Raw genomic sequence first — 54,201 nt, 5'->3', positions numbered from 1 at the left:
CTGGAACGCCTTGTCGAGGCGACGCAGGGTGGCTTGCTGCGAGCTGAACGACCAGCGGCCCTGCCGCTCGGGGTCGAATGCCCGGATGCCCTTGAGCTGGGCGGACTGGTCGCCGTAGCGGATCGTGGTCTTCGAGGCGTGCCGGTAGGCGTCCCGGCGCTCTTGCAGGGCGCCGCTGTACAGCGAACAGTGGTCCGCCAGCATCTCGCGCAGCACGGCCGTCTGACGGGCTGTGGGGCGCAGGAGGAACTTGTACGCGCGGATCACGAACCCTCCTCCTTCTTCCACGGGCGTTCCCACTGGGTGTCGATGTACTTCTCGACCCTCGCCGCCGACACGGCACCAACCGATGCCGCGAAGTACGACGACGACCACAAGGTCGGCATCCGCGACTTCAGGTGCGGGAACTCCTCGCGCAGGACGCGGGAGGTGAAGCCCTTGAACTGGTTGGCCACGTACGAGGCTGACGACTTCGGGTCGTGCTTCACGAAGAGGTGGACGTGGTCGGGCATCACCTCAAGGACGATGATCTCCCAGCCGCGCTCGTCGGCCCTCTCCCGGATCAGTTCGTCCAGTCGTTCCGCGACCCGGCCACCGAGGACCGGACGGCGGTACTTCGGGCACCACACGATGTGGAGTCCGAGGTCGTACACGCCGCCGGAGAATCGGCGAACCTTCCTGGTCACGACCATGCGATCACTATACACACGCCGCAGGTCTAATGCAGCTGAACGGCGGCACAGGTGAACAGTGCAGACCCGTGCACCCAGTTAAGGTCACAGCAGCCCAGAAAAGCCATTCCCCACCCCGCCAAAGCGGGGCGTCCCCTGGCTAGGTCCTGATGGCCCAGACGAGGGCGCCCGCGATGACGAGGCCGCCGACGAAGGTCCCGGCCACGGCCCAGGCGGCGTCCGAAGCGGCCATTTCAACAGGGGTCGGGATCCTTCATTCCAGGTACCTCTGCCAGGGAAAGGAACGCGCCGCCACGGCTGCGCGGGACCGCCGTCGGACGCCCCGGCTCGGCCCACCACGGTGAACACCGCCACGGCGGGCGTGGCGCGACCGCGTCCCACGGGCCCTCGGCGATAGCGTCGCGGCGGACGGTCGTGATCGGGACCGGCGGTCGCACCGCGGGCCGACACAGGCGTGGGCCCCGCCACGGAACCTTCCTCACCCGGGCGGTTTCCGCCGGCGCGACCTGGGCACCCGCGGGACGCTCGCGTGCCGCCCGGCGCACGCGACGGGGCGGGAGACCCGGGGCGAAGGCCCGTGGAGGAGGACGATGACGGAATTGTCGGAACAGACCGCCGCCGCCCGGCGCCCGGCCACTGCCACGTCCTCGCTCGGCCGGGCGCTGCTGCGCTGGACCACGACGACCGATCACAAGGTGATCGCCAAGCTGTACATGGTCACGGCCTTCTGTTTCTTCCTCTTCGCCGGTCTGCTGGCCCTGGGGATGCGGGCCGAGCTCGCCCGTCCAGGGCTGCAGTTCATGTCGTTGGACGCCTACAACCAGCTCTTCACAGTGCACGGCACGGTGATGATGCTGTTGTTCGCGACGCCCATGTTCGCCGGTTTCGCCAACGCGGTGATGCCGCTGCAGATCGGCGCCCCGGACGTCGCCTTCCCTCGGCTGAACGCCTTGTCGTACTGGATGTACCTCTTCGGCGGCCTGATGGTCGTCTCGGGGTTCGTGGTGCCCGGCGGCGCCGCGTCGTTCGGCTGGTTCGCCTACGCCCCGCTGAACAGTGCCTACCACTCCCCCGGCGCGGGCGGCGACCTGTGGGTGATGGGCCTGGTGGTGACGGGCGTGTCGACGACCCTCGGCGCGGTCAACTTCATCGCCACCATCATGTGTCTGCGGGCCCCGGGCATGACGATGTTCCGGGTGCCGATCTTCACCTGGAACATCCTGTTCACCTCGATCCTGGTGCTGCCGGCGTTCCCGGTGCTCACCGCGGCGCTGCTGGCCCTGGAAGCGGACCGGAAGTTCGGGGCGCACATCTTCGACGCGACGAACGGCGGCGCCGTCCTGTGGCAGCACATGTTCTGGTTCTTCGGGCACCCGGAGGTCTACATCGTCGCGCTGCCGTTCTTCGGGATCGTCTCGGAGATCATTCCGGTGTTCTCGCGCAAGCCGTTGTTCGGTTATCTGCCATTGATCGGCGCGACGATCGCGATCACCATGTTGTCCGCGGTCGTGTGGGCGCATCACATGTTCGCCACCGGCGCTGTGTTGCTCCCGTTCTTCTCCGTGATGTCGTTCCTGATCGCGGTGCCCACCGGGATCAAGTTCTTCGCCTGGATCGGCACGATGCACCGGGGATCGCTGTCGTTCGAGACGCCGATGCTGTGGGCGGCCGGGTTCCTGGTGTCCTTCCTGCTCGGGGGCCTGAGCGGCGTGATCATCGCATCCCCTCCGCTCGACTTCCACACCACCGACTCGTACTTCATCGTGGCGCACCTGCACTACGTGCTCTTCGGCACCGTGGTCTTCGCGATGTTCGCGGGCTTCTACTTCTGGTGGCCCAAGTTCACCGGAAGAATGCTGGACGAGCGGCTGGGCAAACTGCACTTCTGGCTGCTGTTCCCCGGCTTCCAACTCACCTTCCTGGTACAGCACTGGCTCGGTGCCGAAGGCATGCCCCGCCGCTATGGCGACTATCTGCCCGCCGACGGATTCACGCTGCTGAACACGCTGTCGTCCACGGGGGCGTTTCTGCTCGGCATCTCCACGCTGCCGTTCCTGTACAACATCTGGCGCACCGCCCACCAGGGCGAGCGGGTCACGGAGGACGACCCCTGGGGGTACGGGCGCGGGCTCGAGTGGGCGACGTCGTGCCCGCCGCCACGCCACAACTTCCTGGCCCTGCCCCGGGTACGCTCCAACTCGCCCGCCTTCGACCTGCACCATCCCGAGGTCGTCCGGCTGGCACCGCGGGAGGAACTGCGATGAAGGTCGAGGCTCTGCTCTTCGCGGGTGTCGCCGTGTTCTTCGCGGGCACCGCCGCGCTGTACGGCGCCTGGTCGGGCGATCCGGCCGGTACCGCGGTGCTGATCGTCGCCTTCGGCATGGCCGGCGTGGTCTCCTTCTTCTGCGCCGTGCAGTACCGCCGCCGTGGCCGGCGCCCCCAGGACCGTACCGACGCCGAAGTGGCGGACGCGGCCGGCCCCCTGGAGTTCTTCCCGCCCCACAGCCCGTGGCCCATCGTCACGGCGCTCGGCTTCGCCGTCGCCTCGTTGGGTGTGGTCTACGGGCTGTGGCTGTTCCTCATCGGCGTCGGGGTGCTGGCGCGGGGGGTTCTGGGGCTGGTGTTCCAGTACGCGACTCGGGAGGGCTGAGCGGCTTCCTGGGCGCTCCCGGTGGAAACCGGGTCACAGGGCGGTGACCGCCCTCGTAGCCGCCTTCCACGGTCTGGCGCACCTCCCCGGTCTCCTCTCCCTCGGCCAGACGCTTCAGCTCCGCCTCCAGCAGGGCGTGGCAGAGCCGCCGGGCGAGCAGGAAGGCGAGGACCGGCGCCACCACCAGGGCGATACGCAGGATCCACGTCAGCGTGTTCAGCGAGATCCGGAAGATGGCCGCCATGACGTCGTTGCCGCCGGCCAGCAGGAGGACGCCGTAGAAGGTGACCCCGGCGACGCCGAGACCGGTGCGCACAGGACGTTCCCTGGGCCGGTCGCACAGGTGCTGTTCCTCGCGCCACTCGCCCGTGAGCCGCTGTTCGACGAACGGGTAGGCGTACAGGACGAGGAAGAGCAGCGCCGGCAGGACGATCGCCGGCAGCAGCACGTTCCACATGATCGTGTGACCGGCGATGTTCGTCTCCCAGGGCGGTACGAGCCGCAGCGCGCCCTCCAGGAAGCCGACGTACCAGTCGGGCTGCGAGCCGGTCGACACCTGGTCGGGACGGTAGGGTCCGTACACCCACACGGGGTTGATCTGGGCGAGCCCGCCGAGCAGCGCCAACACTCCGAAGACGGTGAAGGACAGGCCCATCGAGGACGCCATGAACTGCGGGAAGAGCGGCTTGCCGACGACATTGCGATTGGTCCTGCCCGGACCGCGCCACTGGGTGTGCTTCAGATAGAACACCAGGATCAGGTGCACGGTGACCAGTGCGATCAGTGCCCCGGGCAGCAGCAGAATGTGCATGCCGTACAGCCGGGGCACGATGTCCTCGCCGGGGAACTGGGACCCGAACACGAACATGCTTACGTACGTCCCCACGACCGGCAGGGACAGCATGATGCCCTGAGCGATGCGCAGTCCGGTGCCGGAGAGCAGGTCGTCGGGGAGCGAGTAGCCCGCGAAGCCCTCGGCCAGGGCGATCACGAACAGCGTGACACCGATGACCCAGTTCATCTCCCGGGGCCTGCGGAAGGCACCGGTGAAGAAGATGCGCAGCAGGTGCACACCGATCGCGGCGACGAACACCAGGGAGGCCCAGTGGTGCATCTGGCGCACGAGCAGCCCGCCCCGCACATCGAAGCTGATGTGCAGGGTCGAGTCGAAGGCCCCCGACATGCGGATACCACGCAGCGGCACATACCGGCCCTCGTAGACGACCTCGCGCATCTCCGGTTTGAAGAAGAACGTCAGCCAAACGCCGGTCACGACGAGGAGAACCAGGCTGTAGAGCGCGATCTCGCCGAGAAGGAACGACCAGTGTTCGGGGAAGGCCTTGCGCAGCAGCCGTCCGCCTTCCAGCACGGGCAGCCGCGCATCCGCCGCAGCGGCGAGGCGCTCTCCCGGGCGGTGACCTTCGGCCGTCCTCGCTGAGGCCGGTGACCGGCGCTTCGCCCTCACGGTGTCTCCATGGTGTCGTCGGCGGGCGCCTCACACCGGTCCCGGTCCACGGAACACCTCCTTCTGCCGCCTCTCACCGGCCGCTCCATGCCATGCCTTGCCGTCACGGCGCCAGGTGAGTACCCCCTCACCCAGAAACACTCGCGCGCCCAGGGTGGTGCACCCGTTCGGATGTGCCGGGGCCCGGCCCCCATGAAGTCCCGTCCTCAGGGGAAGAGCGCGGTGCTTCGCGGGCCCCTCGGGCTTCCCTCCGCGGGGCCGGTCCTCCTCCGGCGTCGGGTGCGCCGGAGCGTCACGCAGGTGGAAACTCGGCGTGCCTCCGTGCCGGTCACGGGGCCGGGTTCCCGGTCCGCGCCTCGGGAATCAGCCGCGTCGGCGCGGTGGTGCCACTGTGCGCAGGGCCGCGCGGCCACTGCGCCAGCACTCGAGGAGCCGGACAGCGAGCCGGTCCTCGAGAAAGCCGGTGGCCCGGATGCCGAACACCACGTCTGCCTCCAATCCGGGTTCGCTCTCCAGCACCCCGCCGATCACCTCATGGCGTACGACCTGCTCGTGGACGGCGTCCGCCACCACGTGCTCGTCGTAGAACCGCGCGGCCGCCTCACCCGCACCCACCCGGCGCAGGGCCTCGGCCAACCGGCGCGAGCCCGGAGACGAGGTCACCTCCACGAACGCGAAGTGGCCGGTGAGCGCGCCGCGCAGGCCCCGGTGCAGGCCGAACAGTGACATCAGGTTGACGGTGGCAAGCATCTCCGCGGGTGCGGCCTCCAGGTAATGGCCGTATGCCGTGGTAAGCCCCAGGTCCTCCATGAGGTCGGCGAAGAGGCCCGCGTGGATCTCGTCGGCCCGTCCGGCCCCGAACTCGTCGAACTCCACGGCCGCCATGGCTGCCTTGGCCCTGCCGTGCAGCCGGGGGATCACCCAGGCGTGCGGGTCGGCCTCCTTGAGGTGGTACAGCGACCGCAGCGCCGCGTATTCCCGCAGGTGTTCCAACCGGCCCTCGTCGCGCAGGAAGTGGGTGACTCCGGTGCCGTCGTCGCCGACCGGCTCGACCTGCAGCTCGTCCAGGGCCTCCTGCGCACCGGCATCGACGGGGACGTCGGCACGCAGGGCGCCCAGGAAAAGGTCCTCGAGGGCGCGACGGAACGCGAGAAGGGCCGGATCCCACTCGAGGTCGTCGTCGACCCCGTCGAACCCTTGGTAGTGCAGTTCGTACAGCACGTACAACGCCAATTGGAGGTCGTCGCCGTATGGATCGCCGTCCGCGACCGAGGCCGGCGAGAGGGGACCTCCCCTCTGCCGCAGTGCGCGCAGGACACCCTCGGAGAGCGGGCCCCTGGCGTGTGGGAGGGGCGGGCTGAACCGGCGCGGTTCGAGTCGGGGCGTCGTCACTCGCGTGTCTCCCTTCGGGCCGGTTCGTGGTCGTCCGCCGCCTTCCCGCGGCGACGGTGGCTGGTGTCGCACCAGGGGAACGACCGGCTGCGCCGGCAGGTGCAGATCGCCACGACGAACCGCCGGCTCACGACGCTCTCGCCGTCCGGGCCGATCACCTCCACCGGCCCCTCGACCAGCAGCGGACCGTCCCGGTCGGCACGGATACGGCAGATGCGTTCACGTTCGTACGGCACGGACGACCACCAGCTCCTCCACCATGTCGTCGGTCGGCAGTCCGCGCTGCCGCAGCCAGGCCAGCCGGGAGCACAGGACCCGGCCGAAGGGGATCGGCACCCGGTCCGTGACCGTGGCGCTGAGCCCCGCCGCGGAGAGCCGTGCCAGGGTGTCCTCGACCCCGCACAGCGCGGAGTGCACCACCAGGAGGGTGCCGTGGGGGCGCAGCAGCGCGGTCGCGGCGTCGCAGATGCGGTCCAGCAGCAGTCGGCCGTCCCAGCCGGCGTCCCATGCGCGTGCGGCGCCGCGCGGGGTTCCGCTCCTGGGGGACGGTACGTACGGCGGATTACTGACCACGACGTCGAAACGGCGTCCCGACAGGGTGGAGGTGAGGTCACCGTGGTGCACTCGGATGTTCTGCCGGCTGAGCAGCGCGTTCACGCGCGCCACGAGCACCGCCCGCCAGGAGACGTCGACCGCGGTGACGCGCGCGCCGGACCGCGCCGCCTCGAGTGCGAGGGCTCCGGTACCGGTGCCCAGGTCGAGGACGTCCGTCCCCTCGGTGATCTCCTCCCGGCGCATGGCCCTGGCCAGAAGCCAGGTGTCCTGCTGTGGCTCATACACGCCCCGTGGGGTCCATACGGGAGTCCGAAGAGACGGACACAGGGTTTTCATGCTCATGGGCTCCTCCGTACGAAGACGCGCGTCGGCATCCACCCGCCTGCCGGCATGTCTTCGCTGTCGGGAAGGCGGATCCCGGGCCTGCGCACCTCGAGTCCCCCGCTGCAGGTGATGGACACGCGGGCGCCACGGAGACGGGCGAACCCGTCGGCCTCCTGCCTTGCCGGCACTGTCCGGGGACGGGGACCGGTGGTGTCCGGTGGACCTCGCTCCGGTCGGCAGACTGCGTGTGTTCCCGAGCCGGACGATGCCCTGAAAAGTCTGTCACCCGGACCGGACAGCCCCGGGACCGTGTACTCGGTGTCGGCGAGGGCAAATGCGTCGACAGCCCCCTTCGCACCCGGCAAAGTGGCCGCCCATGACGAGCAGTGAGCTGTGGACCCGTGCGACCGCCGACCGCTACGACGCCGAGGAGACCGAGATGTCCTCGGCCGCTGTTCTCGGACCGACTCTCGCCTTCCTCGCCGAACTCGCCGGAGAGGGCCGGGCCCTGGAGTTCGCCATCGGAACCGGACGCGTGGGCGTCCCGCTCCGGGAACGCGGCGTGCCAGTGGTGGGCATCGAACTGTCCGAACACATGGCAGCGGTCCTGCGGCACAAGATCGACGAGGACACGCTCCCGGTCGTCACAGGGGACATGGCCACGACCGTCGTCCCCGGCGAGTTCACCTTGGTCTATCTCGTCTACAACACCATCACGAACCTTCTGACGCAGGACGAGCAGGTCGAGTGCTTCCGCAACGCCGCACGTCACCTGACGCCTGGCGGCCGATTCGTCATCGAGCTGGGCGTGCCGCCGCTGCGGTTCCTGCCGCCCGGGCAGGTCGCGGTGCCGTTCGACGTCTCCGAGCGGCATCTCGGCTTCGACACCTTCGACCTGGTCGAGCAGATTCTCGTCTCGCACCACCTCGCCCGCGATGACGACGGCCGCTACCGCCGCGGCAATTCCCGGCACCGGTACGCGTGGCCGGCGGAGCTCGACCTGATGGCACGGATCGCGGGGCTCGAGCTGGAACGGCGCGTCGCGGACTGGGACGGGGCGCCCTTCACTCAGGACTCCGCGAAGCACATCTCCGTGTGGCGCAAGCCGGCCTGAGCGGCCCCTCCCCGTCCCGCCCGTCGACCAGACAGGGTTCGGCGGGCACGGACCGGTGTCCGGTGTGCTCCCCAGCGTCGTTCACCGTTCGTACGTCCCGCAGCAGGTCGGCCACCAGACCCGTGCGGCTCAGAGGCTGCCGACGACGCGGAGCGCGTCATCGGTGTCCAGGCCGATACGGGAGGCCAGGGCGAGAGCGTCTTCGAAGATGACGTCGTCTCCGGCCAGACGGACGGCGGCCAGGGCGGGAGGGACCTTGCCGTGGTCGAGCAGCGTGGCCCACTGCTGCTGGGTGAGGGCGAGGTAGCGCAGGTTCGCGAGGTCGGCGAGGACGGTCAGATCGGGGATTTCGGCGCCGGAGAGGTCGAGACCGTGCAGGTTGGGGACGGCACGCAGCGGGCTGAGGTCGACCGAGGCGGTGGCGTTCAGGTCGAGGGAGGCAAGGTGAGGGTGGCCTGCGAGCGGAGTGAGGGCGCCGCCGTCGAGGGCCACACGGAGGGACTCGACGGGCAGGTCGCGGATGGGCGTCAGGTCGGCGGTGGTGGAGCGGTTGAGGTGCAGGCGACGGAGGCCGGGTGCGGCGGTGAGCGGGCTGAGGTCGACGATGCCGCTGGCGTCGTTGATGTGGATGGCCTGGAGGGTGGGCGGAACCTCTTCGGGGATGCCGCCGATGATCTGCTGGGTGCCGGTGTCGCAGACAGCTCGGCGCAGGGAGATGTGGTCGTCGTACTTCTCGTAGGAGCCCTGATCCAGCAGTTCCAGGTGCTGCTGGAGCAGGGAGGTGATGGAGTCGGCGACGTACACGGGGCCGTCGTCGTAGTCACGGCCGGTGGCGATGACCTGGCCTGGTCGCCCGTCGCGGGCAGGATCCATGTCAACGGCAAGGTAGTTGCCGTCCTCGCTGGTGGCGAAGCGGATCCATCCAGGGTGTCCTCCGCAGCGGCGGACGGTGTCGGCGGGGGTGGTGTCGAAGACCACGGCCTCCCATTCCAGGTCCCAGCCGAACCAGGGACGGTCCTGCCACTCGCGCCAGTCGGCGTACTCGGCGACCAGGCTCTCCAGGGACAGCCAGGCGTTGTTCTGGATCAGGTGGCGGTGCCGGTACCCGATACCGTCCCCGTCGGCGATCAGGTACAGCGCCCGCAGGTCGGGGGGCAGCAGGCGCCCGATGCGGCGTTCGGCGTCGTCGAGCGCGGCGGCGGTGGCGGGCGGGGGCAGTTCCTCGGCGTGACCGAGCACGGCGGCGCGCCGCTCGAGGTAAGCACGGAACCTCGTCGCGGCCAGCTCCGGGTCGCCGGCAGGGGCAGCGGTGCCCGCCTTCTGGCGCAGGCCCGGCTGCGGCAGGCGGTAGTCGGGGTCCAGGACGACCTCGTACCCGCCGCCCCCTCCGGTCACGCGGCCAACGGCGTCCCTGAACGTGACGAGCCGGTACTCGCCGGAGGGCCGGCAGTCCATCTCCCAGCTGACGGGGTCCCAGCCACGGTCGTTGCGTATCGCCTCCGCAAGTTCCATCAGGCGGGAGTGCATCTCGGGCAGCCGCATGGAGGTGCGCGTCCCAGGGACGGTGTAGCCGCCTGTCATTCCGCTTCCGCCACGGCCTGCGCGGCCCGAGAGCACGGCTCGTGTCCATCCCTGCGGCGCGTCCGTGACGATCTGTTCGGCCATGTAGCGGGCGACCTGCTCAACCATGTGCTGCTGCTCCCGTTCCGTCGAATACCTCGGCCATCCTGGCAGGGACCGCTGACACCGAGCGGCTGTCGGCGCCTCTGGCGTCCCGGCCGAACGCCGTGCGGATCGGCGAATGACCGAGAGGACAGGGAAGCCGGCCGTAGCCGACCTGGTCGGCTGGCGACTGTCGCGGGTGATCACGTCCTGGCACCACCACGGCGACGACGAGCCCTCGCTCCTGCATCCCTGGCTCCCCTTCCAAGGTTCGGACTCGGCGCCGCTTGGTGCGGCCGGAACTCAGCCCCACGGACCTGGCGGCGCCAGGACTATCCGAGGAACGACAGACGGACCTGACGGTTGGGATTGTCCCGGTTCGTGTCCACCAGGCACACCGACTGCCAGGTCCCGAGTTCCAGTCGGCCGCCGATGACCGGCAGGGTCGCGTGGGGTGGCACGAGGGCCGGGAGGACGTGGTCGCGTCCGTGGCCGGGGCTGCCGTGGCGGTGCTGCCAGCGGTCGTCGGCGGGGAGCAGCGTGTGGAGAACGGCGAGAAGGTCGTCGTCGCTTCCGGCACCCGTTTCGATGATGGCCAGCCCGGCCGTGGCGTGCGGCACGAAGACGTTCAGCAGGCCGTCCCGGCCCCCCGCCGCCTCACGGAGGAAAGCCTCACACTCTCGGGTGAGGTCGACGACCGTCTCCGTTGAACCGGAGGCGACATTCAGGACGCGGGTGCTGAAGACATCGGGCATATCTCCATCCTCACCCATGCGACCGTGCCCACACTCAACCGATCGTCCGCGCGGTGGTACAGAGGATCCATTCCGCGAGACACCATTGACCGGGCACGGACCATCTGGCTCCTTTTCACCGGCACGTTGCGTGCAGCCCTGCTGACCACGCGCAGTCACATCGACCTGCTGCGGGCGACCTCCGCCGCGTGTCGTCAGGGCTTCTGACGCTCTCTCACCCTTTCCTCCTCCTTCCTCGCCCACATCAGGATCCGGCTGCACACCATCTCCCGGGACACGGCGGCCGAGGTGCGAGCGACGGCGCACCGGCTGCTCGACGACCTGGACGCGCGCACGATCAGCGCTGCTCAGGCGGCGCTCCGGCGCGGCGAGTCGGTGGGGCAGCAGCGCATGCCGGCGCTGCACGGTGGATTCTCCCCGAGCCGGCCGGAGATCCATCCGCATCTCCGGGCGTGCGTGGGGCTCGTCCGCGGTAGCGGGGGCACGGCGCTCGTGGGAGTCATATCGAGGTCGCCGACCGGATCGAGGAGTACCGCGCGCTCGGAGTCGAGCACTTCGCGCTCTCCGGGTTTCCGCCTCTGGAGGAGGCGTACTGGTTCGGGGAAGGCGTGATGCCGGGCTGGCGGCCCGGGGCCGCTGGAGACGTCGGCCCCGGCGGACGGAGCGCCGATCCCGGTCGCGAGCAGGCGTTGACAGCCCGGGAAGTGCGCTGGTCGCCCGTCGCGCTGACCGCTGGGAAGATCCGCGGCCCCGGCGTGGTTGGTCGAAACGTGAACCACACCCGGGTACGTGAAGTCGACGTGGTCGTCATAGGCGCTGGTCAGGCCGGACTGTCCAGCGCCTATCATTTGCGGCGCACAGGTTTCCAGCCGGACCGCGACTTCGTGGTGCTCGACCATTCCCCCGGTCCCGGCGGCGCCTGGCAGTTCCGCTGGCCTTCGCTGACGTACGGCAAGGTGCACGGGATGCACGCCCTGCCGGGCATGGAGCTGACGGACGCCGACCCGGCGCGGCCGTCGTCCGAGGTCATCAGCGCGTACTTCGACACCTATGAACACACCTTCGACCTGCGGGTACGGCGGCCGGTCGACGTGAGGGCGGTGCGCGAGGGCACGAACGGGCGGCTGCTCGTCGAGACGTCTGCCGGTACCTGGTCGACGCGGGCGCTGATCAACGCCACGGGTACGTGGGACCGGCCCTTCCTGCCGCGCTACCCCGGCCAGGAGACCTTCCGGGGCCGGCAGCTGCACACCGCCCAGTACCCCGGGCCCGAGGAGTTCGCCGGACGGCGGGTGGTCGTCGTCGGCGGCGGGGCGTCCGGCACCCAGCACCTGATGGAGATCGCCCCCTACGCCGCCACCACATGGGTGACCCGGCGTCCGCCCGTGTTCCGCGAGGGGCCCTTCACCGAGGACGTGGGACGGGCCGCCGTGGCACTCGTGGAGGAGCGGGTGCGGCAGGGACTGCCGCCGAGGAGCGTGGTCTCGGTGACCGGGCTGCCGCTCAACGACGCGATCCGGCAGGCGATCGCCGAAGGGGTCCTGGACAGGCAGCCGATGTTCGACCGGATCGTGCCGGACGGCGTGGAGTGGAACGACGGGCGGCACGTGGACGCCGACGTGATCCTGTGGGCGACCGGCTTCCGGACCGCGATCGACCATCTCGCCCCGCTGCGGCTCCGTGAGCCGGGCGGCGGCATCCGGGTCGAGGGCACCCGGGTCGCCTCCGACCCGCGAATCCATCTGGTCGGCTACGGCCCGTCGGCCAGCACCATCGGCGCCAACCGAGCCGGGCGCGCCGCCGTGCGGGACATCAGGCGGCTGCTGGCGGAAGTGCCGGCCGAAGAGGCTGAAGAGAACGTCGCGTGAGCTCCACGGTGTCGTCGTCTCCCCGGATGCGCAGCCTCGCGCGATCCGCCGGCCTCGCACGCTCAGCGTGACGCCGAACCGCCGCCGCGCAGCCGGTTGAACTCCTCGACGTTCCGCAGGTGCTGCGCGTAACTCGCGGTGAACCGGGTGTCGCCCGGCTTGACGGTGACGAAGAACAGCCAGTCGCCCGGCGCCGGATTGAGCGCGGCACGCATCGCTTCCGTGCCCGGGTTGGCGATCGGCGTCGGCGGCAGACCCATGCGCCGGTACGAGTTGTAGGGGCTGTCGATCTTCGTGTCGGTCGTGGTGGTGTTCAGTGTGAAGCGGTCCATCGCGTAGTTGAGGGTGGAGTCCATCTGCAGCGGCATGCCCCGCTGCAGACGGTTGAAGATGACGCGGGCCACCTTGCGCATGTCCTCGCTGGTCGCCGCCTCGGACTGCACGATGCTGGCGATGGTGACGGTCCGGTAGACGCTCATCCCGCTGCGTTGGGCACCCGCGGTGATGGTGCCGCGACTGAACCGCTTGTTCGCGGTGTCGACCATGTACTGCAGCACGGACTCCGGAGCCGCGTTCTCGCGGAGCGGATAGGTGGCCGGGAAGAGGTACCCCTCGGGGTTGCCCCGCGCGTCGTTCGGCAGTTTGAGGTGGGCCTTGGCCAAGGACTTCCTCGTGGAACCCGGCGGAAGCCGCAGGGCCTTGTCGACGGCCCGGTAGACCTGGCCGGCGCGCCATCCCTCCGGGATGACGAGAGAGATGTGCCGCTCCTCGATGTCGCTCTTCAGGATCAGCAGCGGCACCGCCACGGCGGTGGCCGCCACGACGGCGCCGGTCACGACGAGGCCGACGCGGCGCCGGCGCTTCAGTCCGGTCTGCTTGCCTGACGGAATGTTCGTCTGCATGCGGGTACCGTAACCCGCAAAACGTTATAAACCCGGCATATCTTCATCTTGCCGTCTCCAGTTGCGCGTCCCGCCGGACCAGGGCCGCATACCGTCCGTCCAGTTCCAACAGTTCGTCGTGCGTGCCCCGTTCGACCGTGCGCCCCGAGTCAAGGACGACGATCTGGTCGGCCCCCCGAATGGTGGACAGCCGGTGGGCGATCGTGAGTGTCGTGCGGTTGGCCGACAGTGCGTCGATGGCCTCCTGGACCGCGGCCTCGGTACGGGTGTCGAGCGCGCTGGTCGCCTCGTCGAGGATGAGGACCGGCGGGTCGCGCAGTATGGTGCGGGCGATGGCGAGCCGCTGTTTCTCACCGCCGGAGAAGCGGTGGCCGCGCTCGCCGACGACCGTGTCGTACCCGTCGGGGAGGGAGGCGATGTGGTCGTGGATCTGGGCCGCCTTCGCCGCCGTGTGCAACTCCTCCTCGGTGGCGTCCGGCTTGGCGAAGCGCAGGTTGTCGGCGACCGAGGCGTGGAACAGATACGTCTCCTGGGACACCACGCCGACCGCGCGGGCGAGCGTGTCGAAGTCCAGGTCCCGCACATCGACGCCGTCGAGCGTGACTCGCCCGTCCGTCACGTCGTACAACCGCGGGACCAGATAGCTGAGCGTGGACTTCCCGGAGCCGGTGGGGCCGACCACGGCGAGGCTGCCGCCCGCCGGGACGGTGATGTCGACGTCTTCGAGGATCGGACCGCTCTTGTCGTCGTAGTGGAACGCGACGCCCTCGAAACGGATCTCGCCCTTGACCCCGTCGAGGTGGACCGGGTCGGCGGGCTCGGTGATGTCGATGGGCAGGTCGAGGTATTCGAAGATGCGCTGGAAGAGCGCGAGCGAGGTCTGGATCTGGACGCCGGTGGACAGCAGGCTGACGGTCGGCCGGAACAGTCCCTGCTGGAGCGAGACGAACGCGACGAGCGTGCCGATGGAGACGGACGGGCCGCCGAGCTGGAGCGCCATGCCTGCGGTCCAGTAGATGACGGCGGGCATCGCGGCCATGACGATGGTGATGACGGCCATGCGCCAGCGGCCCGCCATGTTCGACTTCACCTCGAGGTCGACGAGGCTCTCGGACTCGCTTTCGAAGGAGGCGGTGAGCGAGTCGGCGCGGCCCATGGTGCGGCCGAGCAGGATGCCGCTGACGGAGAGCGACTCGGTGACCGTGGCGGCCATGGCGGCCATCTGCTTCTGGCGCTGGGTGGCGATCTTTTTGCGTTCGTTGCCGACACGACGGCTGATCCACACGAACAACGGCAGCAGGAGCAACGAGACGACGGTGAGCCGCCAGTCGAGGGCCACCATCGCGACGATCGTGGCGACCACGCTCGTGAGATTGGACACCAGGGACGTGGCGGTGGAGGTGACCGTCGCCTGCATGCCGCCGATGTCGTTGGCGATGCGGGACTGGACCTCGCCCGTGCGGGTCCGGGTGAAGAAGGCGAGCGACATGCGCTGCAGTCGCCCATAGACGGCGGTGCGCAGATCGTGCATGACCCGCTGGCCGACGGTGGTGGAGATCAGGGTCTGCAGCACACCGAAGACGCTGGTGACGACGGCGCTCAGGATCATGCCGAGCGCGAGCAGGCTCAGCAGGCCGGTGCGACCCTGCGGGATCGCGACGTCCAGGGTCTCCTTCAGCAGGAACGGCGTGGCCACGGACACCAGCGACGACGCGCCGACGAGCAGGCCGACGATCGCGAGCCGGCCGCGGTACGGCTTGAACAGCTTCAGGATGCGGCGAACCTGCCGTGGCTGCTCCGGCGAGCCGCCGGGTGACGGGTTCCAGGTGGGTTGGTCGGGATGCATGGGCTCCTACGGTGGTGAGGCGGCGTACGAGGGATCCGACGCCGCGGTGTGCCGGTCCGCGGTGACAGGACGACGACTGACGGATGCTAGCTCATTGTTACCTATACTCACAATGAACAAGGTCCTGATATTGTTTCCCGCATGACCTCCCCCGATCCCGACGGTCTGCTCGCCGAGCAGCTGCTGCGGTTCACCCGCCGGGTGCACCGGATTCAGAAGCGCCATCTGGAGCAGGGTGACCTGGGCATCACACCGGCCCAGTCCAGGCTGTTGCGCACCCTGGCACACTTTGGCTCTCCGCCCCGGATGGCGGATCTCGCCGAGCGCCTCGAGGTGGTGCCGCGGGCGGTGACCACACTGGTCGACGCACTGGAGGCAGGCGGCAAGGTGCGCCGAGTGCCCGATCCCACCAACCGCCGGGTGATCCGTGTCGAGGTCACGGAGGAGGGCCGCAAGGCGTTGCGTGAACTGCGCGGGGCGCGCAGGTCCGCCGCGGAGGAGATCCTGGCTCCGTTGACGGACGAGCAGCGCGAGGTGCTCGGGGGTCTGCTCGACACATTGATCGACGGCGGCGACGTCCCCGCCGCGGCCCGACGGGAGAGTCCCTGCTGACGGCGGCTCACCGCCGGCGGTGAGGGCGAGCGGTACCGGGACGAGGGCTTTCCCAACGTCGGCGGGGGGCGCCACCGCACTGCCGCGCCGGATCGGAACCGGGGCGCACGGGAACGGCCCGCGGCCGGCGCTCCGTCGGTGCGGGAGCGGAGCACGCGGCCCGTCCGTGTGGTTGCGTCATCCGGCCTCGGGGACGGGCTCCTTGCCCGACTGGGCGGGCATCCCCGCCTTCCGCGCCGCGACCGCCTCCGTGTCCGGCTCCTCGGCCTCCGACACGGACGCGATCTCGCCGTCCAGGACCTTCCTCGCCCGTAGGACGTCCAGCGCGCCCTCCCAGCGGGACACCACGAAGACGGCGACGCAGCTGCCGAGCAGGTCGGTGGTGACGCGCGTCGAGTCACGCCGCGCGAGACGCATCGCACGCAGCACGTTCAGCTGCCGCCGCGGTCCTCGGTGAGCACACCCTGAGTGGTCGTCAACCTCCGGTCCAGCAGCCGTCCGAGCCGTGGAGCTGGTACCGCTCGCTCGTCACACCGACCGCTTGTCGCTGGTCACGCGGCACATCGTGTAGGTGGCGTCACCGGTGTAGGTGTCGTCGAGCCGTGACCACGCCGTGTGCCGACCGTCGCGGGTCTCGACGACCGATCCGACATCTCATGTCCCGTGTTCGTACGGGGAGTCGGCGCGTCCCGCAATGAGGGGCCGGAGGCACCCGATCGCGGTACCGGGTCCTCCCGCAGGGCGCAATGACGCCTATGCCTTCAGATGCGCTCTGTCCCCCATCACCACCACCGGATACCGGTCCGGGTCGAGTGTCCGCAACAGATACTCCATACCGGGCTCGGGCAGGGTGACACAGGCCAACGTACCGTCACCGTGGTCCACGTGCAGCCAGATGCCGCCGCCCTTCTCGTCGCCCTCGGGGCGGGTCGGATCGCTCGGCGGGGTACCCGGGAGCCGGTTGTAGTCGATGGCGATGACATGGTCGAAGTCGTTCCAGTGCGCCTCGCCCCACTCCTCCGGCACCTTGTAGGACGACGTGTCGTGGTCATACGGCAGCCGGGTGCCCGGATCGTCGAGGACACCGCCCGCGTCGGTGAGCGTGAACACCCCGACCGGGGTGCGCAGGTCGTTTTCGTGGTGGTCGGTGGTCCAGCCCCCCTTTCCGTTGTGCCCCCGCCATCGCCCGGCCTCGGTCCAATCGGGGTCGTCCTTCACGTAGAACACGATCGTGGAGTCCGGCGAATCCTCGCCGTCGCCGTAGACGACCAGGGCCTGGCGGGTGCTGGCCGGGATGTGCCGGTGCAGACGGTCGCCGACTCCCGGGATGCGTCCCGAATCAACCGTGGGAACAGATGGTTTGGCGATAGGGGCGGGCGGGCCCGCGGCCCTGCTGGGCGAACGGCCGCCCTGCGGCCGTGGTGCCTCTCCGTCCCGAACTCCGCACGCCGACAGGGACATCAGGAGCACGCCACAGGCCGCTCCCACAGCTCGCGAGCGTCCCACACCTTGCACACCACCTGTTCGCATAAGTCATATAGTCACGTTATCTATCCGGTGATTTACGTATATAGGATCTTCCGCGTCCCGCGTGTCGTCGAGGGGCCGGTTCTCGCCGTTCGGGCCGGAAAACCGTTTGCCTCGGACCGCATCGCGACGCGACCCTTTCACGGTTTGTTAGGCATTCGTGGATGTTCGTAGGCGCTGCCCCCGGCTCGCCTCCGCTCCGCGGCCCGGTCCATCCCTGACACGAGCCACTGGGACGTCATGCAGATTCAAGACCTTCCGTATCCCGACGCCGGTGTGCCCGACGCGCGCTCGGGTCCCCGGTTCCTGTGGTGGCTCGGTCGAAATCAGCTGGGCGGCCAGCTCAAGTCCCTCGCATGGGGGCTGCTGCACTTCCTGTCCGTCTGCGGGCTGCCGTTCTGTGTCGGCCTCGCCGTCCAGGCCGTCGTCGAGCGTTCGGGCGCACAGCTCGTCCAGACGGGCGGGCTACTCCTACTGTGCGGGGCGGGTATCGCCCTCGGCGACACCATGCTGCACCGCACCGCGGTCACCAACTGGATCACCGCAGCCGCGCGGGTCCAGCAGCTCCTCGCCCGCAGGACGGCGCAACTCGGCTCGGCCCTGACCCGGCGGGTCGCGGCCGGGGAGGTCGTCGCGGTGTCCACGGGCGACGTCGAGAAGATCGGCTGGTTCGTGGAGGCCGTCTCGCGCTTCAGCGCGGCTGCCCTCACCGTCGTGGCGGTCTGCGTCGGACTCGTCGTGTACCAGCCCGCACTCGGCGTCATCGTCGCGGTGGGTGTACCGCTACTGGCATTGGCCGTGTTGCCACTGCTCCCCCGGGCGACCCGGCGTGCCGACATCCAGCGCGAGAACGCAGGCCGTGCCACCGAGCTGGCCTCCGACACCGTCGCGGGCCTCAGGGTGCTGCGCGGCATCGGTGGCGAGGAGCTGTTCCTGGACCGCTACCGCCGGGCCTCCCAGAAGGTCCGCACCGCGGCGGTGCGCAGCGCACGGATGTGGTCGCTGATCGCCGCGATCCAGGTGCTGATGCCCGGGCTCCTCATGATCGCCGTCGTCTGGCGCGGTGTGCAGTTGGCCCACGAGGGCCGGATCGCCGTCGGCGAACTGGTCACCGTCTACAGCGCGGTCATGCTGCTCACCTATCCACTGCAGCACTTCCAGGAGATCGCCATGGCGTACTCCTTCTCTCGGCCCTCTGCTCGGCGCGCAGCGCGGGTGCTGTCGCTGGAGCGCGCCACGGATGCCGCGGGTTCCCGCGAGGCCTGCCTGCCGACCGGAGACCTGTATGACCCCCGGACAGGGCTACGGGCGCAGTCGGGACAGCTCACGGCCGTGGTCTGCGGCGACCCGGACGCGGCGGGCGTGCTCGCCGAGCGGCTTGGCGGACACCCCGCCGAGGAAAGCACCTCGGTACTCCTGGGCGGCGTCCCTCTGGACGAGCTGCCACTCGACTCGGCCCGGACCGCCGTCCTCGTCCAGGACAAGGACCCGGTGCTGCTGTCCGGCTCACTGCGCGAATTGCTCGACGTCCCGGCCTCCGGCCGGGTCAGCGCCGAGGAGGCGCTCACTGCCGCGCAGTGCGCCGACGTTCTGGACGCGCTCGCGCAGGGGTCGCAGGTCGCCGAGGACCCGATGGACGCGCGGATCAACGAGCGGGGCCGGTCCTTGTCCGGCGGCCAGCGCCAGCGGCTCGCCCTGGCCCGGTCGCTGATCACGGACCCGCAGGTACTGGTCCTGGACGAGCCGACGTCCGCCGTCGACTCGCACACCGAGGCACGGATCGCCGAGGGGATCCGGCAACTGCGCGCCGGGCGTACGACGGTCGTGTTCACCTCGTCGCCGCTGCTGCTGGACCGCGCCGACCACGTCGTGCTGGTGCACGACGGCGAGGTCGCGGCGATGGGCCTGCACCGTGAGCTGGTGCACGGCGAGCCCAGGTACCGCGCGGTCGTGACCCGCGAGCCCGACGACGAGGCCGCCGTGCGGAACGACGTACCAGCCGAACAGGTACCGAACGAACACGTACTGGCCGAGGACATGCTGGCCGAACTGGAAGAGATCGAGGAGACCGCATGATCGGCGTGGCGCCACCGGTGTACGACCCGGCGGCCCCGACGGCGGCGAACACGCTGCCCATCGGGGCCCCAGCGACCGTCCGCGCCTACGTGGCCGAACTGTTCCACCGGCACCGTCGGGCCTTCCTGCTGCTCATCGCCGTGAACACGGTCTCCGTCGTTGCCTCGATGGCGGGCCCCTATCTGCTCGGCGGGCTCGTGGAGCGTGTGGCGGACGGCGCCCGGGAGCTCCACCTGGAGCGCACCGCCGCGCTGTTCGTCCTCGCGCTCGGCATCCAGGTCGTGTTCGTGCGGCTGGTGCGGCTGAACGGTGCCGTGCTCGGCGAGCGGATGCTCGCCGATCTGCGGGAGGACTTCCTCGTACGGTCGGTGGGACTACCGCCGGGCGTCCTGGAGCGGGCCGGGACCGGTGATCTGCTGTCCCGGATCACCACCGACATCGACCGGCTCGCCAACGCGATGCGGGAGGCCGTGCCGCAGCTGTCGATCGGCGTGGTGTGGGCGCTGCTGCTGCTCGGCGGTCTGACCGTCACTGCCCCGCCGCTCGCTCCGGCCGTGCTCCTCGCGGTACCGCTGCTGGTGATCGGCTGCCGCTGGTACTTCAAGCGTGCTCCGTCGGCCTACCGCTCCGAGGCCGCCGGGTACGCCGCCGTGGCCGCCGTCCTCGCCGAGACCGTGGACGCGGGGCGCACCATCGAGGCGCACCGCCTCGGCGACCGGCGTATCGGGCTCTCCGACCGGCGGGTCAAGGAGTGGACGGCCTGGGAGCGCTACACACTGTGGCTGCGCTCGGTGCTCTTCCCGGTCATCAGCATCACGCATGTCACGGTCCTGTCCTCGGTCCTGATGATCGGCGGTGTGTTCGTCCTGCACGGCTGGATCGGCGTCGGACAGCTGACGACGAGCGCGCTCATCGCGCAGATGCTGGTCGACCCGGTGGGCCTGATCCTGCGCTGGTACGACGAGCTGCAGGTCGCCCAGGTGTCACTGGCCCGCCTGGTCGGAGTCAGGGACATCGAGCCGGACGCGGGTGACGCAGCTCTGACACCTGACGGGCGGGACGTCCGGGCGGACGAGGTGCGCTTCGGCTACCGCGCCGGAGTCGACGTGCTGCACCAGGTCTCCCTGGAAGTGCCGCCGGGGACCCGGCTCGCTCTCGTGGGGCCCTCCGGCGCGGGCAAGTCCACGCTGGGCCGGCTGCTCGCCGGGATCTACGCACCCCGGGACGGCCGGATCACCCTCGGCGGCGCGGAACTCTCGCGGATGCCCGCCGAGCGGGTGCGCTCACACGTGGCCCTGGTCAACCAGGAGCACCACGTCTTCGTGGGCTCCCTGCGGGACAACCTGCTGCTGGCCCTCCCCCACTCTCGGCTCGGCGCGGGCCAGGGGGTTCCCTTGGACGCCCTCGACGCCGAGCTGTGGACCGCGCTGGCGGCGGTCGATGCGGACGGCTGGGCCCGCGCCCTGGACGACGGCCTGGACACCGAGGTGGGCTCCGGCGGTCTGGCGCTCACTCCGGCACAGGCGCAGCACATCGCCCTGGCCCGGCTGGTGCTCGCCGATCCGCACACGCTGGTCCTGGACGAGGCGACCTCCCTCCTCGACCCCCGCGCGGCCCGCCACCTGGAGCGCTCCCTGGCCCGCGTGCTGGACGGGCGCACCGTCGTCGCCATCGCGCACCGGCTGCACACCGCCCACGACGCCGACGTCATCGCCGTCGTGGAGAACGGGCGGATCAGCGAGCTGGGCAGCCACGACGACCTGGTCGCCGCGGACGGGGCGTATGCGGCGCTGTGGCGGTCCTGGCACGGCTGACACCAGCCGCCGGGCCGGGGAAGGGGTCGGGAAGCGGGCGGTCGGCCGTCCGTCCCGGACCCCTTACTGGCGCCCGACGCGCCTGTGCCGCGCTATCCCCGTGGCTGCCGTTGCGCAGTGCCATCGCGGGGTGAAACGCTGGAGGTGGCACCGGCGCGCGGACGTGCCGCAGTCATCCGGTTCGGAAGGGCGCGGCCCGCGCCCAGTGCTCCCCGTGTCCGCCGTCGTGCACGGCGGCGCCCGGTTCCGTCCCATCACCAGGAGGTACCCGTGGACAGCACCGACGGTTGGGGAGACGACGTCTACCAGCCCGACGGATCCGAGGTGCAGGACGACGCGGGGCTGCTCGACGCCGAGGACACTCTGCTCTCCGACGGGGTCGGGGACCCTCTCGACCGGGGCTGGTCACCACCGGAGCGGCCCTGGGCGGTGGAGCACGTGGGCGTGACCGCGGCCGAGGGACACCGCGGCGAAACCCTGGACGAGCGCCTCGCCGAGGAGCTTCCGGACATCACGGTCCCGGACGGCGACGACATCGGCGACTGGTCGGACGGCGACGGGGAACCGCTGGACAACGAGGTGGGCGACATCCGCTCCGGCCGCCTTGTCGCCCCCGACGAAGGGGCGCACGAGGACGAGGAGAGCGGCCTTGTCGCCACCGACGTCGGCATCGACGGCGCCGCCTCCTCAGCCGAGGAGGCGGCCGTGCACATCGTCGACGAGGAGACCCCGTCCGGCTGACGCCGCAGATCCCCCGCGCCCCTCAAGGAGAGGCCATGCAGCAGGACAAGCAGCCTGACTACCACCCCGTCGTCTTCCGCGACCGCGCCGCCGGCTACGCCTTCCTCACACGGTCCACCGCCACCAGCGACCAGACCATCGAGTGGGACGACGGCGGGACGTACCCGGTCGTGGATGTCGAGATCTCGTCCGAGAGCCACCCCTTCTACACCGGTAAGGCACGGACGGTGGACTCGGAGGGGCGCATCGCCCAGTTCGAGCGTCGGTACGGCAGCGCGGGGCAGGCGGCCGGCGGTGAGGCGAACCGGTAGTCCGCCGCGCCGGGCCGCGCTCAGATGACGTTGAGCGCCGCCGCGCAGCCCACCCCGCCGAGCAGCATGAACGCCGGCATCAGCACCTTCAGCTCGACCCAGCTGCCCGCCCGGAACCGCATCACCTTCGGTGGACCCACCGGGTACCAGCGCTTGCGACCCAGCGGTATGGGCCACAGGATCGGGCAGCCCGACACCGTCAGCGCGTCCCCGATGTCGTGCACCAGAGCGCCCAGGACGATCGGCAGGCCGAGCCACAGGTACTCCTGGCCCGGCGCCGTGAACAGCCAGTCGGAACCATTGCCCGGTTTGTCCAGTACGCCGGCGAGAATCCAGGCGCTCGTCGCGGCCAGCAGCCACACCAGCACATCGCTGCTCGAACCGCGTGCCGCCCGCCACAACAGCCCCTCGATCGCCAGCACCATGTGCACGAAGAGGATGGCCAACACCGCCCACCGGCCGCCCAGGATGGCCGCGACCGAGGTGCCCGCGCCGATCAGCACCGCCCACAGCCACGTGTGCGTCAGCGTACGGTGACCGCCCGACCGGCGCGGGTCGCCGGGCTTCCTGGTCGCCTTGTAGACGGCGTACGACAGCTTGTCGACGATCTCGCACACCCAGCGGGAGACGGGTCCGAAGGCCCGCGAGATGGTCGCCGCCTTGTGGTCCAGATCCGGGGCCAGTGCGGCACCCGCGCAGATCAGTGCGCCGACGAGCAGGACCGGCCAGGGCATCGGATGGCCTGCCGCCGCGGCGGCCGCCCCCACCCCGAGCCAGGCCGCGGCCCCCGACAGTGAGTGTGCTGGTCCCATCATGGCCGCTTCCCGCCCCATTCCTCTTGTCGCGCTGTCCAGTTGTCAGTGTCCGCTGACGCCTTGTCGGCGACACAGCGTAGCGTCGGCGATCTTCGGACCGGCATCCGATTCCCCCATCCGGTGTCAGGGCAGGCAAGATGGGGACGTGACCCTCATCGATCAGCTCCCACAGACCGCAGACCCCGACGCCCTCTACGAAGCCTTCGAGTCGTGGGCCGGGGAGCGCGGCCTCACCCTCTATCCGCACCAGGAGGAGGCGCTGATCGAGGTGGTCTCGGGAGCGAACGTGATCGTCTCGACTCCCACCGGCTCCGGCAAAAGCATGATCGCCGCGGGCGCGCACTTCGCGGCGCTCGCCCGGGACGAGGTCACCTTCTACACCGCGCCGATCAAGGCGCTGGTCTCGGAGAAGTTCTTCGAGCTGTGCAAGCTCTTCGGCACCGAGAACGTCGGCATGCTCACCGGTGATGCCTCCGTCAACGCGGACGCCCCTGTGATCTGCTGCACAGCTGAGGTCCTCGCCTCCATTGCGCTGCGCGACGGCAGGCAGGCCGACGTCGGCCAGGTCGTGATGGACGAGTTCCACTTCTACGCCGAGGGCGACCGCGGCTGGGCGTGGCAGATCCCGATCCTGGAACTGCCGCAGGCGCAGTTCATCCTGATGTCGGCGACTCTCGGCGATGTCTCGATGTTCGAGAACGACCTGACCCGCCGCACCGGGCGCCCGACCGCGGTGGTGCGCTCGGCGACCCGTCCGGTGCCCCTCTCGTACGAGTACCGCCTCACCCCGCTCACCGAGACGCTCACCGACCTCCTGGAGACCCGGCAGGCCCCCGTCTACATCGTCCACTTCACACAGGCCCAGGCCGTGGAGCGGGCCCAGGCGCTGATGAGCATCAATATGTGTTCGCGCGAGGAGAAGGACGAGATCGCCGCGCTGATCGGCAACTTCCGCTTCACCACCAAGTTCGGCCGCAACCTCTCGCGTTACGTACGCCACGGCATCGGCGTCCATCACGCCGGCATGCTGCCCAAGTACCGCCGCCTCGTGGAGAAACTCGCCCAGGCCGGTCTGTTGAAGGTCATCTGCGGCACGGACACACTGGGCGTCGGTGTGAACGTCCCCATCCGCACCGTTCTGTTCACGGCGCTGACCAAGTACGACGGGAACCGGGTGCGCACCCTTCGCGCCCGTGAGTTCCACCAGATCGCGGGCCGCGCCGGGCGCGCGGGATTCGACACGGCAGGCCTTGTCGTGGCACAGGCGCCGGAGCACGTGATCGAGAACGAGAAGGCGCTCGCCAAGGCAGGCGACGACCCGAAGAAGCGCCGCAAGGTGGTGCGCAAGAAGGCACCGGAGGGCTTCGTCGGCTGGACGGAGCACACCTTCGAGAAACTGATCGCCTCCGAGCCGGAGCCGCTCACCTCCCGCTTCCGGGTCACCCACACGATGCTGCTGTCGGTGATCGCCAGGCCGGGCAACGCCTTCGAGGCGATGCGTCATCTGCTGGAGGACAACCACGAGCCGCGCAAGCAGCAGCTGCGGCACATCCGGCGTGCGATCGCGATCTACCGCTCGCTGCTGGACGGCGGCATCGTCGAGAAGCTCGACGAGCCGGACGCCACCGGCCGCATCGTGCGCCTCACGGTCGATCTTCAGCAGGACTTCGCGCTCAACCAGCCGCTGTCCACGTTCGCCCTGGCCGCATTCGAACTCCTCGACCCGGAATCCCCCTCGTACGCCCTCGACATGGTCTCGGTCATCGAGTCCACGCTCGACGACCCGCGGCAGATCCTGGTCTCCCAGCAGAACAAGGCGCGCGGTGAGGCCGTGGCGGCGATGAAGGCCGACGGAGTGGAGTACGAGGAGCGCATGGAGCGCCTCCAAGACGTGACGTACCCCAAACCGCTGGAGGAACTGCTCTTCCACGCGTACAACACCTACCGCAAGAGCCACCCGTGGGTCGGTGACCATCCGCTGTCGCCGAAGTCGGTCATCCGTGACATGTACGAACGGGCCCTGTCCTTCACTGAGTTCGTCTCCTTCTACGAGCTGGCCCGCACCGAGGGCATCGTGCTGCGCTACCTGGCCGGCGCCTACAAGGCCCTCGATCACACCGTCCCGGACGACCTGAAGTCGGAGGACCTGGAGGACCTGATCGCCTGGCTCGGCGAGATGGTGCGCCAGGTCGACTCCAGCCTGCTCGACGAGTGGGAGCAACTGGCCAACCCTGAGGAACTGACGGCCGAGGAAGCCCAGGAGAAGGCCGACGAGGTCAAGCCCGTCACCGCGAACGCGCGCGCATTCCGCGTCCTGGTCCGCAACGCCATGTTCCGCCGCGTGGAGCTCGCCGCCCTCGACCAGATCGAGGAACTCGGCGAAATGGACGCCGAGTCCGGCTGGGACAGCGAGGCGTGGGGCGCGGCCATGGACAGGTACTGGGACGAGTACGAGGAGCTCGGCACCGGCCCCGACGCCCGCGGCCCGAAGCTGCTGATGATCGAGGAGGAGCCGAAGAACGGGCTGTGGCGCGTCCGGCAGACCTTCGCCGACCCCAACGGCGATCACGACTGGGGCATCAGCGCCGAGATCGACCTCGCGGCCTCCGACACGGAGGGCCGCGCCGTCGTCCGGGTCACCGACGTCGGCCAGCTGTGAGCACAGGAGAAACCCATCCATGACGAACCCAGCCGAGAGGCTCGTCGACCTGCTCGACCTGGAGCAGATCGAGGTCAACATATTCCGTGGCCGCAGCCCGCAGGAGTCCCTGCAGCGGGTCTTCGGTGGCCAGGTGGCCGGCCAGGCGCTGGTCGCCGCTGGCCGCACCACGGACGGCGAACGGCCGGTGCACTCGCTGCACGCGTACTTTCTGCGCCCGGGAATCCCGGGCGTGCCCATCGTGTACCAGGTCGAACGGGTGCGTGACGGAAGGTCCTTCACGACCCGCCGGGTCACGGCCGTACAGCGGGGCCGCACGATATTCAATCTGACCGCCTCCTTCCACAAGCCTGAAGAGGGAAGCTTCGAGCACCAGTTGCCGCCGGCCCGGAAGGTGCCGGACCCGGAATCGCTGCCGACGGTGGCGCAGGAGGTCGAGGAGCATCTCGGCGGCCTGCCCGAGACGCTGGAACGGATGGCCCGGCGTCAGCCCTTCGACATCCGGTATGTGGACCGGCTGCGCTGGAACGTCGAGGAGATCAAGGACGCCGAGCCGCGCAGCGCCGTGTGGATGCGTGCCGTCGGCCCGCTCGGGGACGACCCCCTTGTGCACACCTGCGCGCTCACCTACGCGAGCGACATGACGCTCCTGGACGCCGTCCGCATCCCCGTCGAACCGCTGTGGGGTCCACGCGGCTTCGACATGGCGTCGCTGGATCACGCCATGTGGTTCCACCGGCCGTTCCGCGCGGACGAGTGGTTCCTCTACGACCAGGAGTCCCCGATCGCGGTGGGCGGCCGCGGTCTTGCCCGGGGTCGCATCTACGACCTCGAGGGACGCCTGCTCGTCTCGGTCGTCCAGGAGGGACTGTTCCGCAGACTCGAGCGGTGACGAAGGGGCGTCCGGCGCCTGGGCCGTCGCCCGGCGCCGCGCCGGTCATGGGTTTCTGCGGCGCAGCCATCCGAACATCCCTCGTGATGGTGTCAGCTCGCGCTGCGCGGGCGTCTGCTGACGGACGTCCGCGGTTCCCGGGGGCCGTTCTTCCGAGACCGCACACAATGGCCCTGGGGCACGCCGGTGCCGGCGGGCCTCGATGAGCGCCTGCCTCAAGTCGGCCAAAAGCCATCCGACCTCGTCCGGGTCGTCCGCCGTCGTGATCCGCGCGACGATCCGGGCCGCGGGCGACTCGGGCGGCACCTGCAGGGACTGCGCAGGCCGGAGCCGATACAGCTCGGCCCGCTCATAAGGATCGCGGACAATCTCCTCCACCTGAGCCGGATCCAGCAGGGACGCCATCACCGCGGCCTTCGCCCAGGGGTCCTCCGTCTGACGCAGCTGGAACCCGAGATGGCGCCCTCGCCAGTTGCGGGGCCGCAGATCCAGGCCCGCGTCCAGCTGGTCGCGCAGGCCTTCCGGCGTCCGGCCGGTGAGCAATGGCAGGTTCGCCTCTCCGGCGGCGAACTGGCTCAGCTCCTCGGCCAGATACAGCCAGACCACGGCCCTGTAGCGGTTCAGGTACCACTTCACCGGGACCACCAGGCCCAGGCGCGCGAACCGCGTGAACCTGGCCGGAGTGACCCCCATCAGGGCCGCTCCGTCCCGCGTGCCCACTGCCTTGACCCGCTCCCGCAGTCCCTCGGGGAATCCGTCCTCACGGCGCACGCGGTCGATCTCCGCGCGCAGAACGCGGCGGCCTCCTCCCCGCTCGCCGGAAACGGTCCGCACGTACCCCAGCTGTACCGCGAGTTCGAACTCGCCCCGCCTGAGGTCCAGTTCCCGTGCGGCGCGGCTCAAGGCCAGCGACGGCCGCCGCGCCGCGGATCCCGCGGCGTTGTGGGTGGCCTCGGTGATGGTCGACGCGAAAGTCTGTCCGGACATGGCAATTCTCCCCCGTGGAGTCCCTGACGGGCGTCGTGTACGCCCGCCTCGGGAAAAACCGTAGCTGGAGCGCCGAATCCCGGTATTTTCCTGTGGATAACTCCTCGCACCGGCCTTTTCCACAGGTCAGCGGCCCACCGCGACCACCGGGCGCCCAGCCCTGCCCACACCCACCCTGACCAGGCTCTATTTACGCGTCAGAGGCTCTTCGCGCGATGGCCGCGCGCTCTTGCAGCAGGAGAGGGGAGAGGCGCGTGCCCCGCCGTCAGAGGTCCACGGTCGGCGTCTGCTCCCGCTCCCGTGATTCCACGGCGAGGTGCTCCCCGACCCGGTTCACGAGCAGCGTCATCTCGTACGCGATCTGGCCGATTTCAGCCTCGGCGGCGCTGAGCACGCACAGGCAGCTGCCCGGACCGGCGGCGGTGACGAACAGGATCGCGTCGTCGAATTCGATCATGGTCTGACGAACCTGACCCGCGCCGAAGTGCCGGCCCGAGCCCTTCGCCAGGCTGTGCAGACCGGAGGAGACCGCGGCTAGATGCTCGGCGTCCTCCCGCCGTAGCCCCGTACTGGTGCCGGTCACCAGTCCGTCGTTTGACAGCACCAACGCGTGCCGTATGTGCTCCACGCGCTCCGTCAGGTCGTCCAGGAGCCAGCCGATCTCCGAGTTCTGTGCCATGGTCCTCTCTCCCCGTGGACGTAGCTCCCCCTGGCAGGAGGATCCGATCAGCCAGCCTTCACCACCGTCGCCCTCCCGGCAAGCAGGATGGGGGCATGGCACAGAAGATGACCGACGAGGAATGGCGGGCCTTCGTCTCGCACGGCACCCGCACCGGGAAACTCTCCACCGTCCGCGCCGACGGCAGTCCGCATGTGGCGCCGATCTGGTTCCTGCTCGACGGAGACGACGTGGTCTTCAACACCGGCAAGGAGACCGTGAAAGGACGGAATCTGGCCAGGGACGGCCGGGTCGCCCTCTGCGTGGACGACGACCGACCCCCGTACGACTTCGTCGTGCTGCAGGGGCGAGCGGAGCTGTCGGAGGACCTCGATGAGGTGCGGTACTGGGCAACCCGGCTCGGCGCTCGGTACATGGGCGAGGAGCGGGCCGAGGAGTTCGGCGCCCGCAACGGCGTTCCGGGAGAGCTCCTCGTCCGGGTACGGATCGAGAAGGTGCTGGCCCATTCGGCCGTCGCCGAGTAGCACGTCAGCCCACGGAGTCGAGCAACCGGGCGGTGTGCATCCGCCCGGCGTACTCGACGAGACGGATCAGCACCTCCTTCCCGGAGTCGCGGTCCCGTGCGTCGCAGAGCACCACGGGTGTGCCCTGGTCGAGGTCGAGAGCGCGCGAGACGTCGTGGGCGCCGTAGGTGCGGGCGCCCACGAAGCAGTTGACCGCCACCACGAACGGGATGTGCCGGTGCTCGAAGTAGTCCACCGCGGGGAAGCAGTCCTCGAGTCGCCGGGTGTCCGCGAGGACGACGGCGCCGAGGGCGCCCTGGGACAGTTCGTCCCACAGGAACCAGAAGCGGTCCTGGCCCGGCGTGCCGAAGAGGTAGAGCGAGAGTCCGGACCGGATCGTGATGCGCCCGAAGTCCATGGCGACGGTCGTCGTTACCTTCTGATCCACGCCGTCGGTGTCGTCCACGGACTGGCCGGCTTCGCTCAGCAGTTCCTCGGTGCGCAGCGGCCTGATCTCGCTGACCGCGCCCACCAGAGTGGTCTTGCCCACGCCGAACCCGCCGGCGACCAGTATCTTCAACGCCAGGGCGGTCATCTCGTCCTCGGGGGCGTCGGAGTGCTCGGAGACCATCGATCACTTCTCTCGGGAGTGCCGACAACGGTCGACGTCAGTACATCCGTGCAGAGTCAGCATCATGGCAACTGCGACCGCTCTTCGAGGGGTTGGACCGCTATTTGCCCGATCTGACCACCTCTCGCCCATTCGGTGCCCGAATGGGTGCACAACTCGGCACGAGCCCGGCTCACGGCGGTTGCGGCCCATCGCCTACAGCGCCCTCAGTCCCTCGATGACCTAGCGCAGAATCCGTTCGTCGGGCAGTTGAGCCGGCGGCACGGGGCGGCTGATCGTGACGCAGCCCAGTTCCAGCAGATCCCCGAGGAGCACGCGAACGACACCGACGGGCAGGTCGGCGCCCGCGGCGAGTTCGGCGACGGACTGTGTCTCGATGCGGCACAGGTCGATGAGCGCGCGGTGTTCCGGGCCCAGTGCCGTGTCGTCGTCGACGTTCGGCGCCCCGGTGTCGAGCGAGACGAGGGCGATGAGGTCGAAACGCACCCCGGTGGGGCCCGGTTTGGTGCGCCCGCCGGTCATCGCGTAGGGGCGGACGAGCGGTCCCGCCTCGCGGTCGTACCACTGGCTGCCCGGCTGGTCCGGGGCGCCTGTCCGGTCCTCGGTCATCTGCGACCGCCTTCGCTCGTCATCCGGCGGCAGGCGGACGCGTGGCCACACGAGGAGGGGTGTAGAGGTGCTCGCCGACACGTTTCACCAACCGCGCCATCTCGTATGCCACCAGGCCGATGTCGGCCGTGACGGCCGTGAGGACGGCGAGACAGGACCCGTCGCCCGCGGCTGCCACGAAGAGGAAGCCGTCGTCCATCTCGACCATCGTCTGGCGTACTCCACCGGCGCCGAAGTGTCGGCCCGCGCCCTTGGCGAGGCTGTGGAAGCCGGAGGCGACGGCCGCGAGGTGTTCCGCGTCCTCACGGCTGAGATCGCCGGAGGCGCCGATCGCCAGTCCGTCGTTCGAGAGCACCACTGCGTGCCGGACCTCGCCCACGCGCAGCACCAAGTCGTCCAGCAACCAGTCGAGTTCGCCCGACCGCTGGGCGGTCCTCATGCTCGGGTCCTGAATCATGCGGGGTCTCCTTCGCTGCTGTCGCCGACGGGTCCCGCCGCGTGACCGGGTGCGTGGCCACCGCCACGTGCCCAGCCGTCGCGGTAGGCCGCCATGCGGTCCCGTACGAGTTCGGGGGTGCGCTCGTCGTCGCGCCGTGATGGCTGCGTGCCCGCGACGGGCTCCTGCCGGCGCTGCGCGCGCAGTTGGGGGGCAAGGCTCGCCTGCCGTACGCGTCGCGGCAGGTCCTCGGATCCCTCGGAGTCGTCGGAGGGGCGGTGCAGCCTCAGCGTGGTGACTCCGGGCGGCGCGGTCTCGGCCGAGGCGTCAGCGGATGTCTGCACCCCGGCCTGAGCGGAGCCCGCCAGCGCGGGCCGTTCCGCGGCCTGTTCCACGGGCTCCTTCTGTACCGTGGCCGCAGCCACGCGCGCGTACTCGCGATCCTCGTGCCGTTCGGCGTCCGCCGTACGTGGGGATCGTTCCACCGCACCGCTGTGCAGCAGAGCGGTCGGCAGGAGGACGACCGCGGTCGTGCCGCCGTAGGGAGAGGTCCGAAGGTGCACCTTGATGCCGTGCCTGGAGGCGAGCCTGCTGACCACGAAGAGGCCGAGCCGGTCGCTGTCGAAGAGGTCGAGCGCCTCGGACTGCTCGATGCGCCGGTTGGCCTCCGCGAGGGTCTCCTTGCCCAAGCCGAGACCCCGGTCCTCGACCTCGACGGCATAGCCGTTGCCGACGGGTTCCCCGCTGATGCGCACGCGCGTGTGGGGCGGCGAGAACTGGGCGGCGTTCTCGATGATCTCGGCGAGGAGGTGGGTGAGGTCGGCGACCGCGGCGCCGACCACCGAGGCCTCGGAGAGTTGCCGCACCTCTACGCGCGCGTAGTCCTCGACCTCGGAGACGGCTGCGCGTACGACGTTGGTCAGTGAGACAGGCATGCGCCAGGCGCGGCCGGGTGCGGCTCCGGAGAGGATGATCAGACTCTCGGCGTGGCGGCGCATCCGCGTGGTGAGGTGGTCGAGCCGGAACAGGTCGCTCAGTTCGCCCGGGTCCTCGGATCGGCGCTCCATGCTGTCGAGCAGGCTGAGCTGGCGGTGCACCAGGACCTGGCTGCGCCGGGCCAGGTTGACGAAGACTCCGGAGATTCCGCTGGCGAGTTCCGCGCGTTCGACGGCGGCACGCAGGGCGGCGCGGTGCACGGTGCCCAGGGCCTCGGCGACCTGGCCGGTCTCGTCCTCCGCGGCCGGACCGGATGGCGCCTCGGCGTTGACGTCGATCTCCTCCCCGGCGCGCAGCTTGCGCATGGCCTGCGGGAGTTTGTGGCGGGCGATTTCCAGGGCGCTGTTACGCAGGCTGACCAGTTCGACGACGAGTCCGCGTCCGATGCGTACGGAGATGACGAGCGACGCGGCGACGGCGGCCAGGCCCAGGAGGACGGCGGCGCCGGCGGGGGTGAGGACGCCGCGGGTGAAGGGGTCGGCCCGGTGGGCCACGCCACGGCCCGCGTCCGCCTCGATGGTCCGCATGCCGTCCTGCACGCGCGCGTGTGCGGGGTTCCAGGTGGCTGCCGGGGCGGCGTCGACAGCCTGTACACCGGGTCGGCCGGCCAGCACCTTGTCCTCGACGGCACCGACGTCGGCGTATGCGCTGCCTTTCGCGAGTCGCTGCCAGGCGGCCCGTTCGGAACCGCGCAGGTCGGCCACGGCGGACGCGGTCAGGGTCCGCCGTGTGTCGACGGCGCCGGTGAACAGTCGGAGGCGTTCGCCGTCGAGGGTACCCGCGAGGCGGGCGCTGGAGAGGACCGCGTCCTCCTGGGCGAGTGACTCCGCCGCACGGGAGAACTCGAGCAGCACACGCGCGTCGGAGCCGAGGTCGGCGTTCTGGACGCCGGTGAGCGCGCCGCCCACTCCGAAGGCCGTGACGATGGTCCGGGTGTACTGGCCGTACGTCTCGTCCCAGCCGACCCGGCGGGCGAGGACGTCCTCCCGCAGGGAGCGCAGGGCTTCGGCTCGGGTGACGAAGGCTTCGAGGCGAGCGGGGACACCGGCGGGGAGATCGGTGCCGTCGGCGACCGTGTTGTGGTCGCCGAGCCGCAGTTTGGCCACGGCCCGGTCGGTGCGTCCCGCCAGTGTCTTCAGGTCGCCCTGCTGCTGGGCGGCGGGGTCGGTCGCATAGCGCACGGCGGCCGCCCGTTCGGCCTGGAGTGCCGCCACGGCGTCGGCGACCGGGGCGCGAACTGCGGAGTCCACGCGTTGCAGCTGGCGCAGCCCGGCAATGTCCTGGGCGGTGCTGACGGTGGCGTACGCCCACAGGGCGAGCAGCGACATCACGGGCACCATCAGAAGACAGACGATCTTGGCCCGGACGGTGCGGGGGCGTATGCGCCACCCTCCTGCCCGTACGGGTGAACCGGGCTCCGTGGCGCTTGTCTCGTCGGTCTCGGGGGGCTCGTCGGCCGGCGGGCCGGCGTGCGCGCGGCGGCCGCGCACCGGAGGCGGGGGCGGGGGCTCGGCGCCGGCCATGGCGGTCCTACGGGGTGTTCGCATGGACTCCTCGCTCGGAGTGTGTCGGGACATGCCGGCCGGGACCGCGGTCAGCGGGCCACGCTCTCGACCGGTCGCTGGGCTGACGCGGATGCCTCGCGTTCCCCTGCGGTCGGCGACAGTGCAACGAACGCCGAGGTCAGGAAGAGATAGGACCCGAGGCCGACGGCGAGGGGGAAGATGAACTGCATCGCCGTGGCCCCGGGCAGGGCCGCGCCTGACGGCGTGAGATCGACGCTCACCGCGAGCATCCCGGTGTAGTGCATGCTGCTGACCGCCGCGCCCATGACGAGCGAGGCGACGGCGACCGCGACGGGCGACTTGATGTTGAGGCCCGCCCAGAGGGCCGCCGTCGCCGCGACCACGGCGATCAGGACGGAGACCCCGACGAGCACGGGGTCGTAGTGCACCGTCCCGTGCAGCCGCAGCGCCACCATGCCGAGGTAGTGCATGCTGGCAACGCCGAGCCCGGTGGTGAGCCCTCCGAGGAAGAGAGCCCGGGCGCGGTCCCGGCCGTAGCCGACGGCAAAGACGCCGACGCCTACGACGACCATGGCGACGAGCAGGCTGAGGATGGTCAGCGGCACGTCGTAGCGGATCTCGGTGCCGGTGACGCCGAAGCCCAGCATGGCCACGAAGTGCATGGTCCAGATGCCGGTGCCGATCGCCGAGGCCGCGGTGACGAGCCAGTTGCGACGCGACCTGCCGGTGGCGCCGAGCGCGCGGACCGTGCAGCGCAGCCCGAGGGCGGCGCCGATGCACGCCATCACGTACGACAGCACGGGGGTAAGCCAGCCGAATGTGGCGTGGTCCAGGTGTCCCATGGCCCCGGGACGCTAGTCCGGGCCGGGGCGCGCAATGGGGGCGCATTTCGAAAGGTATTGGAATCTGACGCAGACAGGCCCTGGAACGATCGCGTCACGCTCGAACGTGTGCGCTGCGGCATCGTTCGTGCAGGTTTCGTGGAGGTGAGGAATCATGCGGAACATGAGCGACAACCACACACACGTCCAGGAGTTCTTCGGAGCGCGCGCCGCCGACTGGGACACGCGGTTTCCCGACGACGGCCCGGCGTACGCCGCCGCGGTCGACGCTCTGGGGCTGCGCGGGGGTGACCGCGTGCTCGACGCGGGCTGCGGCACGGGCCGGGCCCTGACGCCGCTGCGTGCGGCCGTGGGGCCCTCGGGAGTGGTCCTGGGGGCCGATCTGACCCCGGCGATGCTCGAGGCCGCCCTGCGGGCCGGACGCGACCGCGACGGTGCACTGCTGCTCACCGACGTGGCCGCGCTCCCTCTGCGCACGAAGTCCCTCGACGCGGTGTTCGCGGCGGGTCTGATCGCTCATCTGCCCCACCCGGCCGAGAACCTCCGGGAGTTGGCGCGTGTGGTGCGGCCCGGGGGCCTGCTGGCCCTGTTCCATCCGATCGGCCGGGCGGCCCTCGCGGCGCGCCAGGGACGCAAGATCACCCCCGACGACCTGCGCGCGAAGGCCAACCTCGACCCTCTGCTGGCCGGTTCCGGCTGGCGGCTGACGTCGTACGTCGACGAGGACGCCCGTTTCCTCGCGCTGGCCGTCCGGGGGGACTGAGCCTCAGCCGCGCCCCGCCACCTCGGCCACCAGCGCGTCCGGGTTGTCGAACATGACGTTGTGCCCCGCACCGGGGACGGTCACCACGCGCACGCCCGCCGCTTCCAGGCTCTCCCTGCCGTTCACCTCTCCGCTCAGCTCGCCCTGGAGATAGACACGGTCGACCTTGAGTGCCTCGAGCAGGCGGCGCATCGTGGGACGCGTGCCCCGCACGAGGTGCGTCGCCGTGCGGTGGAGGGCACGCGGGTCGGCGAGGCGCATGGTGGCAGCCCACGTGGGGCCGATCTTCTCGAGCACGCGCGCGTGGCCTCCGTTTTCCACGTAGTCGTCCTCCGTGTACGCGGCGATGCCGCTGCTGCCGACACCGATCGGCGGGTGGGGATCGAGGTTGGCCTCTATGAGCACCAGCCGGGAGACGAGGTCCGGTCGCCGGTGGGCGAGCACGATGGCCACGGAACCGCCCATGCTGTGCGCCACGAGTTCGGCTCCGACGACCTCCGCCGCGTCCAGTGCGGCGGCCAGCGCGTCGGCATGGTCCTCCAAGCCGTAACCGAAGTCGGCGGGGCGGTCGCTGATGCCGTGCCCCGGCAGGTCGACGAAGAGGGTGCGGCGGCCGACGAGTTCGGGACGCGCCCCTAGATGTGCGTTGTAGACGGCCGAGGACGCGCCCAGCCCGTGCACGTACACGCGCGCGGGTTCCTTCCCCGCCGTCTCGGTCCACCGGATCGCGCTTCCGTTGCCGTCGAACTCGGCTTGCCTCATCGGTCTCTCCTTCGAACCTCCGTCATTTTCACCGCCTTGAGAACATACATCGTATCCGAGGTATTGCGAAGCCGATGTATCACGAGAGTGCGCCACAATACGCGCATGCTGGAGCTCGCCATCCTCGGTTTCCTGTATGACGCGCCGCTGCACGGCTATGAGCTGCGCAAACGCATCACCGCGTTGACGGGGCACGTACGTCCCGTCGCGGAGAGCACGCTGTACCCCGCGATCAAGCGTCTGGAAAAGGCCGGACTACTGGCCCGGGCGACGCAGCCCGGCTCGGTGGCGGCTCCACGCCACGTCCTGACGCTGACCGACGGGGGCAGGCAGGAACTGCGTCGCAGGCTCGCGGAACCGACGCAGCGCGACATCACCGACGAGAACCGCTGGTTCACGGTGCTCGCTTTCCTCAGGCACCTGGAGGACCCGGCTGCGCAGGAAACCGTGCTGCGGCGCCGGCTCGCTTTCCTCGAGCAGCCCGCGAGCTTCTTCTACGAGGGCGACCGCCCGCTGCGCGCAGAGGAGGTGGACGACCCCTTCCGGCGCGGCATCCTCACCATCGCGCGGGCCACCAGCCGGGCCGAACTGGCCTGGCTGAGGACAACGCTCGCGTCACTCGTGGAGGAAGGTCGCTGAGGTCCCTGCCTGCCGGACGGGGCAGCCCTTCACACCAGGGACCGGATGGGTGCCCAGCTCGGCGACGCGATATCCGTTCGGATAGCCCTTGATCTCTCGGTTCTGCCGTGCGAAGTGGGGAGCGCGGCGGCATGAGGCGGACCAGACGGCCGCGGGCGCGCACCGCGCGGCGCACCAACGCGCGCGTGACAGCGCTCGGCGGCTCGTACCGGAAGGTCATGAGGAGAGAGTCGTCGAGCAGGGAGAGCGTCGTCAGGCGCAGGAGCGGTGCCAGCGGGCGCGGATACCAGGAGGCCATCAGGTCCAGGGTGGCGTCGGACACGCGCCGGGCTTCCGCGTCCCATGCGAAGTGCGCTTCCTCGTAGGCGTCGAGGCAGGCCTCGAAGTCCTCATAGGTCTCCGGGATGCCCTTGATGCCCAGGTGCCGCCCCAGGGTGCGGTAGTGCACGACGGAGGCGACGCTCTCATGCCGGGACAGCCGGCGCCATCCGTAGGCGTCGATCCACCGCTTGGGTATCACCACGAAGGTGCACAGGACGTACCGCATGTCGTCGTTGCCGATGTCGTAGCTGCGATGCATCTGGTTGATGCGGCGGATCGCGGTGCGGCCCTCCTCGCTGTCGAAGCCGTGCTCCACGACGGTGTCGAGGAGCAGCGCGGTGTCGTCGTAACGCTTCTGCGTGTGATCCGTGAGCTCCGCGGTCTCAGCGAGCAGCCGGCCGATGCCGGGAACGGCGTACGTGCGGTAGAGGGCCAGCTCCAAGGCGCGGGTGTAGTCCCAGGGGAACTCGTAGGCGGTACTGAGACGGTAGATCTCCAGGGCGTGCTTCTCGGGGTCCAGGCACCGAATCCGTTCGAGCCGCTCGAAGCGCTTCACCGCGCCGTCCCCCTTCTGCCACCGAAGCTCCAACTCTACGTTGAATGGCAGCAGATGCCCGTCCGAGAAGGCAACCACACACGGGGAAGGTGGCCCGGTATGTTCGACAGGGTCCGCAAGTCGTTCGACAGATTCGTCAAGTCTCTGCGTACGGAGGCGGCCGCCGACAGGGAGAAGCGCACGCACAATCTGTTCGAGGCTGCGGCCGCCTATGTGTCGGCGTGTGCCGAGGACGACCAGGACCGGATGGACGAGGCCGTGGCATGGGTGTCTCCGGAGGCACTGTCGTTCGGCGTGAACGAGCTGGCTTGCCGCGCGGTCATCGCCCTGGCGCGGGAGCGCGACGAGTCGCCGCGGACGGTCGCCCGCACGCTCCTCGGCCTGCCCGCCGCCTGACGACCGAGATCCGTCCGGTCGTTTCGTCCCGTCCGCCGGACAAGTGCAGCCCCTCGTGTGATTCGCACTCGTGACAACCTGCTCACGGGCGCATTAGGGTGCGCCGACGAACGAACCCGTAGGGAGGATGGCATGGCCGGGACGGACGAGGACGCCGTCGCCGCCGAGGACGACGCTCTGTATGTACTGACGGCGGCTCTTTTGACGCCCGCACAGTTCCCGAGCGTGCTGGGCGACGACTATCCGGACGCCTGCGCGGCTCTCGACCTGCCACCCGTGGCCGACGGGTACGGCCTCGTGCTCGGCCAGGACGGTGACGGTGCGCGCTGGACGGTGGTCGTCGACGACGTGTCACTGGTGGCCGTCGCGATCGCGTCCTGGGACTGCGGAATGGAGTACGACCTGTCGCCCGACGAGCGGACGATCGTCGCCGCCCTGCCGGGCTGGCCGCTGGACGTGGCCGTCGCGGCGCCCGGGGTGCCGGCCCCGCACGACCCCGCACCCGAACTCGGCGACCGCAAGCCGCTCTCCCCGCCGGACACCGACACCTGGGGGCCGGCGCAACGACGCCTGGGCGCCGACCATATCGCGCTGCAGTGGGCCATGTGGCGCGAGCAGATCGACGACGCCGCCTTCACACCCGCAGACGACGGGGCGGCGCCCGAGGAAGGGGCGGAGCCCGCCGAAGGCGAGGGCGCCGGCAAGCTCGGCAGCGGCGTTCGCCGCGTCCTCGCGGAGGCGCGCGCTTACGTGGACACTCCTCCGCCCCTGGGGCGTGTCCGTTCCTCGTTCGCCCCGGGTGACGCACGCACGCTGCGTGCCGATGGCCCCGGCTGGTCCATGGTGGCCAGGACCGACGACATCGCGTTCGTCCTCCTCGACGAGGAGCCTGGCGAGGTAGTCCCGGTGCGACGGGGGCCGCAGCTGCCGGGACTGCTGGAAGCACTCGACAAGATGGCGGTACGCCCGGCCTGAGACGGCGGGGACGAGACAGGAGGCCGGGGCGTGGTGGACAAGGGGTTGCGTTGTGAACCCCCATACGGCCGACTGCGCCCCTGTGGTCCACACCCATGGTCGTAGGGCTTCCGTGGTCGCAGCATGGGCAGCCCCGCGCTCCCGTCGTGTCCCGGAGGCCCGTCATGCGACCGTTCCGAAGCATTGCGTTGTTCGCCGCCGCCCTGCTGACCTCGGCCCTCACCGGGCCCGCGGCAGCTGCCGGCGGTGGCCACTGCGAACGGCAGGAGCAGGCATGGGTACCGGGCGCGGAGCTCCAGCAGAGCGCCTGTCTGGACGACCTGACGACGTCCGGGCTCGCGGGGACCTCATACACGGACATGGCCGACCAGGCGGGGTTGACGGCAAGAGCCACCCGCACCCCTTCCGGCGTGCCGGGACTGCAGATCGACGGGTACTTCCCGGACGAGTCGCACTTCAATTCCACACACGGCTGGCGGCACGACGCCCAGTTCGTGATCCGGCTGCCCGACCGGTGGAACGGCGGCCTCGTCGTCACAGGAGCTCCTGGTACGCGCAGGCAGTACGCGACCGACACAGCCATCTCCGACCGGGTGCTCGCCCAAGGCTATGCGTACGCGGCCACCGACAAGGGGAACAGCGGGTCGGACTTCTACCGCGACGGGACCCGTCCCGGTGACGCGGTCGCCGAGTGGAACCGGCGCACGACGCAGCTCACGCTCGCCGCCAAGCGCGTGGTCGCCCAGCGCTACGGGCACGCCCCCCGGCGCACGTACATGACCGGGATCTCCAACGGCGGCTACCTCACGCGCTGGCAGCTGGAGCACCACCCCGAGCTGTACGACGGCGGGGTGGACTGGGAGGGCGCGCTGTGGACGGCCGACGGCCCGAACCTGCTGACGTCGCTGCCGGTGGCCGTGGCCCGGATGCTCGGCTCGGCCCGGGATGAGGACCTGTACGCCGCCGGGTTCGCACGCGGATCGGAGTTCCTGTGGCCCTACCACGAGAAGGCGTACTGGGGTGTCACGCAGAAGATCTACCGCGCTGAGTTCGATCCCTCTTACGACACCGGCTGCCCCGGCGCGTCCGCCGGGTCGGCGCCGGAGCAGATCCTGGCGCCCTGCCGCTCGGACGCGGCGTACGACTATGCGGCGCGCCCTGCGTCCGTGCACCGCGCGGTGGCCCGCGTCGCCCTCACGGGACGGATCGGAAAGCCGCTGATCACTCTGCACGGCGACCTGGACTCCCTGCTGCCCAAGGCCACGGACTCGGACGTCTACGAGCGCATGGTGGCTCGCAGCGGCCGTGGGCCGCTGCACCGCTACTACACCGTCGAGGGCGGCACCCACGTCGACGGGCTCTACGACACCTATCCCGAGCGGTTGCGGCCGATCCTGCCCTGCTACCGAGCCGCTTTCGACGCGCTCACCGCATGGGTGGAGCGGGGCGTGCGGCCGCCCGCGGACCGTGCCGTCGGCAGGCCCGCGGGCGGCGACGTGGTCGACTCCTGCGCGCTGGCGGGTGACGCTGTGGGCCGCTAGTCCCTCAGCGGCCCAGTTCCTTGCGTGCGACTCGACGCAGCCTGCGCCGCTGGGAGGGGTCCAGGGTGAGGTACGCAACCGTCGGAACCCCCAGCACGATCAGGAGGGCGGCCCACCAGGGCAGCCAGATCCACAGGATGAGCCCGACCAGCACTCCCCCTGCGGCGATCTTCGCGTTCTTCGACATGTGTCGCCTCCTTCGCGGCCACAGCCGCTCGCGGGCCTCCGCGGCACCGCTCTCTGATCTGAGAACGGGCGCGTGCCGCGGGCGGTTCCGGGCCCTGACCCTGATACAACCCTGAGCCGCGACCCTCAGTCATCCCCGAGAGACCTCCCCCGGCGACTCTGCTCAGTAGTCAAATTTGAGGAGACCGTGGAACCGGGGACCGACCCGATCGATGCTCGACGCCCGGTGTTCACCCGGCCGTCGCGCAGCGTTCGGCGCCGGGGCCAACTCTGGCCGCTGTCAACGCACTTGCGCCTCAGGAGGCTCGATGTCCCCGTATGCCGTCGGTCGACGCCGTGTTTACCGATCTGTCGCCGCGAGCCTCCCGCTCGCGGTGCTGGCCGCACTTGCGGTCTCCGGCACGGCGAACGCACACGACGCCCAGCCGAAGGTGACACGGACCGCCACGCTCGGTGACATCCCGCTGGGGGCGTTCAGCAACGCGTTGCTGCCCGGCACGGTCGGCGACGACCACGGCATCGACCTCGGTGGGATCGGCAGCGACATCTACCCGGCAGGCCGCAAGGGCGAGTTCTGGACCGTGACGGACCGGGGGCCCAACGGCCAGATCAAGGTGGACGGCACGAAGCGCCGCACGTTCCCGGTGCCCGGCTTCGACCCGGCGATCGTGAAGATCCGCGTCTCGGGCGAGAGCGTGAAGGTGCTCGACGCCATCCCGATCACCACCGCGTCCGGCAAGCCCGTCACCGGGCTGTCCAACCAGGTGGGCCGTGACGAGGCGCCGTACTCGTACGACGCCCACAAGACGCTCTCGTACAACCCGAACGGTCTCGACACCGAGGGCATCGTGCGAGCCGAGGACGGCAGCTTCTGGCTGGTCGACGAGTACGGGCCGTCGCTGATCCACGTCTCCGGGCGCGGGAAGGTCCTCACGCGGTATGTCCCCAAGGGGCTGAGCCTGGCCGGCACCGATTATCCGGTGGTCGAGGCCCTGCCGTCCGTCCTGCTGCACCGGAAGACCAACCGGGGCTTCGAAGGGCTCGCGCAGCTCCCGGGCGGCGACCTCGTGATCGCTCTGCAGAGCCCGCTGTCCCTGCCGGACGCCGACGCGGGCGACGCATCGCGCACCACGCGACTGCTGCGTTTCTCGCCGAAGAAGCGGGCTGTGACCGCGGAGTACGCGTACCGGTTCGACCCGGTGAACGTCGTGGACCCGAGCGAGGACGACACCTCCGAGCTGAAGATCTCCTCCGTGGTGGCCGTCGGGGATGACAAGCTGCTCGTCGAGGAGCGCACCGACAAGGCGGCACGGCTTCAGCTGGTCCGCCTCACGCGGAGCGCGAACATCCTGGGTGGCCCCTACGACGACGACACCACCTCTCCGTCCCTGGAACAGCTCGACGACCCGGCCGCCTCCGGTGTTCCGGTGCTGTGCAAGCGGTTGGTCGTCGACCTCGGCACCGTCGAGGGCGTACCCGGGAAGATCGAGGGCGTCGCGCGCGTGGATCACGACACGCTCGCGCTCATCAATGACAACGACTTCGGCATGACGGACGGTTCGGGCGCGTTCGACGCACAGGGCCGGCTGGTCGACAGCGGTATCGAGACCACGGTGGTGTACGTGCGGCTGCCCGACGGGATCTGAGCCCGCGTTTCAGTGCGCCACGCGTGCGTGCACCGTGACAAGCGGTCCACGCGCGCGTGGCCTTCGCCGCCCGGGGGGCCTGCGCGTCCTTGACTCAGGGTGATGCCGCGGGCGTGGCGAACAGCGACTCGATGTCACTCGGCAGGCTGCTGGGAAGCTCGCTGGGCAACCATGACGGCAGCTTGGTCGGCAGCTTCGAGGGAAACCTCGACGGCAGTGCCGTGGGCAGTTCGGACGGGATGCCGAAAGAGGGCGAGCGACTTGTGCTCGCGCTGGTCTCGGTGGACGACTTGCGCTGCGCGGATCCGCCACCGCTGTTCAGCACCAGCACCACGGCCACGATCCCCAGCGCCATGATCACGGCGAGCGCCAGGAAAAGGGTGTTGCGGCGCGGGCCGGGCGCCCCGGACGGCCCCGGCGGAAGGGCGTCGCCGCCGCCCGACGACCAGTGTCCGCCGCCGTGCGGCGGACCATAACCCCCGGATGGAGTTCCGGACCCCTCCGGAGGAGACGGACCGTAGCCCCCTGGAGGCGGGCCGTTGGCTGCGGACGGCGGACCGGAGCCGCTCCGGTCCCAAGGCGGCGTGTCTCCCGGCGGCTGGGGTGGCGTCGGCGGCATGGCCATACCGCCCAGAGTCGCCGCGGACCGGTCACGGCGCGACCCCCGCACGTCAGTTGATACGGACTCATGTCATGGATCGCATGATTCCGGAGCATTCCGCGCGAAGGTCGGCCGCTCGGGCCCGGTCGCGATCAGCCGCGCGCGCCCAGCAGATGATCCATGGCGAGCTGGTCGAGCTGTTCGAAGGCCATACCGCGCGTGGCGGCCGCCTCCACGTCGAAGTCCTCGAACGCGGCGCGGTCGGCGAGCAGGGCCCGCAGGCCGTCGGCCGCGGTCGGCTGCGCCAGCTCGTCCACCCGGGAGGCACGCAGCGCCTCCTGGACCTCCGGGTCCGCGCGGAACGCGGCGGCACGCTCCTTCAGGATGAGGTAGTTGCGCATGCAACCAGCCGCCGAGGCCCACACGCCGTCGAGGTCCTCGGTCCGCGGCGGCTTGAAGTCGAAGTGCCGCGGCCCGTCGTATCCGGCGCTCTCCAGGAGATCGACCAGCCAGAACGCCGCCCGCAGGTCTCCCGCACCAAAACGCAGGTCCTGGTCGTACTTGATGCCGGACTGACCGTTGAGATCGATGTGGAAGAGCTTGCCCGCCCACAGGGCCTGGGCGATACCGTGCGGGAAATTGAGACCGGCCATCTGCTCATGGCCCACCTCGGGATTGACCCCATACAGCTCCGGACGCTCCAGACGCTCGATGAAGGCCAATGCATGGCCGACCGTCGGCAGCAGGATGTCACCGCGCGGCTCGTTCGGCTTGGGCTCGATGGCAAAACGCAGGTCGTAGCCCTGCGAGGTGACGTACTCACCCAGGAGGTCGAACGCCTCCTTCATACGGTCCAGAGCCACCCGCACATCCTTGGCCCCACCGGACTCCGCACCCTCACGACCGCCCCAGGCGACATACGTCTTCGCGCCCAGCTCCACCGCCAGGTCGATGTTACGGACGGTCTTGCGCAACGCGTAACGACGCACGTCCCGGTCGTTGGCGGTGAACGCGCCGTCCTTGAAGACAGGGTGGGTGAACAGGTTGGTGGTGGCCATCGGCACGCTCATCCCGGTCGTGTCCAGGGCCTGCCGGAAGCGCTTGATGTGCCCCTCACGCTCGCTGTCCGAGGACCCGAAGGGAATCAGGTCGTCGTCGTGGAAGGTCACTCCGTAGGCCCCGAGCTCGGCGAGGCGCTGCACCGTCTCCACCGGGTCCAGGGCACGCCGGGTGGCGTCCCCGAAGGGATCCCGTCCCTGCCAGCCGACGGTCCACAGGCCGAAGGTGAACCTGTCCTCGGGGGTGGGCTGGTAGCTCATACACGGCTCCTTGTTCGCTGAGACTATTTCGTCATGGCGCTTAACAAATTAGTATGCCAGGGCATCTCTGGGAAGAGACGATGTGTCCCCGTACGGAGAATTCGTACGGGGACGATCCGTGCACGGCGGGCCGAGGCGGTCCGCGACACGCCCACAGGCCAGATCCCGCGAGCCGCGGAAGAGGGAGAGCCCGATGTCAGCAGCCGACGGTCCGCTCGTCGTCGGGGTGGATTCGTCCACCCAGTCCACCAAGGCCCTGGTCGTCGACGTGTCGACAGGACGGGTGGTGGCGAGCGGCCAGGCGCCGCACACCGTCTCGTCGGGCGCGGGCCGCGAGAGCGATCCACGCCAGTGGTGGGACGCCCTGTGCGAGGCCCTGAACCAGTGCGGCGAGCCGGCTCGCGAGGCCGCCGCGGTGTCGATCGGCGGCCAGCAGCACGGCCTGGTCACGCTGGACGCGCACGGCGACCCGGTGCGTCCGGCCCTGCTGTGGAACGATGTGCGGTCGGCTCCGCAGGCCCACCGTCTGGTGGAGGAGCTGGGCGGCCCCAAAGCCTGGGCGGACCGCACTGGCAGCGTGCCCGGTCCGTCCTTCACGGTCACGAAATGGGCCTGGCTGGCGGAGAACGAGCCCGAGGCCGTCCGCGCGACCGCGGCCGTGCGACTGCCCCACGACTACCTGACCGAACGCCTCACGGGGCAGGGCACGACCGACCGCGGTGACGCCTCCGGCACCGGCTGGTGGGCGTCGGCGACGGAGTCGTACGACGCGGAGATCCTCGCGCACGTGGGGCTCGATCCCGCACTCCTGCCGCGGGTGGTGCGGCCCGGCGAGGTGGCCGGCACGGTCCGCGATGCCCATGACCTGCCGTTCTCCAAGGGGACCCTGGTCGCACCGGGCACCGGTGACAACGCGGCCGCGGCACTGGGCCTCGGCCTGCGCCCCGGGGCTCCGGTGCTGAGCCTGGGCACGTCCGGCACGGTGTACGCCGTCTCGAAGCGGCGCCCGACCGACCCGACCGGGACCGTGGCGGGCTTCGCCGACGCGCACGGCGACTGGCTGCCGCTGGCCTGCACCCTGAACTGCACGCTGGCCGTCGATCGCATCGCCGCCCTGCTGGGCCTGGACCGCGAGGCCGTCGAACCCGGCACGGGTGTGACGCTGCTCCCGTACCTCGACGGCGAGCGCACTCCGGCTCTCCCGCACGCCTCGGGACTGCTGCACGGCCTGCGGCATGACACGACGCCTGGCCAGCTGCTGCAGGCGGCGTACGACGGGGCGGTGCACTCGCTGCTGGGCGCCCTCGACCTGGTACTCGACCCGGACGCCGACCGCACGGCTCCGCTGCTGCTCATCGGCGGCGGCGCACGGGGCACGGCGTGGCAGGACACCGTACGGAGGCTCTCGGGTCGTCCCGTCCAGGTGCCGGAGGCCAAAGAGCTGGTCGCGCTGGGCGCCGCCGCTCAGGCCGCCGGGCTGCTCACGGGCGAGGATCCGGCCGCCGTCGCCCGGCGCTGGGACACCGCCCGCGGGCCGGTACTGGAGGCCGTGGAGCGCGACGAGGAAACGCTGTCCAGGATCACCGGGGTACTCTCCGACGCGGCCCCGCTGCTGGAGCGCGAGCCGGACCGGCGCTGAGGAGATCCGAGGGAGGCATGACCGCACCACTGCACGAAGCCCATCCGTCCAGCCCTGGACGCCGGTTGCCCGACACCCAGCAGGGCATGCGCCGCCGCAATCTGGCGCGCGTCATGCACACCGTGAGCGCCGAGGGGCCGCTGTCGCGTGCCGCGGTCGCCTCACGGATCGGGCTGACCCGGGCGGCGGTCTCCACCCTGGTCGACGAGCTGACCCGTGCGGGACTGCTGGAGGAGCTCGGGCCAGAGCGCCCTGGGAGGGTCGGGCGCCCCGGGTCCGCCCTGGCCGTCAGCGGCCAGGGGCCTGCCGGTATCGGCGCCGAGATCGGCGTCGACCACCTCGCGGTGTGCGCGGTCGATCTGCGCGGTGTCGTACGGGCCCGAGCGGTGCGGCACGGCACGAACCGCGGCCGTCACCCGCAGCCGGTGCTCGGTGAGCTGACCGCTCTGGTGGGGCAGGTCGTCGCGGAGGCGGAGCGGGAAGGGCTGTGGCCGGCGGGTCTCGCCGTCGCGGTGCCCGGTCTGGTCGCGCGCGACGCCCGGACCGTGGTCCGCGCCCCCAACCTCGACTGGCACGACATCGACCTGGGACCGCTCCTGCCGGCCGGACTGCCACTGACCGTGGACAACGAGGCCAACTTCGGCTCGCTGGCGGAACTCTGGCTGGGCGACGAGACCCCCCGCGACTTCCTGCACGTCTCGGCGGAGATCGGCATCGGCGGCGCGGTGGTCGTGGACGGGCGGCTGCTTCGCGGGAGGCGTGGCTTCGCGGGCGAACTGGGACATGTGCCCGTGCACCCGGAAGGGCCGGAGTGCGCCTGCGGCGGGCGTGGCTGTCTGGAACAGTACGCCGGCGAGGAGGCGGTGCTGCGCGCGGCCGGGCTGACGCCGGGCGAAGACCGCGTCGAGCTGCTGGCCCAACGCGCCGCGCAGGGCGACAAGGACGTGCGCCGTGCCCTGCACGGCGCCGGTACCTCGCTCGGCATCGCGCTGACCGGCGCGGTCAATCTGCTGGACCCCGAGGCGGTCGTGCTCGGTGGAGCGCTGGCGGCTCTCGCACCCTGGCTCCTGCCCTCGTTGGAGCGGGAGCTGGCGCGGCGGACAGCGGGTCCGGCCTGTGCCGTGTCCGTCTCACGGCTGGGGTCCGAGGGGCCACTGCTCGGTGCCGCGCACTCGGTGGTGCGGGCGGTACTCGACGATCCGGCGGCCGTGGCCGCGCGGATGTAGGGGGCTGCCCTCCCGCAGCCGTCGAGCCCCGCGCTCAGGCCACTTCGCTCGAACGGGTGACGGAGTTCTCCACACTCCCCTGCTTGTCCACCGAAGACACCGCCCCCTTCCTGCCCAACCGCCCAGCGCCGTACCGTGATTCACGCGAGGCGCAGCTGTCCGGCATAGGCTGCGCACGAGTCGGATCGGGGGAATCACATGGCGGCGGAAACGGCAGTAGGCCTGCGGCGTGAGGCGATCGGTCTGCGCGAGGTCCTGTTTCAGAGCATCACGGCGATGGCTCCGGCGGCGGCAGTCGCGGCGTCCATTCCCTCGGGAGCGGCTTTCGCGGGCGGCAGCCTTCCGCTGTCCGTCCTCGTCGCCCTTGTGGCCTGCCTGTTCACCGCGTCGTGCGTGGCCGAGCTGGCACGTCAACTGCCTGTGGCGGGCTCCGTGGCGACCTATGCGGCCCAGGGGCTGCATCCTGCTGTCGGGTTCCTCGTCGGCTGGGGCTATGTGTTCGTGGAAGCGCTGGTGCCACCCCTGCTGCTTCTGCAGCTGGGCTTCACCACTGCGGGCACGCTGCACGCGGAGTGGTCCTCGTACCCGGACGACCTGTGGTGGCCCTGGGCGCTGGCCGGAGCAGTGGTCATCACGACGGCCGGTTACTTCGGCGTGCGCGCCTCGGCCCGGCTCGGCACGGTCCTCGGCGTCTTCGAGGTACTGGTCTTCCTGGTCTTCGCCGTCTGGCTCATCGTCAAGGCGGGCGGGAACAACACGCTGTCGGTCTTCGGCACCTCCCATACGGCCAAGGGGTACGAGGGCGTCGGCGGCGTCTTCGCCGGATCGGTGTACACGGTGCTCGCCTTCGCCGGATTCGAGGCGGCGGCGCCACTGGCGGAGGAGACGAAGGACCCGCGGCGGACGATGCACCGCGCGGTTCTCGGGGCGGCGCTGGCGATCGGGCTCTTCTACGTGGTCACGACCTACGCGATGACCGTATTCGTCGGCCGGGATCGCTTCGCCGGCTTCGGTGCCTCGGGAGCAGCGTCCTGGGAGGGCGTGGCCCGCGCGTCCTTCGGGCTCTTCTGGGTCCTGGTGTTCCTGGCCGTCGTCAACTCCACGATCGCCAACGCGAACGCGTGCGCCAACGTCTCGACCCGTACGGCCTTCGCGTTGGCGCGGATCAGGGTGTTCCCACCTCTCTTCGCGCGCGTGCACTCCCGCTACCGCTCCCCCGTCGCCGGTGTCGCCGTGCAGACAGCGGTGGCCGTGGCGGTCGTGTTGGGCCTCGGCCTGTACTACGACCCCGTCACGGCGTTCCTGCTGCTGGCCACCGTCATCGTCACGGTCGTCATCGGGGTGTACATCGTGGTGAACGTCGCGTGCGCGGGCTACTTCCTGCGCCGCAGGCGCGAGTTGCTCAGCCCGGTGCGGCATCTGCTGTTCCCGCTGCTGGGCATCGTCGCCTTCGTGCCGGCCCTGCTGACCGCGGCGGGCCTGCCGGTCTTCGACTTCGTGTCCGCGCTGTCCGCGCCGGTGTCGTACGCCGGGCCCGTCGTCGGTGTCTGGATGGCGGCCGGGGTCGTCGTCCTGCTCGTCCTGATGCGGCGCCATCCCGGACGCATAGCCGAGACCGCCCGCGTGCATCTCGACGACACCCCCGCACCCGACCTTCGGCCGAACGGAGCCGTGCAGCCATGAGCGATCCCCGAATCCTGACCGTGCGGCCCACACCGGACGAGTACGCCTGGACCTTCGGCGGCGCACCGCCCGTCGCGCGCATCGCGCCGGGCACCGTCCTCGATCTGTACACCGAGGACTGTTTCGCCGGGCGGGTGCGGTCCGAGAAGGACCTGGTGTCCGAGGTGTGCGAGTTTCCGTTCCTCAATCCGCAGACCGGTCCGTTCCATGTCGAGGGCGCCGAGCCGGGCGACACTCTCGCGCTCCACTTCGTGTCGATCGAACCGGCCCGGGACTGGGCAGCCTCGACGACGGTGCCGCTGTTCGGCGCGCTGACCTCCACGCACACCACGGCGACGCTTCAGTCTCCGTTGCCCGAGGCCGTCTGGATCTGGCAGCTCGACCGGGAGCGGGGCACCGCCCTGTTCACCGCGCGCGACAGCGACATCCGTGTCGAGCTGCCCATGGACCCGATGCACGGCACGGTGGGCGTGGCGCCGGCGAATCTGGAGGTGCGCTCCGCGCTGGTGCCGGACGCGCACGGGGGAAACATGGACACCCCGGAGATGCGGGCGGGCGTCACCTGCTACCTGGGAGTGAACGTCGAGGGCGGGCTGGTCAGCCTGGGCGACGGGCATGCCCGGCAGGGTGAGGGCGAGACGTGCGGGGTGGCCGTCGAGTGCGCGATGAACACCGTGGTGATCGTCGAGTTGCTCAAGGGAATCGCCACACCCTGGCCGCGCCTCGAATCCGACACCCACATCATCTCGACGGGCTCGGCCCGCCCTCTGGAGGACGCGTTCCGGATATCCCAACTCGATCTGGTGCAGTGGCTGGTGCGCGACTACGGGTTCAGCGAGCTCGATGCCTACCAGTTCGCCACCCAGACGGTCGAGTCTCCGCTGGCGAACGTCTGCGACACCAACTACACGTGTGTGGCCAAGCTCCGCAAGGACTGGCTGCCCGCCCGCGAAACGCACCGCGGAATGCATGCCCGGCTACGCGAAACGGCCGCCGTGCTGAGGCGTTGAGTACACGAGGAACTAGGTCGGCACATCTGCGAACCTCAGGCCCGGAAGGCACTCTGTCCATGGAACGAGCCGTATCGGAACGAGCAGGACGCCTCACGAGCAGGCGGCGCTTGCTGAAGGGCGCGGCACTCGCCGCGGTTCCCTACGCACTGCTCCCCTCGGCACCGGCCGGTGCCCGCCCCCGGACCGTCGACCATCCCTCCGCCGACTGGTTGTCGGCGGATCCGTCCAACTACACGGCCTCCGATCGACCCGTGAGCTATCCGCTCGACGTCGTCATCATCCATGTGACCCAGGCGACCTACACGAACACGCTGGGCATCTTCCAGAACCCGCGGAAGAACGTGTCGGCGCACTACGTCGTGCGGTCGGCGGACGGGCACATCGCGCAGTGCGTCCGCGAGCACGACATCGCCTGGCACGCGGGCAACTGGGAGTACAACACACGCAGCGTCGGCATCGAGCACGAGGGCTGGGTGGACCGGCCCGGATACTTCACGAACGCACTGTACGAGGAGTCGGCCAAGCTCACGGCGGCGATCTGCACCAGATACGGCATCCCGAAGGACCGGGCGCACATCATCGGACACTACGAGGTTCCGGGCACGGACCACACCGATCCGGGCCCGAACTGGGACTGGACGCGCTACATGAGGCTGGTCAACTTCGCCTGACCCCGGGCGGCGGTGGCGTCGGCACCGGGCGAGCAGGCAGCCTGGCCGGAGAGGCTCCCCCGGTCTCGTTCGGGTCGATGACGGTCGAAACGGTTGTCGGCGGCTACCCGGGGAGTGACGATGTCCCCCAGCGCACCGCCGTCCCGGGAGGCCGAGTTGACCGATCCGTGGGTGGCCCTGGAAGCCGGGGCCGATCCCGTCGCACGGGTGCGGGAGCTGCGTAGCGCCCATGAGGCGTTCACGGCGGTGGGCACGGTGGCGCGGCGGGTGCGGCCGGTGGTGGCCGACTCGTGGCGGCGTTCGGCACGAGCGGGCGTGGGACCCGACGGCACGGCGCGGGTGGAACTGACGGACGACGACCTGGGCTCCTACCGTTCGGAGCATCCGCTGGCCCGGGTGATGCCGCTGGTCCGGGAGTTGATGGGCCCGTTCGCGGCGGACGGGGAACATCTGCTGGCGGTGTGCGACGCGCAGGGCAGGCTGCTGTGGGTCGAGGGGCATCCGGCGACGCGGCGGCGAGCGGACCGGATGAACTTCGTGCCGGGGGCGCGTTGGGCAGAGTCGGCGATGGGGACGAACGCGCCGGGTACGGCCGTCGCCGTGGACAGGCCGGTGCAGGTGTTCGCGGCCGAGCACTTCACCCGGCGGGTCCAGCCGTGGACGTGTGCTGCGGCGCCCGTGCACGATCCGCGCACCGGCCGGGTGCTCGGCGCACTGGACATCACCGGCGGGGACGGGCTCGCGCACCCGCACAGCCTGGGGTTCGTGCAGGCGGTGGCGCGCGCCGCCGAGTCCCAGCTGGCGCTCCTGTCCCCGGCCGAGGCCACGACGGACGCGTTGCAGCTGACCGCGCTGGGCCGCGACGAGGCGCACCTCCTCCTCGGCGGCCGGACGATCAGGCTCAGCCGCCGGCACAGCGAGATCCTCGTCCTGTTGGCCCGGCATCCGGAGGGACTGACCGGCGACGAACTGCTGTGCGCGCTGTACGAGGACGAGTTGGTGACGCCGGTGACGCTGCGTGCCGAACTGGCGCGGCTGCGCCGAATCCTCGGCCCCGGGCTGCTGGCCTCGCGCCCCTACCGGCTCACGGCCGCGGTCGAGTCGGATGTCGCGGTCGTGGAGCGACGGTTGGCGTCGGGGGCCATCGCGGAGGCCGCAACCGCCTACCGGGGCCCTTTGCTGCCGGGGTCACAGGCGCCGACGGTGGCCCGGTTGCGGCGCAGGCTGAGTGACGGACTGCGGACGGCGCTCATCGCGCGCCGCGACCCCGACCTGCTGGCCGACTGGGCGCACGCTCCGTGGGGCGACGACGACCTCGAGGTATGGCGGGCGCTCGCGGCGCTGCGGCCGACCGCAGCCGTACGGGCGCGCCTCGACGCGCTGGAGTCGGAACTCGCGGCTCCAGCCGGATGGGCACATCCGGTTCCTCGCTGACGCACGGCGGGCTACGGCGTGGCGCCCGGCGCAGTTCTTCCCCGGGACGACCTCCCCTTCGGCGCAGCCACGTCGCAACGTACTCGCAACGTCCCGCTTCCTAGCCTCGCGCCGAGAGCTGCCCAACGGCGGGCAGCGCTTTCTGGGGAGGCAGACCCGCATGACCCGTTACGCAGCGCCTGGCACCGAGGGCGCGATCGTCTCCTACCAGGCGCGCTACGACCACTTCATCGGCGGCGAGTACGTGCCTCCGACGCGCGGTCAGTACTTCGAGAATCCGAGTCCCGTGAACGGGCAGCCCTTCACGGAGATCGCGCGGGGCACGGCGGAGGACGTGGAGCGCGCGCTGGACGCGGCGCACGCCGCCGCGCCGGCCTGGGGCCGTACGTCGGTGACCGAGCGCTCCGACATCCTCCGGAAGATCGCCGACCGGATGGAGGCCAACCTGGAGCAGCTGGCGGTTGCCGAGAGCTGGGAGAACGGCAAACCCATCCGGGAGACATTGGCCGCGGACATCCCGCTCGCCATCGACCACTTTCGCTACTTCGCCGGGGCGATCCGGGCGCAGGAGGGTTCGCTGGGCGAGCTCGACGACGACACGGTGGCCTACCACTTTCACGAACCGCTCGGCGTGGTCGCGCAGATCATTCCCTGGAACTTCCCCATCCTGATGGCCACGTGGAAGCTCGCGCCGGCCCTGGCGGCGGGGAACGCGGTGGTCCTGAAGCCGGCCGAACAGACCCCGGCGTCCATCCACTTCTGGCTGAGCCTGGTCGCGGACCTGCTGCCGCCGGGGGTGTTGAACATCGTCAACGGATTCGGGGTGGAGGCGGGCAAGCCCCTGGCCTCCAGCCCGCGCGTCGCGAAGGTCGCGTTCACGGGCGAGACCACGACGGGCCGGCTGATCATGCAGTACGCCTCCGAGAACATCACTCCGGTGACGCTCGAACTCGGCGGAAAGTCCCCGAACATCTTCTTCGACGACGTCTGGGCGGCGAACGACGACTTCCGCGACAAGGCGCTGGAAGGCTTCACGATGTTCGCGTTGAACCAGGGCGAGGTGTGCACGTGTCCGTCGCGAGCCCTGGTGCAGCGCGGGCACTACGCCGAGTTCATGGAGGCAGCCGTCGCCCGCACACAGCAGATCAGGACCGGGCACCCGCTGGACACCGAGACGATGATCGGCGCACAGGCGTCGAACGACCAGTTGGAGAAGATCCTTTCCTACCTGGACATCGGCCGGCAGGAGGACGCGAAGGTCCTCACGGGTGGTGAACGCATCGAACATGACGGCGAGTTGAAGGGCGGCTACTACGTCCAGCCGACGATCTTCGAGGGCGACAACCGGATGCGGATCTTCCAGGAGGAGATCTTCGGCCCGGTGGTGTCGGTGACGTCGTTCGACGACTTCGACGACGCCATCAAGATCGCCAATGACACGCTGTACGGACTCGGCGCCGGCGTGTGGACCCGGGACGTCAACACCGCGTACCGCACGGGCCGAGCCATCCAGGCGGGCCGCGTCTGGACGAACTGCTACCACGCGTACCCGGCGCACGCGGCGTTCGGTGGCTACAAGCAGTCCGGGATCGGCCGCGAGACGCACCGGATGATGCTGGACCACTACCAGCAGACCAAGAACCTCCTGGTGTCGTACTCGCCGAAGAAGCTCGGCTTCTTCTAGACGCAGAAATTGGGCGCCTGACCAGGGCAGATGCCCGGCAGGCGCCCTTCTCGGCGCACATCTAAGCAGCGAGTCGAAACACGCCCTTACTCCCGATATCTCCCACCCATATCCCAGCTCTGACCAGCAGTTCCGGGGCATTTCCGGGCCAAGGTCCCGCTAAGGCGCTCTCCGCATCGTCGTCGTCCGTCGCCTCCTCCCATCGCCGCATGGAGTCTTCGATCAGGGTGTTGGCGTGGTTCCGCGCATCAGCCAGGAATTTGGCGTAGTAGCGGAAGAGGACCTGGATGCTCTGCCCAGCCCGGCGCGCACACTCTGCGGGGTCGACGCCGGAGGCCAACCAGAAGGAGATGCCGGCGTGGCGCAGGTCGTAGGGCCGCTTCGCCAGGTCAAGGGCGTGCTCGTCAAGCGTAAGAACGGCCTCACGCGCTCGCCCCCAGGTGATGCCGTACGCCGAGGCGTCGATGTAGTTCCCCTCTGCGTTGTGGAACAGGCGTCCGTCGGGTGCAACGCCGAAGCTTCCTATGTGTTCGCGCAACATGCGGACGAGCACTGGAGGAATTGGCACCGGGCGTGTCGCCTTGACTGCCCGCCGCTTCAGGGAGTGGATCTCGTGGACGGCGCCGTCATCCGTCCACTCCTTACCGGCAGTCACGACGCCGCCCTTCAGGTTCAGAAGGCCCCAGCCGCTCGCCGGCAGACGGCACTGGGATTTCTGTAGATGGATCACCTCGGCTGGGCGCATGGCGGCGTAGTACATGCAGCCGAAGAAGGCATACAGATGAGGGCCACGGCCGGGTAGGGCTCTGACTGCGGCTAGCAGTCGGGCAACCTGAGCCGGGTTCGGCACGCAGTCGGGATCGACTTCATCGGCGACTTCCGGCGCCGTCCAGCGAAGACCGATCAGCGGGTTCTGTGCGAAGTATCCGCGTTCAACGGCTACACCAAACACCTCGTTGACCGCAGCCTTCTTTCGCTTCACGGTCTTCGCGGCAGCGGCCGTTCCATCGACCTTCCGACAGAGTGCGTCGAGGCCACGCCGCAGCACATCGGGATCATCCAACTCACCTACAGGCAGCGAGTGGCGCTGCAGCCAGTCCAATGCCGCCTGCCACTCTTCTGACGCATCGACCTTCCAGGCGTTCTTGTTGAAGGCCCAGGAGTAGAGCGTGAGGGGCCTCGCGTTTTTCGGACAGGGTCTGGCCGAGCAATTCATGCCGTGAGTTGCAATTCCTGGAACTCGGCGTGCACTTCGCCCGGGGGGC

Annotated in this window: 50 protein-coding genes and 2 pseudogenes; 25 read left to right on the top strand and 27 right to left on the bottom strand. The window is 70.1% G+C overall.

Annotation, left to right across the window (positions count from 1 at the left end):
• On the bottom strand, positions 1-267 hold a 267-nt coding region (locus tag ACZ3TS_RS34165), incomplete at its 3' end, for a helix-turn-helix domain-containing protein (RefSeq protein ID WP_467625644.1).
• Positions 264-692, bottom strand: a complete 429-nt coding sequence (tnpA, locus tag ACZ3TS_RS34160) for an IS200/IS605 family transposase (protein ID WP_467625643.1) — start codon at positions 690-692, stop codon at positions 264-266. The genes tnpA and ACZ3TS_RS34165, both read right to left, overlap by 4 nt.
• A gap of 590 nt (positions 693-1,282) precedes the next feature.
• Here tnpA and ctaD point away from each other — a divergent pair.
• Positions 1,283-2,956, top strand: a complete 1,674-nt coding sequence (gene ctaD / locus ACZ3TS_RS34155) for an aa3-type cytochrome oxidase subunit I (RefSeq protein WP_467625641.1) — start codon at positions 1,283-1,285, stop codon at positions 2,954-2,956.
• Positions 2,953-3,342, top strand: a complete 390-nt coding sequence (gene ctaF / locus ACZ3TS_RS34150) for an aa3-type cytochrome oxidase subunit IV (protein WP_467625640.1) — start codon at positions 2,953-2,955, stop codon at positions 3,340-3,342. The genes ctaD and ctaF overlap by 4 nt, the downstream gene beginning before the upstream one ends.
• Here the strand turns inward: ctaF and qcrB are convergent.
• The 4 genes from qcrB to ACZ3TS_RS34130 form a co-directional block, all read right to left on the bottom strand.
• Positions 3,272-4,807 (bottom strand): cytochrome bc1 complex cytochrome b subunit, encoded by a 1,536-nt coding sequence (gene qcrB / locus ACZ3TS_RS34145; protein ID WP_467625639.1) that lies wholly within the window; start codon positions 4,805-4,807, stop codon positions 3,272-3,274. The two genes, ctaF and qcrB, sit on opposite strands and share 71 nt — an antisense overlap.
• Positions 4,808-5,170: 363 nt before the next feature.
• Entirely contained in the window at positions 5,171-6,199 is a 1,029-nt protein-coding gene (locus ACZ3TS_RS34140; protein ID WP_467625637.1) for an iron-containing redox enzyme family protein, read from the bottom strand.
• Positions 6,196-6,435: a CDGSH iron-sulfur domain-containing protein gene (locus ACZ3TS_RS34135; RefSeq protein WP_467625636.1), complete on the bottom strand. Its 240-nt coding sequence runs from the start codon at positions 6,433-6,435 to the stop codon at positions 6,196-6,198. The genes ACZ3TS_RS34140 and ACZ3TS_RS34135 overlap by 4 nt, the downstream gene beginning before the upstream one ends.
• Positions 6,419-7,096: a HemK2/MTQ2 family protein methyltransferase gene (locus ACZ3TS_RS34130; RefSeq protein ID WP_467625635.1), complete on the bottom strand. Its 678-nt coding sequence runs from the start codon at positions 7,094-7,096 to the stop codon at positions 6,419-6,421. Before ACZ3TS_RS34130 ends, ACZ3TS_RS34135 begins: the two co-directional genes overlap by 17 nt.
• A gap of 358 nt (positions 7,097-7,454) precedes the next feature.
• Here ACZ3TS_RS34130 and ACZ3TS_RS34125 point away from each other — a divergent pair, with 358 nt between their 5' ends.
• Complete coding sequence (locus ACZ3TS_RS34125) at positions 7,455-8,192, top strand: class I SAM-dependent DNA methyltransferase (RefSeq protein WP_467625634.1); 738 nt, start codon at positions 7,455-7,457, stop codon at positions 8,190-8,192.
• 129 nt (positions 8,193-8,321) lie between these two features.
• Here ACZ3TS_RS34125 and ACZ3TS_RS34120 read toward each other — a convergent pair whose 3' ends face one another.
• A complete protein-coding gene (locus ACZ3TS_RS34120; protein WP_467625633.1) occupies positions 8,322-9,881 on the bottom strand; it encodes an SMI1/KNR4 family protein in 1,560 nt (519 codons plus the stop codon).
• A 305-nt stretch (positions 9,882-10,186) separates the two neighbouring features.
• A complete protein-coding gene (locus ACZ3TS_RS34115; protein ID WP_467625632.1) occupies positions 10,187-10,609 on the bottom strand; it encodes a secondary thiamine-phosphate synthase enzyme YjbQ in 423 nt (140 codons plus the stop codon).
• Between the two features lie 770 nt (positions 10,610-11,379).
• Here ACZ3TS_RS34115 and ACZ3TS_RS34110 point away from each other — a divergent pair.
• The gene (locus ACZ3TS_RS34110) at positions 11,380-12,477 is read left to right on the top strand and encodes an NAD(P)-binding domain-containing protein (protein WP_467625631.1); all 1,098 of its coding nucleotides are present in this window, start codon (positions 11,380-11,382) and stop codon (positions 12,475-12,477) included.
• A gap of 62 nt (positions 12,478-12,539) precedes the next feature.
• Here ACZ3TS_RS34110 and mltG read toward each other — a convergent pair whose 3' ends face one another.
• Positions 12,540-13,379 carry an endolytic transglycosylase MltG gene (gene mltG / locus ACZ3TS_RS34105; RefSeq protein ID WP_467625629.1) on the bottom strand — a complete coding sequence of 280 codons (840 nt, stop codon included), beginning with the start codon at positions 13,377-13,379 and terminating at the stop codon, positions 12,540-12,542.
• A gap of 43 nt (positions 13,380-13,422) precedes the next feature.
• The gene (locus tag ACZ3TS_RS34100) at positions 13,423-15,225 is read right to left on the bottom strand and encodes an ABC transporter ATP-binding protein (protein WP_467625628.1); all 1,803 of its coding nucleotides are present in this window, start codon (positions 15,223-15,225) and stop codon (positions 13,423-13,425) included.
• A gap of 141 nt (positions 15,226-15,366) precedes the next feature.
• On the opposite strand from ACZ3TS_RS34100, the gene ACZ3TS_RS34095 reads away from it, so the two are divergent.
• Positions 15,367-15,837 (top strand): MarR family winged helix-turn-helix transcriptional regulator, encoded by a 471-nt coding sequence (locus ACZ3TS_RS34095; RefSeq protein ID WP_467625627.1) that lies wholly within the window; start codon positions 15,367-15,369, stop codon positions 15,835-15,837.
• Between the two features lie 177 nt (positions 15,838-16,014).
• Here the strand turns inward: ACZ3TS_RS34095 and ACZ3TS_RS34090 are convergent, their stop codons facing one another.
• From ACZ3TS_RS34090 to ACZ3TS_RS34080, 3 genes and pseudogenes are all read right to left on the bottom strand, one after another.
• Complete coding sequence (locus tag ACZ3TS_RS34090) at positions 16,015-16,254, bottom strand: hypothetical protein (protein WP_467625626.1); 240 nt, start codon at positions 16,252-16,254, stop codon at positions 16,015-16,017.
• A gap of 14 nt (positions 16,255-16,268) precedes the next feature.
• Positions 16,269-16,479 (bottom strand): annotated as a pseudogene (locus tag ACZ3TS_RS34085) (peptide-N4-asparagine amidase); the annotation flags it as partial.
• A 111-nt stretch (positions 16,480-16,590) separates the two neighbouring features.
• The gene (locus ACZ3TS_RS34080; protein WP_467625625.1) at positions 16,591-17,367 is read right to left on the bottom strand and encodes a hypothetical protein; all 777 of its coding nucleotides are present in this window, start codon (positions 17,365-17,367) and stop codon (positions 16,591-16,593) included.
• Positions 17,368-17,604: 237 nt separating this feature from the next.
• Here ACZ3TS_RS34080 and ACZ3TS_RS34075 point away from each other — a divergent pair, with 237 nt between their 5' ends.
• From ACZ3TS_RS34075 to ACZ3TS_RS34060, 4 genes are all read left to right on the top strand, one after another.
• Entirely contained in the window at positions 17,605-19,440 is a 1,836-nt protein-coding gene (locus tag ACZ3TS_RS34075; protein ID WP_467625623.1) for an ABC transporter transmembrane domain-containing protein, read from the top strand.
• A complete protein-coding gene (locus ACZ3TS_RS34070) occupies positions 19,437-21,254 on the top strand; it encodes an ABC transporter ATP-binding protein (protein ID WP_467625622.1) in 1,818 nt (605 codons plus the stop codon). The genes ACZ3TS_RS34075 and ACZ3TS_RS34070 overlap by 4 nt, the downstream gene beginning before the upstream one ends.
• Positions 21,255-21,524: 270 nt before the next feature.
• Positions 21,525-21,995 carry a DUF5709 domain-containing protein gene (locus ACZ3TS_RS34065; RefSeq protein ID WP_467625620.1) on the top strand — a complete coding sequence of 157 codons (471 nt, stop codon included), beginning with the start codon at positions 21,525-21,527 and terminating at the stop codon, positions 21,993-21,995.
• A 35-nt stretch (positions 21,996-22,030) separates the two neighbouring features.
• Positions 22,031-22,306: a type B 50S ribosomal protein L31 gene (locus ACZ3TS_RS34060; RefSeq protein WP_467625618.1), complete on the top strand. Its 276-nt coding sequence runs from the start codon at positions 22,031-22,033 to the stop codon at positions 22,304-22,306.
• Between the two features lie 20 nt (positions 22,307-22,326).
• Here the strand turns inward: ACZ3TS_RS34060 and ACZ3TS_RS34055 are convergent, their stop codons facing one another.
• Positions 22,327-23,121, bottom strand: coding sequence for a metal-dependent hydrolase (locus tag ACZ3TS_RS34055; protein ID WP_467625617.1), 795 nt, complete (start codon positions 23,119-23,121; stop codon positions 22,327-22,329).
• Positions 23,122-23,266: 145 nt separating this feature from the next.
• On the opposite strand from ACZ3TS_RS34055, the gene ACZ3TS_RS34050 reads away from it, so the two are divergent.
• On the top strand, positions 23,267-25,780 hold the full coding sequence (locus tag ACZ3TS_RS34050) for a DEAD/DEAH box helicase (RefSeq protein ID WP_467625616.1): 2,514 nt from the start codon (positions 23,267-23,269) through the stop codon (positions 25,778-25,780).
• 19 nt (positions 25,781-25,799) lie between these two features.
• Positions 25,800-26,672 carry an acyl-CoA thioesterase gene (locus ACZ3TS_RS34045; RefSeq protein ID WP_467625615.1) on the top strand — a complete coding sequence of 291 codons (873 nt, stop codon included), beginning with the start codon at positions 25,800-25,802 and terminating at the stop codon, positions 26,670-26,672.
• A 45-nt stretch (positions 26,673-26,717) separates the two neighbouring features.
• Here the strand turns inward: ACZ3TS_RS34045 and ACZ3TS_RS34040 are convergent, their stop codons facing one another.
• Positions 26,718-27,659: a DUF6397 family protein gene (locus ACZ3TS_RS34040; protein WP_467625614.1), complete on the bottom strand. Its 942-nt coding sequence runs from the start codon at positions 27,657-27,659 to the stop codon at positions 26,718-26,720.
• 265 nt (positions 27,660-27,924) lie between these two features.
• Entirely contained in the window at positions 27,925-28,338 is a 414-nt protein-coding gene (locus tag ACZ3TS_RS34035) for a roadblock/LC7 domain-containing protein (protein ID WP_467625613.1), read from the bottom strand.
• A gap of 95 nt (positions 28,339-28,433) precedes the next feature.
• Between ACZ3TS_RS34035 and ACZ3TS_RS34030 the strand changes: the two genes are divergently transcribed.
• A complete protein-coding gene (locus ACZ3TS_RS34030; protein ID WP_467625611.1) occupies positions 28,434-28,862 on the top strand; it encodes a PPOX class F420-dependent oxidoreductase in 429 nt (142 codons plus the stop codon).
• A gap of 4 nt (positions 28,863-28,866) precedes the next feature.
• On the opposite strand, the gene ACZ3TS_RS34025 is transcribed toward ACZ3TS_RS34030, so the two are convergent.
• The 5 genes from ACZ3TS_RS34025 to ACZ3TS_RS34005 all read right to left on the bottom strand — a co-directional run bounded on the left by ACZ3TS_RS34025 (position 28,867) and on the right by ACZ3TS_RS34005 (position 33,881).
• Positions 28,867-29,472 (bottom strand): GTP-binding protein, encoded by a 606-nt coding sequence (locus tag ACZ3TS_RS34025; protein ID WP_467625610.1) that lies wholly within the window; start codon positions 29,470-29,472, stop codon positions 28,867-28,869.
• Positions 29,473-29,694: 222 nt separating this feature from the next.
• The gene (locus tag ACZ3TS_RS34020) at positions 29,695-30,081 is read right to left on the bottom strand and encodes a DUF742 domain-containing protein (protein WP_467625608.1); all 387 of its coding nucleotides are present in this window, start codon (positions 30,079-30,081) and stop codon (positions 29,695-29,697) included.
• A gap of 19 nt (positions 30,082-30,100) precedes the next feature.
• Entirely contained in the window at positions 30,101-30,538 is a 438-nt protein-coding gene (locus ACZ3TS_RS34015) for a roadblock/LC7 domain-containing protein (protein ID WP_467625606.1), read from the bottom strand.
• Complete coding sequence (locus tag ACZ3TS_RS34010; protein WP_467625605.1) at positions 30,535-33,060, bottom strand: sensor histidine kinase; 2,526 nt, start codon at positions 33,058-33,060, stop codon at positions 30,535-30,537. The genes ACZ3TS_RS34015 and ACZ3TS_RS34010 overlap by 4 nt, the downstream gene beginning before the upstream one ends.
• A gap of 47 nt (positions 33,061-33,107) precedes the next feature.
• Positions 33,108-33,881, bottom strand: coding sequence for an MHYT domain-containing protein (locus ACZ3TS_RS34005; RefSeq protein ID WP_467625604.1), 774 nt, complete (start codon positions 33,879-33,881; stop codon positions 33,108-33,110).
• 163 nt (positions 33,882-34,044) lie between these two features.
• On the opposite strand from ACZ3TS_RS34005, the gene ACZ3TS_RS34000 reads away from it, so the two are divergent.
• A complete protein-coding gene (locus tag ACZ3TS_RS34000; protein WP_467625603.1) occupies positions 34,045-34,644 on the top strand; it encodes a class I SAM-dependent methyltransferase in 600 nt (199 codons plus the stop codon).
• Positions 34,645-34,647: 3 nt separating this feature from the next.
• Here ACZ3TS_RS34000 and ACZ3TS_RS33995 read toward each other — a convergent pair whose 3' ends face one another.
• Positions 34,648-35,406, bottom strand: coding sequence for an alpha/beta fold hydrolase (locus ACZ3TS_RS33995; RefSeq protein WP_467625602.1), 759 nt, complete (start codon positions 35,404-35,406; stop codon positions 34,648-34,650).
• Positions 35,407-35,511: 105 nt separating this feature from the next.
• Between ACZ3TS_RS33995 and ACZ3TS_RS33990 the strand changes: the two genes are divergently transcribed.
• On the top strand, positions 35,512-36,045 hold the full coding sequence (locus tag ACZ3TS_RS33990; RefSeq protein WP_467625601.1) for a PadR family transcriptional regulator: 534 nt from the start codon (positions 35,512-35,514) through the stop codon (positions 36,043-36,045).
• Here ACZ3TS_RS33990 and ACZ3TS_RS33985 read toward each other — a convergent pair.
• Positions 36,022-36,922, bottom strand: a pseudogene (locus tag ACZ3TS_RS33985) (oxygenase MpaB family protein). The gene ACZ3TS_RS33990 and the pseudogene ACZ3TS_RS33985 overlap by 24 nt on opposite strands.
• Positions 36,923-37,021: 99 nt before the next feature.
• Between ACZ3TS_RS33985 and ACZ3TS_RS33980 the strand changes: the two are divergent.
• The 3 genes from ACZ3TS_RS33980 (at position 37,022) to ACZ3TS_RS33970 (ending at position 39,834) form a co-directional block, all read left to right on the top strand.
• Positions 37,022-37,318: a hypothetical protein gene (locus ACZ3TS_RS33980; protein WP_467625600.1), complete on the top strand. Its 297-nt coding sequence runs from the start codon at positions 37,022-37,024 to the stop codon at positions 37,316-37,318.
• A gap of 132 nt (positions 37,319-37,450) precedes the next feature.
• Positions 37,451-38,293: a hypothetical protein gene (locus ACZ3TS_RS33975; protein WP_467625598.1), complete on the top strand. Its 843-nt coding sequence runs from the start codon at positions 37,451-37,453 to the stop codon at positions 38,291-38,293.
• A 164-nt stretch (positions 38,294-38,457) separates the two neighbouring features.
• The gene (locus ACZ3TS_RS33970) at positions 38,458-39,834 is read left to right on the top strand and encodes a tannase/feruloyl esterase family alpha/beta hydrolase (RefSeq protein WP_467625597.1); all 1,377 of its coding nucleotides are present in this window, start codon (positions 38,458-38,460) and stop codon (positions 39,832-39,834) included.
• 4 nt (positions 39,835-39,838) lie between these two features.
• Here ACZ3TS_RS33970 and ACZ3TS_RS33965 read toward each other — a convergent pair whose 3' ends face one another.
• Entirely contained in the window at positions 39,839-40,021 is a 183-nt protein-coding gene (locus ACZ3TS_RS33965; RefSeq protein WP_467625595.1) for a hypothetical protein, read from the bottom strand.
• A gap of 307 nt (positions 40,022-40,328) precedes the next feature.
• Here ACZ3TS_RS33965 and ACZ3TS_RS33960 point away from each other — a divergent pair, with 307 nt between their 5' ends.
• Positions 40,329-41,666 carry an esterase-like activity of phytase family protein gene (locus ACZ3TS_RS33960; RefSeq protein ID WP_467625594.1) on the top strand — a complete coding sequence of 446 codons (1,338 nt, stop codon included), beginning with the start codon at positions 40,329-40,331 and terminating at the stop codon, positions 41,664-41,666.
• Between the two features lie 94 nt (positions 41,667-41,760).
• Here the strand turns inward: ACZ3TS_RS33960 and ACZ3TS_RS33955 are convergent, their stop codons facing one another.
• Both ACZ3TS_RS33955 and xylA read right to left on the bottom strand, forming a co-directional pair.
• Positions 41,761-42,021: a hypothetical protein gene (locus tag ACZ3TS_RS33955; RefSeq protein ID WP_467625646.1), complete on the bottom strand. Its 261-nt coding sequence runs from the start codon at positions 42,019-42,021 to the stop codon at positions 41,761-41,763.
• Between the two features lie 398 nt (positions 42,022-42,419).
• Complete coding sequence (xylA, locus tag ACZ3TS_RS33950) at positions 42,420-43,586, bottom strand: xylose isomerase (protein ID WP_467625593.1); 1,167 nt, start codon at positions 43,584-43,586, stop codon at positions 42,420-42,422.
• Between the two features lie 193 nt (positions 43,587-43,779).
• Here xylA and xylB point away from each other — a divergent pair, with 193 nt between their 5' ends.
• From xylB to adh, 7 genes are all read left to right on the top strand, one after another.
• Positions 43,780-45,225, top strand: a complete 1,446-nt coding sequence (gene xylB, locus ACZ3TS_RS33945; protein WP_467625591.1) for a xylulokinase — start codon at positions 43,780-43,782, stop codon at positions 45,223-45,225.
• Between the two features lie 17 nt (positions 45,226-45,242).
• The gene (locus ACZ3TS_RS33940; protein WP_467625590.1) at positions 45,243-46,451 is read left to right on the top strand and encodes an ROK family protein; all 1,209 of its coding nucleotides are present in this window, start codon (positions 45,243-45,245) and stop codon (positions 46,449-46,451) included.
• 198 nt (positions 46,452-46,649) lie between these two features.
• On the top strand, positions 46,650-48,134 hold the full coding sequence (locus tag ACZ3TS_RS33935) for an APC family permease (protein WP_467625588.1): 1,485 nt from the start codon (positions 46,650-46,652) through the stop codon (positions 48,132-48,134).
• Complete coding sequence (locus ACZ3TS_RS33930) at positions 48,131-49,144, top strand: acetamidase/formamidase family protein (RefSeq protein WP_467625586.1); 1,014 nt, start codon at positions 48,131-48,133, stop codon at positions 49,142-49,144. Before ACZ3TS_RS33935 ends, ACZ3TS_RS33930 begins: the two co-directional genes overlap by 4 nt.
• Positions 49,145-49,203: 59 nt before the next feature.
• On the top strand, positions 49,204-49,818 hold the full coding sequence (locus tag ACZ3TS_RS33925; RefSeq protein WP_467625583.1) for an N-acetylmuramoyl-L-alanine amidase: 615 nt from the start codon (positions 49,204-49,206) through the stop codon (positions 49,816-49,818).
• Between the two features lie 120 nt (positions 49,819-49,938).
• Positions 49,939-51,252 (top strand): GAF domain-containing protein, encoded by a 1,314-nt coding sequence (locus ACZ3TS_RS33920; RefSeq protein WP_467625581.1) that lies wholly within the window; start codon positions 49,939-49,941, stop codon positions 51,250-51,252.
• Positions 51,253-51,412: 160 nt separating this feature from the next.
• Positions 51,413-52,936 carry an aldehyde dehydrogenase gene (adh, locus tag ACZ3TS_RS33915; RefSeq protein WP_467625579.1) on the top strand — a complete coding sequence of 508 codons (1,524 nt, stop codon included), beginning with the start codon at positions 51,413-51,415 and terminating at the stop codon, positions 52,934-52,936.
• Between the two features lie 61 nt (positions 52,937-52,997).
• Here the strand turns inward: adh and ACZ3TS_RS33910 are convergent.
• On the bottom strand, positions 52,998-54,201 hold a 1,204-nt coding region (locus tag ACZ3TS_RS33910), incomplete at its 5' end, for a site-specific integrase (protein ID WP_467625577.1).

The organism is Streptomyces sp. NPDC022910 (genome assembly GCF_055561075.1).
The sequence above is the reverse complement of the archived record's forward strand: the minus strand, read 5'-3'. Positions and strand labels throughout refer to the sequence as shown.

What these genes read in the sequence shown, in the direction of transcription:
- ACZ3TS_RS34080 (WP_467625625.1), bottom strand. Translation starts at nt 17,367, where the DNA reads ATGCGAACAGGTGGTGTGCAAGGTGTGGGACGCTCGCGAGCTGTGGGA.
- ACZ3TS_RS34115 (WP_467625632.1), bottom strand. Translation starts at nt 10,609, where the DNA reads ATGCCCGATGTCTTCAGCACCCGCGTCCTGAATGTCGCCTCCGGTTCA.
- ACZ3TS_RS33940 (WP_467625590.1), top strand. Translation starts at nt 45,243, where the DNA reads ATGACCGCACCACTGCACGAAGCCCATCCGTCCAGCCCTGGACGCCGG.
- ACZ3TS_RS33970 (WP_467625597.1), top strand. Translation starts at nt 38,458, where the DNA reads ATGCGACCGTTCCGAAGCATTGCGTTGTTCGCCGCCGCCCTGCTGACC.
- xylB (WP_467625591.1), top strand. Translation starts at nt 43,780, where the DNA reads ATGTCAGCAGCCGACGGTCCGCTCGTCGTCGGGGTGGATTCGTCCACC.
- ACZ3TS_RS34100 (WP_467625628.1), bottom strand. Translation starts at nt 15,225, where the DNA reads ATGCATCCCGACCAACCCACCTGGAACCCGTCACCCGGCGGCTCGCCG.
- ACZ3TS_RS34045 (WP_467625615.1), top strand. Translation starts at nt 25,800, where the DNA reads ATGACGAACCCAGCCGAGAGGCTCGTCGACCTGCTCGACCTGGAGCAG.
- ACZ3TS_RS34095 (WP_467625627.1), top strand. Translation starts at nt 15,367, where the DNA reads ATGACCTCCCCCGATCCCGACGGTCTGCTCGCCGAGCAGCTGCTGCGG.
- ACZ3TS_RS34015 (WP_467625606.1), bottom strand. Translation starts at nt 30,538, where the DNA reads ATGATTCAGGACCCGAGCATGAGGACCGCCCAGCGGTCGGGCGAACTC.
- adh (WP_467625579.1), top strand. Translation starts at nt 51,413, where the DNA reads ATGACCCGTTACGCAGCGCCTGGCACCGAGGGCGCGATCGTCTCCTAC.
- ACZ3TS_RS33965 (WP_467625595.1), bottom strand. Translation starts at nt 40,021, where the DNA reads ATGTCGAAGAACGCGAAGATCGCCGCAGGGGGAGTGCTGGTCGGGCTC.
- ACZ3TS_RS33980 (WP_467625600.1), top strand. Translation starts at nt 37,022, where the DNA reads ATGTTCGACAGGGTCCGCAAGTCGTTCGACAGATTCGTCAAGTCTCTG.
- ACZ3TS_RS34125 (WP_467625634.1), top strand. Translation starts at nt 7,455, where the DNA reads ATGACGAGCAGTGAGCTGTGGACCCGTGCGACCGCCGACCGCTACGAC.
- ACZ3TS_RS33995 (WP_467625602.1), bottom strand. Translation starts at nt 35,406, where the DNA reads ATGAGGCAAGCCGAGTTCGACGGCAACGGAAGCGCGATCCGGTGGACC.
- ACZ3TS_RS34060 (WP_467625618.1), top strand. Translation starts at nt 22,031, where the DNA reads ATGCAGCAGGACAAGCAGCCTGACTACCACCCCGTCGTCTTCCGCGAC.
- ctaD (WP_467625641.1), top strand. Translation starts at nt 1,283, where the DNA reads ATGACGGAATTGTCGGAACAGACCGCCGCCGCCCGGCGCCCGGCCACT.
- ACZ3TS_RS34120 (WP_467625633.1), bottom strand. Translation starts at nt 9,881, where the DNA reads ATGGTTGAGCAGGTCGCCCGCTACATGGCCGAACAGATCGTCACGGAC.
- ACZ3TS_RS33925 (WP_467625583.1), top strand. Translation starts at nt 49,204, where the DNA reads ATGGAACGAGCCGTATCGGAACGAGCAGGACGCCTCACGAGCAGGCGG.
- ACZ3TS_RS34005 (WP_467625604.1), bottom strand. Translation starts at nt 33,881, where the DNA reads ATGGGACACCTGGACCACGCCACATTCGGCTGGCTTACCCCCGTGCTG.
- ACZ3TS_RS33960 (WP_467625594.1), top strand. Translation starts at nt 40,329, where the DNA reads ATGTCCCCGTATGCCGTCGGTCGACGCCGTGTTTACCGATCTGTCGCC.
- ACZ3TS_RS34010 (WP_467625605.1), bottom strand. Translation starts at nt 33,060, where the DNA reads ATGCGAACACCCCGTAGGACCGCCATGGCCGGCGCCGAGCCCCCGCCC.
- ACZ3TS_RS33975 (WP_467625598.1), top strand. Translation starts at nt 37,451, where the DNA reads ATGGCCGGGACGGACGAGGACGCCGTCGCCGCCGAGGACGACGCTCTG.
- ACZ3TS_RS34035 (WP_467625613.1), bottom strand. Translation starts at nt 28,338, where the DNA reads ATGGCACAGAACTCGGAGATCGGCTGGCTCCTGGACGACCTGACGGAG.
- ACZ3TS_RS34000 (WP_467625603.1), top strand. Translation starts at nt 34,045, where the DNA reads ATGAGCGACAACCACACACACGTCCAGGAGTTCTTCGGAGCGCGCGCC.
- ACZ3TS_RS34025 (WP_467625610.1), bottom strand. Translation starts at nt 29,472, where the DNA reads ATGGTCTCCGAGCACTCCGACGCCCCCGAGGACGAGATGACCGCCCTG.
- ACZ3TS_RS34020 (WP_467625608.1), bottom strand. Translation starts at nt 30,081, where the DNA reads ATGACCGAGGACCGGACAGGCGCCCCGGACCAGCCGGGCAGCCAGTGG.
- ACZ3TS_RS33990 (WP_467625601.1), top strand. Translation starts at nt 35,512, where the DNA reads ATGCTGGAGCTCGCCATCCTCGGTTTCCTGTATGACGCGCCGCTGCAC.
- ACZ3TS_RS33935 (WP_467625588.1), top strand. Translation starts at nt 46,650, where the DNA reads ATGGCGGCGGAAACGGCAGTAGGCCTGCGGCGTGAGGCGATCGGTCTG.
- ACZ3TS_RS34090 (WP_467625626.1), bottom strand. Translation starts at nt 16,254, where the DNA reads ATGCGTCTCGCGCGGCGTGACTCGACGCGCGTCACCACCGACCTGCTC.
- ctaF (WP_467625640.1), top strand. Translation starts at nt 2,953, where the DNA reads ATGAAGGTCGAGGCTCTGCTCTTCGCGGGTGTCGCCGTGTTCTTCGCG.
- ACZ3TS_RS34130 (WP_467625635.1), bottom strand. Translation starts at nt 7,096, where the DNA reads ATGAGCATGAAAACCCTGTGTCCGTCTCTTCGGACTCCCGTATGGACC.
- ACZ3TS_RS34075 (WP_467625623.1), top strand. Translation starts at nt 17,605, where the DNA reads ATGCAGATTCAAGACCTTCCGTATCCCGACGCCGGTGTGCCCGACGCG.
- ACZ3TS_RS34030 (WP_467625611.1), top strand. Translation starts at nt 28,434, where the DNA reads ATGGCACAGAAGATGACCGACGAGGAATGGCGGGCCTTCGTCTCGCAC.
- ACZ3TS_RS33930 (WP_467625586.1), top strand. Translation starts at nt 48,131, where the DNA reads ATGAGCGATCCCCGAATCCTGACCGTGCGGCCCACACCGGACGAGTAC.
- xylA (WP_467625593.1), bottom strand. Translation starts at nt 43,586, where the DNA reads ATGAGCTACCAGCCCACCCCCGAGGACAGGTTCACCTTCGGCCTGTGG.
- ACZ3TS_RS34070 (WP_467625622.1), top strand. Translation starts at nt 19,437, where the DNA reads ATGATCGGCGTGGCGCCACCGGTGTACGACCCGGCGGCCCCGACGGCG.
- mltG (WP_467625629.1), bottom strand. Translation starts at nt 13,379, where the DNA reads ATGCAGACGAACATTCCGTCAGGCAAGCAGACCGGACTGAAGCGCCGG.
- ACZ3TS_RS34055 (WP_467625617.1), bottom strand. Translation starts at nt 23,121, where the DNA reads ATGATGGGACCAGCACACTCACTGTCGGGGGCCGCGGCCTGGCTCGGG.
- ACZ3TS_RS33920 (WP_467625581.1), top strand. Translation starts at nt 49,939, where the DNA reads ATGTCCCCCAGCGCACCGCCGTCCCGGGAGGCCGAGTTGACCGATCCG.
- tnpA (WP_467625643.1), bottom strand. Translation starts at nt 692, where the DNA reads ATGGTCGTGACCAGGAAGGTTCGCCGATTCTCCGGCGGCGTGTACGAC.
- ACZ3TS_RS34040 (WP_467625614.1), bottom strand. Translation starts at nt 27,659, where the DNA reads ATGTCCGGACAGACTTTCGCGTCGACCATCACCGAGGCCACCCACAAC.
- ACZ3TS_RS33955 (WP_467625646.1), bottom strand. Translation starts at nt 42,021, where the DNA reads ATGGCGCTGGGGATCGTGGCCGTGGTGCTGGTGCTGAACAGCGGTGGC.